Genomic DNA, 44593 nt, shown 5'->3' with positions numbered 1-44593 from the left:
GCGATGGGGCTGCTCTTCCTCGCGCTGCTGCCCTCGACGGTGCAAAGCTCGATCGCGATGACCGCGATGGCGGGCGGCAATGTCGCGGCGGCGGTGTGCAGCGCTTCGCTTTCCAATCTGATCGGCGTGGTGCTCACTCCGGTGCTGGTGGCGGTGTTCATTCAGAGCGGCGGCGGGGCTGGCGGCGGGATGGACGGGCTTGCTTCGGTCCAGAAGATCGCCTCGCAGTTGCTGCTGCCCTTCGTTGTGGGCCACCTGCTGCGTCCGGTGATCGGCAAGTGGGTGGATAGCCACAAGAAACTGCTGCAGCCGGTGGACCGCTCTTCGGTGCTGCTGGTGGTCTATTCGGCGTTCAGCGCGGCAGTGGTGAACGGGGTGTGGCAGCGCGTTGGGCCGTTCGACCTCGCCGTGCTGCTGGCAGCTTCGGCGGCGATGCTGGCGGTGGTGATCGCGATCAACGGCGTGGCAGCGCGGGCTGCGGGGCTGGGGCGCGAGGATGCGATAGTCCTCCTCTTCTGCGGCTCGAAGAAGAGCCTCGTTTCGGGCGTGCCGATGGCGGGCGCGCTGTTTGCCCCCGCGCAGGTGGGCATCGTGATCCTGCCGCTGATGGTCTTCCACCAGTTGCAGCTCTTCGTCTGCGCATGGCTGGCGGGTCGCTATCGCCGCGAGGGCGAGGCGCTGGCCGCGGCAAAGCTGCCGCCGCAGAACGAGGCCGCGATGCTGGAGCGTGCAGCCGAGATCGGCTTACCGGTGCCTGAAGAATGCCGGCCGGGGGTGAGCAGCAATCTCGCATTGCTGACACAGCATGCCCGCATCGCGCTGGGCGAGGGCGGCGCATGAAGACGGCGACGGCCATCGCGGCGGCGGTGCGCGCAGGAACGCAGTCAGCCGCGAGCGTGGTCGCCGAGGCGCTGGAGCGTTTGCGCGTGGACGGTCACGTTGCGGTGACGCGGGTGCTGGCCGAGCGCGCCATGGCCGAAGCGGCGGCGGTCGATGCGCGGATCGCGCGCGGCGAAGATCCGGGGCCGCTGGCGGGCGTGCCTTTTGCGGTGAAGGACTTGTTTGACGTGGCGGGCTTGCCGACCACGGCGGGCTCTGCGGCGCGAGAGCGGGAAGCTCCTGCGGCCGAAGATGCAGAGGCGATCCGGCGGCTGAGCACAGCGGGCGCGGTGCTCTGCGCCACGCTCAACATGGATGCGTTTGCCTATGGCTTTGCCACGGTGAACGCGGACTATGGCACCACGCGCAATCCGCATGATGCGGCGCGGCTGGCAGGCGGCTCTTCCGGCGGATCGGCGGCGGCGGTCGCGGCGGGGCTCGTGCCGCTGACGCTGGGATCGGATACCAATGGTTCGGTGCGCGTGCCCGCCAGCTTGTGCGGGCTCTATGGCCTCCGGCCCGCGCGGGGCGATCTGCCGCTGGCGGGGACCTTTCCCTTTGCCGAGAGCTTTGACGAGATCGGGCCGTTTGCGGCCAGCCTTGATGATCTGGCGCTGGTCTGGGCCGCGCTGCGTGGCGGTGCGGTTTTGCCCTCCAGCACGCTGCCGAGGGTCGCGCGGCTGGGCGGACGGTTTCGCGAGAATGCCGATCCGGCGCAGCTCGCCGCCATCGATGCGGTGGCGCCCGATGCGCCGCTGATCGACTTGCCCGACGTCGCGCGGGCGCGCAGCGCGGCCTTTGTGATCACGGCCTATGAGGGGGGGCGGCTGCACCGCAAGGCGCTCGCGGCAGACCCGATGACGTATGATCCGGCGGTGCGCGACCGGCTGATGGCAGGCGCCTTGCTGCCCGATGCGCTTTACGAACAGGCGCTGACATTCCGCGCGGCCTACATCGCGCGGATCGAGGCGCTGGTTGCCGATTTCGACGTGCTCCTCGCGCCGTCTACGCCGTGCGCCGCGCCGCTGATCGAGGATCCCATGATCCTGATCGATGGCGAGCCGAGCCCGGCGCGCGCGAACCTTGGCATCCACACGCAGCCGATCACCTTCACCGCGCTGCCGGTGCTGGCGGTGCCGCTGAAGCGGCCGGGGCAATTGCCGCTTGGGCTGCAACTGATCGGCAAGCGCGGCGGCGAGGGCGCGCTGCTGCGGCTGGCGGCAGAGCTTGAAGACAGGGGTTTCACCGGCGTGACCATGCCGGAAAGCGCATTTGCGGGGGAAATGACATGAGCGATGCAGTGGCCGCCGAGCAGGGAATGCTCGAGCGCCGGTTCCAGCTGAGCGCGCGCGGCACCGATGTGCGCACCGAAGTGCTGGCAGGCTTCACCACGTTTCTCACGATGGCCTATATCGTGCTCGTCAATCCGGCGATCCTCGGGCAGGCCGGGCTGCCGGTAGCCTCGGTCGCGGCGGCAACCTGCTTTGCCGCGGCCTTTGCCTCAATCCTGATGGGCCTGGTAGCCAACACGCCGCTGGCCTTGGCGCCGGGCATGGGGCTCAATGCCTATTTCAGCTTTACCGTGGTGCAGCAGATGGGCGTGCCCTGGCCGATCGCGCTCGGCTGCGTGTTCATTTCGGGCGTCGCGTTCCTGATCCTGACGCTGACGGGGGTGCGGCAGCTGATCGTCTCGGTCATCCCGCAGCATCTGTTTGCTGCGGTGGCGGGCGGCATCGGTCTGTTCATCGGCTTCATCGGCCTCAAGGACGCCGGTATCGTCGTGGCCAACCCAGCGACCTTCGTGGCGCTGGGCAGCGTGACCCAGCCGGGGCCGGCGCTGGCGCTGTTCGGCCTTGTCATCATCGGCTCGCTTTCGGTGTGGAACGTGCGCGCGGCGATGCTGATCGGCATCGTGCTGACTACGCTGGCTGGCTGGGTCATGGGTCAGGTCCATGCGCCGACCGAACCCTATAGCCTTGCGGCGCTGACGGCGACGGCGTTCAAGCTCGACATTCCGGGCGTGTTTGGGCTTTCGGGCAAGGCGGGGCTCGGGCTCGTCGAAATCCTGTTCGTGTTCCTGTTCGTCGACCTGTTCGACAATATCGGCACGCTGGTCGCGGTGACCAAGCGCGCGGGGCTGATGGATGCGGCGGGCAAGATCCCGGGCCTCAACCGCATCCTGATGACCGACGCCGTGGCGACGATGGTGGGCGCGGTGGCGGGCACTTCGACCGTCACCAGCTACGTCGAAAGCGCGGCGGGCGTGCAGGCTGGCGGGCGCACGGGCCTGACAGCGGTGATATGCGGGCTGCTGTTCTTCGCGACGATGTTCGTCGCGCCCTATGCGAGCCTCGTGCCGCTCGCGGCGACCGCGCCCGCACTCGTAGTGATGGGCGGGCTGATGCTGCTGCCGCTGACCGAGGTCGACTGGGAGGACCCGATGGCGGCAATCCCGGCCTTCCTGACGGTGGCGATGATCCCGCTGACGTTCTCGATCGCCAATGGCCTTGCCTTCGGCATCACCGCGCATGCCTTCCTCAAGCTCATCAAGGGCGAGGCAGGCATCAAGGACTGGTTTCTCTACACGCTCGCCGCGCTGTTCGTGGCGCGCTTTGCCTGGATGGCTGCCGCATGATCCGTCTGATTTTCCTCGCATTCGCCGCGCTGATGGCCTCGCCCGCTCTCGCGCAGAAGCTCGATGACACGCCGCGCACGGTGGTGATGACGGCGTTCTATCCCGAGTGGCACTCGCTCGTGCCGACGATCAAGGACGCCAAGGAGCACAAGATCAACGGCAGCATCTTCCTGACGGGAACGCTGGAAGGCAAGCCGGTGGTGCTGATGCAGAGCGGGGTCAGCGTGGTGAACGCCGCGATGAGCACGCAGATCGTGCTCGACCGCTTTACCGTGAAGCGGATCGTGTTCTCGGGGATCGCGGGCGGGGTCGATCCGGCGCTGTCCATCGGCGATGTCGTGGTGGCGGAGAACTGGGGGCAGTACCTCGAAGGATCCTTCGCCCGGCGCACCAAGAAGGGGTGGCTGCCGCCGGACGAGGGCCATCCGGAATCGCCCGCGAACTGGAACTTCATCTTCCCGCGCGGGACGCTGATCACCAGCAAGGATGCAGCCATGAAGCGGGTCTATCGCATCCCGGTCGATGGCGAGTTGCTGGCGCTGGCGAAGAAGGTCGTGCCCACGATCACACTGGAGCGCTGTGTGCCGCCATCGGACAAGATGCGCGCAGATTCGGCGCTGTGCCTGCCGCAGATGCCCAAGATCGTGGTCGGCGGGACGGGGGTGACGGCGGGCATCTATGCCGACAACGCCGCATTCCGCATCTACCTGCAGAAGGCATGGAAGGCGCGCGTGCTCGATATGGAAAGCGCCGCGGTGATGCAGGTGGCAATGAGCAACAGCGTTCCGGCCATCGTGTTCCGCAGCCTTTCCGACCTTGCCGGCGGCGACCCGCACAAGAACATGGAATATGTCTTCGAGCACCTCGCCTCGGCCAATTCGGCGCATGTAGTGCGGGCCTTCGTCGCGGCATTGCCGGATTGATGGGGCCTGACTGATGGCGCTCAGCACAGTCTCTGGCCGCAAGGGCATCGTCACCGCGCCGCATCATCTGGCGGCGCAGGCGGGCCTGTCGGTGCTGCAGGATGGCGGCAACGCGGTGGAGGCGACCGTGGCGGTCGCGGCGTGCCTGGCTGTGGTCTATCCCCATATGACCGGGATCGGCGGCGATGGTTTCTGGGTGATCCATGAGCCGGACGGCGCGGTGCATGGCATCCACGGCTGCGGCGGGGCGGCGGGGGCTGTTTCGCTCGATATGTATGCCGGTCTGGAAGCGGTGCCGTTTCGCGGGCCGCTTGCGGCGAATACGGTGGCGGGGACGATTTCCGGCTGGGCGGCGGCGCTGGCGAGCGCGGGCGGATCGCTGCCGCTGGAGCGGCTGCTACGCGATGCCATGGCCCATGCCGAGGCGGGCGTGGCGGTGACGGCGGGGCAGGCGGCGATTGCAGCAGCCAAGGGGCCGGAATTGCGCGTGCAGCCGGGCGCCTATGGCGCGACGTTCGAGCCGGAGGGTCGGCCCTTGGCGGAGGGCGATGTGCTGCGCCAGCCGGTGCTGGCGGCAACCTTGCGGCGCCTGTGTGGGGAGGGGCTCGAGAGCTTCTACACCGGGGCATTGGCGGCGGACATTGCGGCGGATCTCGCGCTGCTGGGCAGCCCGGTCTCGGCAGCGGATCTGGCTGCGCATGTCGCGACGCGGCCTGAGCCGTTGACGACGCGGATTGCCGGCGCGCAGGTCTGGAATAGCGCGCCGCCGACGCAGGGGTTTGCCTCGCTGCTGATCCTCGCGTTGTTCGACCGGCTCGAAGCGGCTGCGGCGGACGGGTTCGACCATGTCCACGGCCTCGTAGAAGCGACCAAGCAGGCGTTTCTGCTGCGCGACCGGCACGTTGGCGATCCGGCTTTCACCGATTTCGATTTTCAGGCGCTGCTGGATGATGCGACTGCGCTCGATGCGCTGGCGGCGAAGATCGATCCCGCGCAGGCATTGCCCTGGCCGCAGCCGCCGCAGTGGGGCGACACCTGCTGGTTTGGCGCGGCGGATGGCGAAGGGCGCGTGGTTAGCGCGATCCAGTCGACCTACTTCGAGTTCGGCTCAGGGCTGGTGCTGCCGAAGACCGGGATCACCTGGCAGAACCGGGGCAGCAGCTTCCGGCTGGCGGAAAGCGGCTGGAATGCGCTGAAGCCCTATCGCAAGCCGTTCCACACGCTCAACCCGGCTTTGGCGCGCTTCGATGACGGGCGCGTGATGGCCTATGGCACGATGGGCGGCGAGGGGCAGCCGCAGACGCAGGCGGCGCTGTTCACCCGCTATGCGCGGTTCGGCGCGGACCTGCAGGGCGCGATCAGCGCGCCACGCTGGCTTCTGGGGCGGACCTGGGGGGACCAGTCCACCACTCTGAAGCTGGAGGACGGCTTTGCGCCGGAGCTTTACCCGGCCCTTGCGGCGGCCGGGCATGCGGTGGAGCGCGTCGGGCCACTGACGGCGACGATGGGCCACGCCGGGGCGATCGTGCGCCATGCCGATGGGCGGCTTGATGGCGCAACCGATCCGCGCAGCGATGGCGGAGTGGCAGCATGGTGACGGGTGGCGCCCGGGCTGTTGCGCGCTGCGATGCGCTGAAGCTGCCGCCCTACAGCGACAGCGCCGAAGGGCTTACGCGCACCTATCTCTCACCCGCCTACACGGCCGCGCAGGACCAGATCACTGCATGGATGACCGAAGCCGGCATGAGTGTGCGGCGCGATGCGGCGGCGAACCTGATCGGGCGCTATGAAGGCATGGCAGCGGATGCCCCGGCGCTGGTGATCGGGAGCCATATCGATAGCGTGCGCAATGCCGGGGCCTATGATGGACCGCTTGGAGTAACGCTGGGAATTGAAGCGGTTGCGGCGCTTTCCTCAGGCGGCATCAGGCTTCCTTTCGCCATCGAAGTCTATGCTTTCGGCGACGAGGAAGGCTCGCGCTTTCCCGCCGCCATGCTGACCTCCCGGGCCGTGGCGGGGACGCTCGATCCAGCGGCGCTGGAGGTGGCGGACCGCGACGGGGTGCGGCTCGGCGATCTGCTCGATCTGGCGGCCTATCCCTCAGCCAAGCGCAAGCCCGGTGACGTCATCGCCTATCTCGAGGCGCATATCGAGCAGGGGCCTGTGCTCGAGGCGGAGGGGCTTGCGCTGGGCACGGTGACAGGGATTGCCGCGCAGCTGCGCTTCGAGATCGGACTCTCGGGCACAGCTGGCCACGCAGGCACGACCGCGATGGGCCTTCGCCGCGATGCCGTGGCGGGCATGGCCGAAATGGTGCTAGCCGCCGAGGACGTTGCGACGGCAGGGCCGGCAGACCTTGTAGCCACTGTGGGCGTGGTCGAGGTGCCTTCAGGCGCGGCCAATGTGATCGCGGGGCGCAGCCGGTTCACGCTCGATGTGCGCGCCGGCGATGCAGGCGTGCGTGACCGGGCGGCGGAAGAGATCCTGCGCCGGTTCCGCGACATTGCCGGGCGGCGCGACCTCGGCCTGTCGGTGCGACAGGTGCATGATCTGCCCGCAAGCCCCTGCGATCCGGACCTGATGAACCTGCTTGATGCCGCCACCGAAGAGGCGGGTCAGCGGCCTTTCCGGCTGGTCTCGGGCGCAGGGCACGATGCGATGATCATGGCCGCGCTCTGCCCCACCGCGATGCTGTTTCTGCGCTGCCGCGGCGGCGTGAGCCACAACCCGGCCGAACATGTCGAACCCGCGGACGCCGAGGCGGCGCTGGCGGTCATGTCCGGCTTTATCAGACACTTGGGAGCGAAATGTGACGCTTGATCCCACCTTGTTCGGCGAGATCGATCCGCCCCAGCGCCTTTTGATGGGACCAGGGCCGGTCAACGCCCACCCGCGCGTGCTGCGCGCGATGGCGGCGGACCTGCTCGGCCAGTTCGACCCCGAGATGACCGGGTTCATGAACCAGGTCATGGCGCTCTATCGCCCCGTGTTCGGGACGCAGAACCAGTGGACGATGCTGATCGACGGCACCGCGCGCGCCGCGATCGAAGCCTCGCTCGTCAGCCTCGTCGAGCCGGGCGATACGGTGCTGGTGGTTAACTTCGGGCGCTTCGGGCTGCTGCTGACCGAGATACTCACCCGGCTCGGCGCGAAGATCGAGACGGTAAGCGCACCCTGGGGCGAAGTCGTGCCGATGGAGGCGATTGCCGAGGCCATTGAACGGTTCGGGCCGAAAGTGGTTGCAACGGTGCACGGCGATACCTCGACCACCATGGCGCAGCCGCTCGAAGGGCTGGGCGCGCTGTGCAAGGCGGCGGGGGCCTATCTCTACGTCGATGCCTGCGCGACCTTGGGCGGCATGGAGATCGCAGCGGACCGGTGGGGTGTCGATATCGTGACCGCAGGTCTGCAGAAGTGCCTTGGCGGGCCTTCGGGTTCGGCGCCGATCACGATTTCGGATCGGGCGGCAGAGCGTATCTTCGCGCGGCGGCATGTCGAGCAGGGCATCAAGCGGGCGGATATCACTGATGGCGTGGGGCCGCGCATTCCGTCCAACTACTTCGATCTCGCGATGATCATGGACTACTGGTCGGAGAAGCGGCTCAACCATCACACCGAGGCAACCTCGATGCTCTATGCCGCGCGCGAATGTGCGCGGGTGGCGCTGGGCGAGGGGCTGGACATGCGGTTTGCGCGGCACCGCAAGGCAGGCGCGGCGATGACTGCCGGTGCGCGGGCGATGGGCCTCACCGTCTATGGCGACGACGCGCATCGGATGACCAATGTGACCGGCGTATACATCCCGGAAGGCGTCGACGGCGAGGCGATCCGCACCGCGATGCGTGCGCATTTCGAGATCGAGATCGGCACCGCCTTCGGGCCGCTGCAGGGCAAGATCTGGCGGCTGGGCGCGATGGGTTACAACGCGATGAAGCACAAGGTTCTGCTGACCTTGGCGGCGCTGGAAGCGTGCCTGACAGCGGCGGGACATGCGGTTCCGCTGGGTGCGGCGGTGCCGGCAGCGCTGGCGGCATGGGAGGCGGCATGAACAGCCCGCGCGATCTCGTCGGCTATGGCGCGACGCCGCCCGAGGTACGCTGGCCGGGCGGGGCCAGGGTCGCCGTGCAATTCGTGATCAACTACGAGGAAGGCGCGGAGAACTCGGTCCTCAATGGGGATAAGGGCAGCGAGGCGTTCCTTTCTGAAATGGTCGGCGCGGCAAGCCATCCCGCCCGCGCGATGGCGATGGAAAGCCTCTATGAATACGGGAGCCGCGCCGGGTTCTGGCGGCTGCACCGGCTGTTCACCGAGCGCGGCGTGCCGGTGACGGTGTTCGGCGTGGCAGCGGCGATGGCGATGAACCCTGCCGCGGTTGAGGCGATGCTGAAGGCCGATTGGGAAGTGGCGAGCCATGGGTATCGCTGGATCGATTACCAGTATGTGCCGGAAGAGATGGAGCGCGAGCATATCGCCAAGGCCATCGCGCTGCACACCGAACTGACCGGCGCGCGCCCGCTGGGCTGGTATCAGGGGCGAACCTCGCCGAACACGGCGCGGCTGGTGGTGGAGGAGGGCGGCTTTCTCTACGATGCGGACAGCTATGCCGATGACTTGCCGTACTGGGACCGGCGGCATGGCGGGCCCCAGCTGATCGTGCCGTACTCGCTCGATGCCAACGACATGAAGATCGTGGCGCTCAATGGCTTTACCGAAGGCGAGCAGTTTTTCAGGTACTTGCGCGATACTTTCGAGCAATTGCGCGAGGAAGGCGGACGGATGATGTCGATCGGCCTCCATGGCCGTATTGCCGGCCGTCCGGGCCGGGCGCGGGCGGTGGCGCGGTTTGTCGATCATGTGCTGGCGAGCGGGGATGCCTGGATTGCCCGGCGGATCGATATCGCGCGGCACTGGGCGGCGGAGCATCCTTGTCCGGAGTTGGCGGCATGAAGGTGAACGATGCCGTGTTGCTGGCCGAAGTGACGGCAGCCTTCGCCGAGTACGAGCGCGCGCTGATGGCGGACGATCTGCCGGCGATGGATGCGCTGTTCCACGATGCGCCGACGACCAACCGCTTCGGCGTGGGCGAGGTGCTGTGGGGCATCGAAGCCATCCGCGAGTTCCGCAAAGGGCGCGGCGGTTCGCCGCAGCGGCGGCTGGGTCGTGTGGCGATCACCGTCTACGGTGATGCCTTTGCCACGGCGGACGCGGAGTTCTTTCGCGAGGGTTCGGACCGGCGCGGGCGGCAGAGCCAGAGCTGGGTGAAGTTTGCGGACGGCTGGAAGGTCGTTTCCGCGCATGTGAGCCTTGAGGGGGTGACGTCGTGACGGCGCTGTTCGAGCATAGCCCGTGGATCGAGGCGCGCGCGGATGCCCTGCCTTCGAGCGGGGATCGGCATGCGGACCTGATGGCGGTGGTCCATGCGGCAACGCCTGAAGAGCAACTGGCGCTGATCCGCGCGCATCCGGAACTGGCGGGCAAGGCAGCGATCGACCGGACGCTGACCGAGGCTTCGGCGGCGGAGCAGGCAAGCGCGGGGCTGGACCGGCTGAGCGAGGCGGAATTCGCGCGGTTCCATGCGCTGAATGCGGCCTATCGCGAGCGTTTCGGCTTTCCCTTCATCATCTGCGTGCGGCTAACCGACAAGGCGGGGATTCTGGCCGCGATGAAAGCCCGGCTGGTGAATGACCGCGAAACCGAGATTGCGACGGCCATCGCGCAGATCGGCGAGATCGTTCGCCTCCGTCTGGAGGACGCGCGATGATGATCGATTGGGCCGAATGGCTGAATCTGGCGATCCGCTGGTTCCATCTGACGGCCGGCATCGCGTGGATTGGTTCCTCGTTCTACTTCGTATGGCTCGACAACCATCTGGTGCCGCCGAAGTCCGGCGAGGCCTCGGGCGAGGTTTGGTCGGTCCACGGCGGCGGGTTCTACCACAAGCAGAAGTATCAGGTCGCGCCGAGCCAGATGCCCGAGGACCTGCACTGGTTCAAATGGGAGGCCTACACCACCTGGGTGACGGGCTTCCTGCTGCTGGCGCTCGTTTATTGGGTCGGCGCGGCGAGCTTCCTGATCGACCCGGCCAAGGCGGCGCTGACGCCTCTGCAGGCATCCGGCATCGGGGCGGCGGTGCTGGTCGGTGGCTGGCTGGTCTATGATGGCCTGTGTCGTTCGCCGCTGGGGCGCGATGACCGCACGCTGGGCGCGGCGTGGTTTGCGGTGCTGGTTGCAGCGGCCTTCGGGCTCGATCAGGTGTTCAGCGCGCGCGGGGCCTACCTCCATGTCGGCGCGATGATCGGCACGGCGATGGTGGGGAACGTGTTCTTCGTGATCATCCCCAACCAGCGCAAGGTGGTGGCCGCGCTGGTCAAGGGCGAAGTGCCCGATCCGGCGCTGGGCAAGGCGGCGAAGAGCCGCTCGCTCCACAACAACTACATGACCCTGCCGGTGCTGTTCGTGATGATCAGCCACCACTACGCGATGACCTTCGGCGCAGCGCGGCCCTGGCTGGTCCTGGCGCTGCTGGGGCTGACCGGAGTCGCGGTGCGGCATGTGTTCAACTTGCGGCACCGCGGCCAGCCGACCGCAAAGGCCATGGCGGTCGCCGCCGTGCTGGCGCTGGTGAGCGTGACCTATGTTTCGGCGGAGAAGGCGACGCTGCCGGTGCGGGCGGAAAGCGCTGTGGCGGGCCCGGCCGATTGGGCGAGCGTGCAGCCGATCTTCGCCAAGCACTGCACGAGTTGCCATGCCGCAAAGCCGACCAGCGATCTGGTCAGCGCGCCGCCGCTGGGAGTGATGCTGGAGACCGAGGCCGAGGCCCGCCAGTTTGCATCGCGGGTGCAGAAGGTGGCGGTCGATGCCGAGATCATGCCGCTGGGCAACACCACCGGCATGACCCGGGCCGAACGCGACATGCTGGGCCGCTGGATTGCCGCAGGAGCTTCGAAATGACGACCCTTTCGACCCATGTGCTCGATACCATGCACGGCAAGCCGGCGGCGGGGATGCAGCTCTGGCTTGAGGATGCGGACGGCGAAGCGCTGTTCGCCGGGGAAACCAATGCCGATGGGCGTTGCCCGGGCCTGCCCGAGCTGACACCGGGACGCTATGCGCTGACCTTTGCAGTTGCTGAGTATTTCGCAGGCGAGGGCGTGGCGCTGCCCGATCCGCCGTTTCTGGGCGATGTTCGGATCGCGTTCGGGGTTTCGGACGCTCCAGAGTCAGGAGGGGGGCACTATCATGTGCCACTGCTCGTCTCGCCCTTTGCCTATTCGACCTATCGGGGGAGCTGAGCCGTGGGGGTGCGCTTCCTGCTCGATGGCGAAGTGGTGGACCTGGCCGAGCCTGATCCGACCGGCACGCTGCTGGAAACGCTGCGTGGACCCTTGCGCCGGACCGGAACCAAGGAAGGCTGCGCTGAAGGCGATTGCGGGGCCTGCACGGTGCTGGTCGGCGAGGCGGCCAATGGCGCAGTGAAGTGGCGCGCGGTGAATGCCTGCATCCTGTTTCTGCCGATGGTCCATGGCAAGGCGGTGATGACGGTGGAGAGCCTTGCGGCGGGCGGGAGGCTGAATCCGCTGCAGGCGTGCATGGCGGCCAATGGCAGCTCGCAGTGCGGGTTTTGCACGCCGGGGTTCGTGATGTCGCTCCATGGGCGCGCGATCGGAGCGCTGGGGAGCGAATTGCCGATGGCGGATGCGATTGCCGGGAACTTGTGCCGCTGTACGGGCTATGGTCCGATCCTCGAGGCCGGAGAGGCAGTGCCGAGGCTCGCGCAGGATGATGGTGCCGTGGCAGCGGGGCTGGCTACCCTAGCAGGCGATAGCATGGCCAGCGGGATTTTCGAGAGAAGGCAGTGGTTTGTGCCGGGTTCTTCGGACGAACTGGTGGAAGTTCTGGCCGCCCATCCAGAGGCGCGGATCGTGGCAGGCGCGACCGATGTGGGCCTATGGGTGACCAAGGGGCTGCGCGATCTGGATACCCTCGTGTTCATCGGCGATGTGGCGGACCTCAAGGCCATCGAGGAGACGGCGGAGGGCGTCCGGCTCGGCGCCGGGGTGCGTTATGCCGAGGCGCATGGGGCGCTGGCACGGCTGCATCCGGACCTTGGCGAACTGGTGCGGCGGATCGGTGGCTTGCAGGTGCGCTCCTCGGCCACGGTTTGCGGCAACATCGCCAATGGTTCGCCCATCGGTGACGGGCCGCCGGCGCTGATTGCGCTGGGGGCGGAACTGACGCTGCGGTCTGATGCGGGGCGGCGGACGATGCCGCTTGAGGATTACTTCCTGGATTACGGGAAGCAGGACCGGCGGCCGGGCGAATTTGTCGAAAGCGTGTTCGTGCCGCGTCCCGGCGCGGGTAGCGTGGTGCATGTTTCCAAGCTTTCGCGGCGGTTTGACAGCGATATTTCGGCGGTTCTGGGTGCTTTCGCGTTGACCGTGGAGGGAGGGACAATCGCGGCGGCGCGGGTGGCCTTTGGCGGCATGGCGGCGACACCCCGGCGGGCCGCCGGGTGCGAGGCGGCCTTGCTGGGCCAGCCCTTCAACGAGGCGACGATTGCGGCGGCGGCCGAGGCGCTCAGGGGCGACTTCAGCCCGCTGACCGATGTGCGCGGTACGGCGGCCTACCGCATCGAGGCGGCTTCGGCCTTGCTCTGGCGGCTGTGGCACCGCGAGCAAGGTGTCGCCACCTCTGTGCTTGATGTGGAGGCCTGCTGATGGCGGAAGGGAACCCGCTCTGGCCGGAAGCCGCCATGCCGGCGCTGCCGCACGACAGCGCGCACCTCCATGTGGCGGGGCTCGCGCGCTATGTCGACGACGAGCCCGAACTGCCGGGCACGCTGCATCTCGCTTTCGGGCTTTCGAGCGAGGCGCGGGCGCGGATTGTCTGCATCGATCTGGAAGCGGTGCGGGCCTATCCGGGGGTCGTGGCGGTCTATACGGCCTCGGATATCCCCGGCGAGAACAATGTCGGCCCGATCGCGCATGACGACCGGGTGCTGGCGGATGGCGAAGTGGTGAGCCATGGCCAGCCGGTGTTTCTGGTCGCCGCCGAGACGCGTCTTGCGGCGCGCAAGGCGGCGCGGCTTGGCAAGGTGATCTACGAGCCGCTGGAGCCGGCGATTACCGTGGCACAGGCGCGCGCGGTGGGTTCGCGGATCGAGGCGGACCAGCGCATGGCGCGCGGCGATGCCGAGGGTGCACTCGCTGCGGCTGAGCACCGGCTCTCGGGTAGCCTCAAGATCGGCGCGCAGGATCATTTCTATCTGGAAGGACAGGTCGCCCATGCGCGGCCGGGGGAGGACGGGCAGATCCATGTCGTCTCGTCCAGCCAGCATCCCAGCGAAGTGCAGCATCTGGTGGCGCATCTGCTGGGCAAGAGCAGCGCCGACGTAACGGTCGAAGTGCGCCGCATGGGCGGGGCATTTGGCGGCAAGGAAAGCCAGGCGGCGCTGTTTGCTGCCGCCGCCGCGCTGGTGGTTCACCATACCGGACGGCCCGCGAAATTCCGCTGCGACCGCGATGACGATATGATCACGACCGGCAAGCGGCACGATTTCGAGGTCGACTATGACATCGGCAACGATGCCGAGGGGCGGCTGACGGCGGTGAAACTGCGCTTCGGCGGGCGCTGCGGGGCGACGATGGACCTCTCGCCGGGGATCAACGACCGGACGATGTTCCATGCGGACAATTGCTATTTCCTGCCGGACGTCGAGATCCTCTCGGAGCGGCTGAAGACCAACACCGTTTCGGCGACGGCGTTCCGGGGCTTTGGCGGGCCGCAGGGGATGCTGGCGATCGAGCGCGTGTGCGATCATGTCGCGGCGCGGCTGGGGCTCGATCCGCTGGAGGTGCGCCAGCGCAACCTCTATGGGCCGGGGCGCGACGTGACGCCCTACGGCATGACAATCGAGGATAATATTGCCCCGCAGATGATTGCGCGGCTTCGGGAAACGGCGCGCTATGACGCAAGGCGGGAGGCGATTGCGGCGTTCAATGCGGGCTCGCCAGTGCTCAAGAAAGGCATCGCGCTGACGCCGGTGAAGTTCGGCATCAGCTTTACGACGACGCACCTCAATCAGGCGGGCGCGCTGGTCCATGTCTATTCGGACGGTTCCATCCAGGCGAACCACGGCGGGACCGAGATGGGGCAGGGCCTGCACATCAAGATCGCGCAGATCGTGGCGGATGTGTTCGGCGTGGGCACGGACACGGTGCGGATCACCGCGACGCGGACCGATAAGGTGCCCAATACCTCAGCGACAGCGGCGTCCTCCGGCGCGGACCTCAACGGCATGGCGGCGTATCGCGCGGCCATGGCGATCCGGGCGCGGATGGCGGACTTTCTGGCGCAAGTGTTTGGCTGCACGGCGGATGACGTCATGTTCACGCCCGGGGGTGTGATTGCGGGCACGGCGCGGCTGACGTTCGCGGAAGCGACGCGGAAAGCATGGCTGGGTCGAATTTCGCTGTCCTCGACCGGCTTCTACGCAACGCCCGAGATTGAATATGACCGCGCCTCGCACCGCGGGCGGCCGTTCTATTACTTCGCTTATGGCGCGGCGGTTTCGGAAGTGGTCGTCGATACCTTGACCGGCGAGCACAAGGTGCTGGCCGTCGATATCCTGCATGACGTGGGGCGCTCGCTCAACCCGGCGATTGACCGGGGGCAGATCGAGGGCGGCTTCGTGCAGGGGCAGGGCTGGCTGACGACCGAAGTGGTGGAGTGGGACGCGAAGGGGCGGCTGCTCAACCACTCGCCCGCGACCTACAAGGTGCCGACGGCTTCGGACCGGCCCAAGCGGATGCGCATCGACTTGTGGGACGGCGAGAATGTGAAGCCGACGATCCACCGATCCAAGGCGGTGGGCGAGCCACCGCTGATGCTGGCCAACTCCGTGTTCTGCGCGATCTCGGCGGCAATTGCGGCGACGGCGCCGGACGTGCGCGATCTGCCCAGGCTCGATGCGCCCGCAACGCCCGAGGCGGTGCTGCGCGCGATTGCGGGGATGCGCGTGTGACCGGGTGGCTGGATGATCTGGCGCGGCTCGCGGCGGCCGGGCCCGTTGCGATGGTGAGCGTGCTCGCGACCGAAGGCTCGGCGCCGCGCGGGGCTGGCACGCGGATGCTGGTGACTGCAGACGGGCTCTTCGGCACGATTGGTGGCGGATCGCTGGAATTCCGCGCGGTGGAGCAGGCGCGCGCGGTGCTGGGCCATGCGCCCGGCACGTGGCGCGTGCAGGACTATCCGCTCGGGCCGCTGCTGGGGCAGTGTTGCGGCGGGCGGGTGCGGCTGCTGGTCGAGCATGTCGACGCAGAGGCGCTGCGCTGGCTGGCCGACGCAGCGGAGGGGCGCGTGCTGGTGAGCGTTTTGCGTGCCGGTGGGATCGATCGGCATGTCAGCGATGGTCCGACAAAGCCGCTTTCGGCGCGCGGCGACAAGCCGGGCGAGGGTTCGCGGCTGGCCGAAGTGATCGGCGGTTTCCGGCGCCCGCTCTGGCTGTTCGGGGCGGGGCATGTGGGGCAAGCGATTGCGCGGCATGCGGGCGGGCTGCCGGTGCGGCTGGCCTGGTTCGATACGCGGCCGGTCTTTGGGGATGTGGCAGGCGTCACGGTGGTGCCGGAGAACGCGGTCGAGCAATGCGTGGCGGAGGCGCCGGACGAGGCGGCGCTGGTGATCCTCACGCACGATCATGCGCTTGATTACCGGCTGACCTTGGCGGCACTGCGGCGGCCTGCGCTGGCGTTTACCGGGCTGATCGGTTCGCAGACCAAGCGCGCGCGGTTCCTGTCGCGGCTGGAGCGGGACGGGGTTTCCGCCGAGGCGCGGGGACGGCTGACTTGTCCGATCGGCCTGCCGGGCGTGACGGGCAAGGAGCCGGATGTGATCGCCGTCGCGCTGCTGGCGCAGTTGCTGCAATTGCCGCAGAGGGCGGCGGTTCGCGCGGTGGCGGCATGACTCAGCAAGGCATTCGCGGCGAAATCCTGAGCCTTTCGCATGACCCGGCGGAAGCGCCGGATGCGGTGCGGCATGAGGCCGATGGGCTGCTGGTTATCGAGGCGGGCCGCATCGTGGCGCGCGGATCGTATGACGAAGTGGCGCCACGCTTTCCGGGTTTGGCGGTGGAACACCTTCCGGGCCTGATCGTCCCGGGCTTTATCGATGCGCATGTGCATTACCCGCAGCTTGGCCGGATCGCGAGCCATGGGGAGCAACTGCTCGATTGGCTGGAGCGGCATATCTTTCCGGCGGAGAAGGCCTTTGCCGACCCGGTCCATGCGGCGCGGGTGGCGGAGGATTTTCTGGGCGAGCTGCTGCGGCACGGGACGACGAGCGCGCTGGTGTTCGGCACCGTGCATGCGGCCTCGGTGGAAGCGTTCTTTGCAGCGGCGGAAGCGCGCGATCTGCGGATGATCTGCGGCAAGGTGCTCATGGATCTGGGGCCGGAGGGCCTTCGCGATACCGTCGAAGAGGCGCGGGCCGAGAGCGAGGCGCTGATCGCGAGGTGGCATGGGCGCGCCCGGCTCGGCTATGCGGTGACGCCGCGTTATGCCCTGACTTCGAGCGATGCGCAGCTGGTGGTGGCGGGTGAACTGCTCGCGGCCCATCCGGGAGTGCTGCTGCATACCCATCTGGCCGAGAACAAGGCGGAGATCGCTGCCGTGGCGGCGCGGTTTACCGAAGCGGTGGACTATCTCGATGCCTATGACCGGTGCGGGCTGGTGACGGAGCGGTCGGTTTTTGCGCATGGGGTGCATCTGCCGGACCGGTCCTGCGCGCGGCTGGCGGAGACGGGGGCGGGGATCGCGGTCTGCCCGAGTTCGAACTTCTTTCTCGGCTCGGGCATGTTCGATTTTGCGCAAGCCGAGCGGCACGGCGTGCGGCTGGGGCTGGGCTCGGACATCGGGGCGGGGACGTCGCTCTCGTTGCTCCATAACGGGGGGCTTGCCTATCAGGCCGGGCTGCCGGGGGGCTATGTGCTCGATCCCTTCCGCGCGCTGTGGCTGGCGACGGGCGGATCGGCGCGGCTGCTGCATATCGATCATGAGGTGGGCATGCTGGCCGAGGGGCAGGAAGCCGATTTCGTGGTACTCGACGATGCGGCGACGCCGCTGATGGCGCGGCGGACGGCGGCGGCCTCGCTCGCCGAGCGGCTGTTTGCGCTGCAGGTGCTGGGCGATGACCGGGCAGTGCGGCGGACCTATGTTCTGGGGCGCTGCGTTTGGGACAGGGACGGAACCGATGGACACGCTTGAAGACTTCATCCGGCGGCTGCCCAAAGCCGAACTTCACCTCCATATCGAGGGGAGCCTCGAGCCCGAGCTGATGTTTGCACTGGCGGAGCGCAACGGGATCGCCATTCCTTACGCAAGCGTGGAGGACGTGCGCGCGGCCTATGCCTTCTCCAACCTTCAGGACTTTCTCGATATCTACTACGCAGGCGCAGGAGTGCTGCAGACCGAGGCGGATTTTCGCGATCTCGCCATGGCCTATTTCGAGCGGGCCGCGGCGGACGGGGTGGTCCATGCCGAGATCATGTTCGATCCGCAGACGCATACCGACCGGGGGATCGCGTTCGGCACGGTGGTCGAGGGGCTGCTCGCGGCGATGGCCGAGGCGGAGGCGCGGCTGGGGATCACCTCGGCGCTGATCATGAGTTTTCTGCGGCATTTGAGCGAGGAGGCGGCGTTCGAGACGCTGGCCATGGCTGAGCCATGGCTGGACCGGATTAAGGCAGTAGGGCTCGATTCCAGCGAGGTGGGGCACCCGCCGAGCAAGTTCGCGCGGGTCTTCGCGGCGGCGCGGGACAAGGGCCTGAAGCTCACAGCCCATGCGGGGGAGGAAGGGCCGCCAAACTACGTCTACGAGGCGCTTGATCTGCTAGCCGTTGACCGCATCGATCATGGCAACCGGGCAATGGAGGACGAGGCGCTGGTGGCGCGGCTGGCGGCGGAGGGGATGACGCTGACGGTGTGCCCGCTCTCCAATCTCAAGCTCTGCGTGGTGGATGATCTGGCGGCGCATCCGCTCGACCGGATGTTGGCAGCGGGCCTCAAGGCGACAGTCAATTCGGACGATCCGGCATACTTCGGCGGCTATGTCGCGGACAACTACCGCGCGGTGGCGGCGGCGCGGGGGCTCTCGCGCAGCGATTTGGTGCAGCTGGCGAAGAACAGCTTTACGGGCTCGTTCCTGCCGCCAGAGGCAGTGGCGCGGCATCTCGCGGCCATTGATGCGGTGTTGGCATGAGGCGGTTGCTGCTTACTCTGCTGCTGTTGGTCACGGTACCTGCGCAGGCTGCGGAGCCGAAGCGGCAGGTGATCATCGATGACGAGGGTTTCGCGATCCCGCATCTGATGCTGCTGGAGGACCCCCGCATCGAAGTGCTGGGGATCACCACGGTTTCGGGCAATGTCTGGGCGAACCGCGCGACGGCGATGGTGCTGCGCGGGCTGGAACTGCTGGGCCGCACCGACGTGCCGGTGGCGGAAGGCGCGACCTTTCCGCTGCTTAACAGCGAGGCGCGCACCGAGCGGTGGGAAGCGCTTTACGGCAAGCTCGTGTGGAAGGGCGCGTTCATGAAGCAGTGGGCCGAGCCCACGGCGCAATCGACCCCGCCCTATCATGGCCCGTTCGACCCGGTGGACCTGCCCTGGGGCAACCCGAAGCTGAAGGCGCTGGATGAGCCGGCGGCGCAGTTCCTGATCCGCATGGTGCGCGCGCATCCGCATGCCGTGACGATCATGGCGACCGGGCCGCTGACCAATCTGGCGCTGGCGCAGCGGCTTGATCCGGAATTTGCCTCGCTGGTCAAGGAACTGGTGATCATGGGCGGCAGCCTTGCGCCGCGGCAGGTGCTGGAGGGCAAGTTCGCTGCCGATTTCGCGCGCGAGTTCGTCAATACACCGCGCCGCGAGTTCAACATCCGCTTCGATCCCGAGGCGGCGAGCATTGCCGCACATGCGCCCTGGCCCAAGGTGACGATCATTCCCGCCGATCCCTCGACCGCGACGCAGCTTTCGCCCGCGCTGCTGGAGCGGCTGGCGAAGGCTTCGCGTCCGCCGGTCGCCGCGTTCCTGCGGCGGATGGAGCCGGGCTTTCCGATGTGGGACGAGATCGCCGTGTCGGTGTGGCTCGACCCGAGCATCGTCACGAAGTCCGAGCGGCTGTGGTACGATTTCAACACAGATTTCGGCGCGGGTTATGGCGACATGCTGACCTGGCACGATGCTTACCGGCCGGGTCTCGACGAGGGGCAGGCTGAGGCCGTGCTGTCGGTCGATGTGCCGCGCATGGAAGCGCTGATGGCGCTGGCGCTGGGGGAGCGCTGATCCGGCTTGGCGTGCGGGGCTGCTCGGCTCTATGGGCGAGCTAGACCTGCCGGAGAGTGCCGAGCCATGAATGCCAATCTCGTTGCCGTGTTCCTCAGCCGTCATGCCGGGCATGAGGCGAAGCCCGCATGGCTGTGGCAGGGGGAGACGGTCTGCACCTTCGGCGAGTTGCCCGCCGCCATCGGGCGCTACCGGGCGGCGCTGGCGCAGCTGGGCGTAGCACGCGGCGACAGGGTGATGATCAAGGCGGAGAACTCGCCCGCTTTCGCGCTGACCTATCTTGCCGTGCTCGCCTCGGGCGCGATCGCGGTGCCGGTGAACCCGGCCTATACCGCGAGCGAGCTGGCCATGCTGATCGAGGACGCGGAGCCGGTGCTGCTGGTGCATGGCAGCGCGACGGCCGTGCCGGAGGGTGACGCGCCAAAGCGGATGACGCTGGAGCCGGATGGTTCGGGTTCGCTGCCCGCGCTCGCGGCGGGGCTGGAGCCTGATCTCGCCGTCGAGGTCATGACCGAGACCGATCTGGCCGCGATCCTCTTCACTTCGGGCACGACCGGGCGGCCCAAAGGCGCGATGCTGATGCACCGCAACCTCTCATCCAACGTCGCGGCGCTGTATGAGACGTGGCAGTTCTCGGATGCGGACTCGATCCTCCACAGCCTGCCGCTGTTCCATGCGCATGGCCTGTTCGTGACGCTCCATCTCGGGCTCTACAGCGCGGCGACGGTGCATCTCATGGGCAAGTTCGATGCGGCGAAAGTCGTCGCACTGCTGCCCACGGTCAGCGTGTTCATGGGGGTGCCAACGTTCTACACGCGGTTGCTCGAACGGGCGGATTTCGGGCGGGACGCGGTGCAGGGCATCCGCCTGATGATCTGCGGATCGGCGCCGCTGCTCCCTTCCGTCTTTGCCGAGATCGAGGCGCGCACCGGCCACCGCATTCTGGAACGCTACGGCATGACCGAGGCGGCGATGATCACCTCGAACCCCTATGCGCCGGAGGGCCGCATTCCCGGCACGGTGGGTTATCCGCTGCCGGGGGTGGAACTGCGCGTCGTCGGCGGGGAAGCACGAAGCGAACTGCCACCGGGCGAAGTCGGCGAGATCGAGATACGGGGGCCGAACCTCTGCGCCGGGTACTGGCGGCGGCCCGAGGCAACCACAGAGGCGATCGGGCCGGACGGGTTCTTCGTGACCGGGGACACGGGCTTCAAGGACGAGACGGGCCGCGTGACCATCGCGGGCCGGTCCAAGGACCTGATCATTTCGGGCGGCTTCAACATCTATCCGGCCGAGCTTGAAATGGTGCTCGCCGAAGTCGACGGGGTGAGCGACGTTGCGATCATTGGCGTGCCGCATCCCGATTTCGGCGAAGGCGTGGTCGCGGTGGTCCTGGCGGCGCGGCCCGATCTGGAGCCGGCCGCCATCGAGGCCGTCGCGCGCGAGAAGCTGGCGCGCTTCAAACAGCCCAAGGCGATCCGCATCGTGCCCGAGTTCCCGCGCAATGCCATGGGCAAGGTACTGAAAGCCGAGCTGCGGCGGCAGTTTGCGGGACTGTTCTCGGGCGAGGGATGAACCGGCCGACGGTCAGATCGAAGTGGTCAGATCGACGAGCCAATCCGGGGATGCGGTGACGAGCGCGGCTTCGACCAGCTTGTCGCCGCCGCTGACGATCAGGAGACCAACGACCACCAGCAGCCCGCCCAGCACGCGTTTGCCGGTACCGCCTGCACTCAGCATGCGGCCGCGCCATTTTGCGAGCAGCGAGCGGGTGGCGAAGGCCAGGACCAGCAGGACGCTCGCAATGCCGAGGCCGAACGCCGCCATCGTGAATGCTACCATGGTCAGGTTCTCGCCCTGTGCGGCGAGGACCGTGGCGGCGCCGAGCGTCGGACCGACGCAGGGGCTCCAGACGAGGCCCAGCAGCACGCCGATCGCTGCCTGTCCGGCAAGGCCATAGCGTTCAAGGCCGACCTTGCGCGCATTGGCCCAGTTCGCGAGCGGGGTCGCGGCTTGGGTGAGCAGGCCTTGCGCGGCGGGGATCACCAGCGCTGCGCCGGCTGCAATCAGCAAGGCCGCGCCGAGCAGACGAACCCAGTCACCATCGAAGCCGGACGCAGCGCCGATCGTCGCGAGTAGAAACCCGGTCAGCGTGAAGGAGGCGACCAGACCTCCGGCCAGCGCGAGCGGCCCGCGTGGGTGTGCCTGGGCGGCGCTGCCGAGCACGATGGGGACGAGCGGCAGCACGCAGGGCGAGAGGATCGTCAGTGCGCCGGCCGCATAGGCGAGCACCGGACTGAGGACGTCGGCCATGGCTCAGCCGATCGTCTTGGCGAGCAGGCCGTTGATGGCGGCCTTGTCAGTCATGTAGACCACACGGCCCACCTCGGTGGCGCCCTTGTAGCCGATCAGGGTCGACTGCTTGGTCGCGCCGAGCGCCTTCCAGTACTCTTTCTGCTTGTCGTAGTTGATCGTGAGGATCAGCAGGTTGTTGTACTGCGGCGCGGCGGTCGTCGCCTTGATGGTCCGCCCTTGCGATGCGCAGACGAGGCACCACCACGCCTTGACCTCGACAAGGATCGGCCGGCCCTTGGCCTGCGCGGCCGCGAGTGCGGCAGGGGTGTAGGGCTGGCGTTCGGCAGCAGCGGCGGGGGTGGCGAAGCTGGCAGCCGCGGCGGCCGCAAGCGTGAGCACGGTGAGGGAACGGAACATCGGACGGGGTCTCCTGAGCTGATGCTTCCGGTTCGCAGCAGGCGCGTGGCCGGTTACATCAATCGAGCGTCCGCGCCTGAAACAGGGCTGCGACAGCCGCGGCGAGGAGGGTGAAAGCTGCAATCGGCAGCGCCTGCTCCAGCACCAGCGGCCAGCCTTCACCACGGAGCATGACGCCGGTGGCGGCCCGGTTGAAGTGGGTGAGGGGAAAGAGGTTCCCGATCGTCTGCGCCCAGCCGGGCAGCGTTGCGAAGGGGTAGAGGAAGCCGGACAGCAGCATTGCGGGGAGGTAGAACGCAACCGCGCCCTGCAGCGCGGCCAGCTGCGTGCGTGCCCGCGCGGCAATGGCATAGCCGAGCGCGAGGTGCGCCGCCGCGAACAAGGGCAGCAGTGCCGCGAGCGCGGCGGCATTGCCGCGCACCGGCAGTTCGAACAGCCAGAACCCGACCATCATCACCGCCAACCCCTGCACGGTGCCGATCGCGACATAGGGCAGCAGCTTGCCAAGCAGCACTTCGCCGCGCCCGACCGGCAGGATCAGCAAGGCTTCCCAGGTGCCGCCTTCACGCTCCCGCGCGAGGCTGAGCGTGCCGAGCATGATCATCGCGATCATCACAGTGACCCCGACAAGGCCCGGCAGAAAGCTCCAGTCGGCGCGCGATTCCGGGTTGTAGAGCCGCTCGACCTTCAGTCCCGGCCCGGAGGCGTCGCCCCGTTCGGCCAGCGCGCGCCAGTATGCCGCCTCGATCCTTGCCGTCGCCGCCGATGCGAGCGACGCGTTGCTTGCATCGACCACGATGCGCAGCGGACCGCCCTTGGCGAGCGGATTGGCAAAAGAGCGGGCCTCGGGAACTTCGACCCCGATCACCGCCCCGCCGCGCCGCACCATCGCCTCGGCGGTTCCGGGTGCGCCCTTGGCCACGACCGCAAGATTGTGCTGCTGGCCAAGCTCACTCGCCACGGTCTCGGCGTCGCGTTTCGATGGCGCGGCGATGGCGACCGTGACGGCGGCATCGGGTCGGATCGCGGTGCCGAACAGCACGATCTGCAGCAACGGCACAAGCAGCAGCAGCGTCAGCGCGATGCGTGTGCGCATCAGCCGCGTCGATTCGACCGCAGCCACGGCAGCGATGCGGCGCAGCCTGCTCAAGGCTGGGCCTGTCCGAGGACAGCCGCTTCGAGCGTGGGCGATCCCGCCGCGCCGATGAGCTGGCCGGGCGTCGTCTGGGCGCTTGCCCGCCCGTCGCGGTAGAGCATGATTTGCGGCAGTCGCTCGGCTTCGGCCAGATCGTGCGTGCTGACGACGACCGCGCTTCCCGCGCTGGCGAATTGCGCCATCCAATCCCATAGCGCGAGGCGCGTGACGACATCGAGGCCCGCCGTCGGCTCATCAAGCAGCAGCAGCAGCGGCGCGTGGAGAACGCTGGTTGCGAATTGGACCCGCCTTGCCCAGCCGCCCGACAGGACACCGAAGCGCTGACTGGCGACCGCCTCCAGCCCGTACCGCGCAAGAGCATCGCCAATCACATCGCTGCGCAGGCCATGCACCCGCGCGTGAAAGCGCAGGTTTTCAAGCACCGTGAGTTCGGCATAGAGGGCGAGCTTCTGGCTCATGTATCCGATCTGCCGCTGATCGATCCGGCCTGAACGGCCTGAACGGATTGCCGCGCCCAGCACGGTGCCCGAGCCGGTATCCGGTTTGACCAGCCCCGCAAGCATGCGCAGCGTTGTCGTTTTGCCGCCGCCGTTCGCGCCGACCAGACCGAGCAAGTCGCCAGCGCCCAGCCGCATCGATACATCGCGCACGACTGTGCGGCTGCCGAAAGCCTTTGAAAGTCCGCTGATGTCGACCAGCAGCTCAGCCATCGGCCTGCCGATAGGCGAAGCCACCATACATATGCTTGCTCGCTTCCGCGCCGAGTACGACGATGCCGTCGCCCGGCGCTGCCGTGGACCGCAGCGTATCGAGCGCGATCCAGATCGCGGCCGATCCAGTGTTGCCGATGCGGTCTGCCTGCACGAACACGCGCTCCGGCGGCAGGGCGAAATGCGCGGCGGCGAGTAGACCGATCCGCCCGCTGACCTGATGCGGGACCACGTGGCGCGCAGCTTCGAGCGGAAACCCTTGCATGGCTGCGGCATCGCGGCCGGCATCGAACAGCCGGTGCCCTTCGGCGCGGATCGCGGCAAAATCATGGTCGAAACGCGGCTGGCCGTGCTGGCGCGAAATCCCGGGCGCGCGCCCCTTGCCGAGCGCGCCGAACCAAGCGGCTTCGATGGAGGAGTGGCCCGGTGCGTCGGCGCCGACGATGATCGCACCAGCGCCGTCGCCCATTTGCACCATGTTGACGATCTGATCGGCGTCGACATCAAGGTCTGCGGGATCGAGGAACAGCGAACCCGTTTCCGAGCCGACAATCGCCACTGGCCCGGAGCCGGCGGCAACAAGGCCGAAGGCAATCATCAGCGCGTTGGCAAAGCCGGTGCAGGCCTGCCGCAGTTCCACATGCGGACCTTCATACCCGATCCGATCAGCAACCATGGCGATATTGGCGGGCAGCGGCTGATCCGGCGTGGTGGTATGGCCGATCAGGTAGGCAAGATCGCCAGGCCGCAAGCCGGCCTGCGCAAGCGCCGCGCTGACTGCGCGGGCGGCGAGCGCGGAATTGGATTCGTCGCGGCGAGCAGTCTCCAGCCGGGCGCCGAAATCGCGGCACACATGGCGGCTTGCGATGCCGAGCCGCCCGGCAATGGCTGTCGCCTCGCGGGTCCTGGCAAAGCCGAAGCGGTCGCGCATCAGCGCAATCAGATCGCCGGTTGTGACGGGCGAGCCGGGGAACGCCTGTCCGCTGCCGAGCACCGCGAGCCGACCCTTTGAAAGCCAGGGCGTGGCGCTCATGGACGCAGCAGGCCCTGTGGAAGCGACCCGAGATCGGCTTCCAGCCGCGCCGGATCAACCTCAAGTTCTTCGAAGGCATCGGCTGCGAGCATGATGACCTTGGCGAGTGCCTCACGCGCGGCCGCAGCAACATCCTCGAAGCGCCGACCATCGGCGCGCGCCAGCACGAGCGACCGGCTGAGCCGGACGTGGCGGGTTTCATCGCGCCGGATGCGGGCCAGCATGCTGGCAAGGTCCCGGTCGCCCGCAACCGGTGATCCCTGATGCAGCAGGCGGCTCAGGATCATGCAGACACCGGCGTCGATGGCGGCAATGCGCGCAAGATGCACCAGGGTCGACCCGCGTCCGAGATCGATGTGAAAGCGGCGGGCCTTCTGGCGCAGCTGGGCAGCCGCGACGCTTGGCAGGCTCTCGGCAAGGCCGTGCAACAGCTGGTCGTGCACGCGCTCTTCCTCGGCGATGGCCCGCAGCGCGGCTGTGGCCGTAGGATCGCCCTCGCTTGCGGCGAGGCCGTCGAAGGCGATGGCCGCCGCTTCCTCGCCGCAGCCGAGCAGCGGAACCAGCGTGGCAAGCGCATGGGCAGGGCGATCGCCGAGCCGAACGTCGATCGGCAATGCCGCCGCCACCCGGTGCGGCGCACCGAAGCAGAACGTCGTGCTGGCCGACGGGATCATTTAGCGCGCTCCGACAGGTGTGTTGGACAGGGATCTGTCAGGAGCTTCGCGGGGGCGCGGCGCACGGTTACATCGCACAGTAAGCGTTGGTTCGCGGTGGTGGGGTTCGGACCAAGCGGGGTGTCGCGCCCTGGCGCAAACTTGAGCATGCGGCGCCCGTTTGACCGGGTTTGGCTGGGAACCCCGATTGCGGACACGAGTTAGCGCCTGCTCAATGCAAGAGGCGGGGACTAACTCTTTGAATGATTGGTCGGGACGAGAGGATTCGAACCTCCGACCCCCACACCCCCAGTGTGATGCGCTACCAGGCTGCGCTACGTCCCGACCGGAAGGCGGGCCTATAGGCAGGGTCTTGATGGATGGCAAGGCTTCATGATCGCCGATTGTGCAAGGCACGTCTTTCGCGCCTGAAGGCGCGGTCACAAAGTTGCCTAAGCCATGCCAAACTGCTAGCGCGCCAGCCCATACTGGCCTTACCGGACCTGCGGCGTGCCGCCGGACCGGGACCGCCGCGCCAGATCAGCCCTTGCGAAAGTTGCTTTGCCAGCCATGAACGGTCCTGCTCTACTTACCATGCTTGCCGCCGCCGCACCGGCTGCCGCGCCAGCCGAGCCGCCCGCCTATCTGCAGTTTCTGCCACTCGTCGCGATGGCGGCGATCTTCTACTTCCTGATCCTGCGCCCGCAGATGCGCCGGCAGAAGGAGCAGCAGGCCAAGATCGGGGGGCTGAAGAAGGGCGATCAGGTGGTGACCGCGGGTGGCCTGATCGGCAAGGTTATCAAGGTTGACGACACGACTGTCGATCTTGAGCTCGGCCCCAATGTCCGCGTCCGTGCGGTGCGGGCGACGATCGGCGATGTGCTGCCCCCTGCCGGATCGGCACCGGCTAACGATTGATCTGACCAACGATTGATGCTGCGGCCTGCATTCCCATATCGCGGCACATGCCCGCATATCGGTGTGGCCTCCTTCAGGAAGACCTTACTCGATGCTTGAATTTCCGCGCTGGAAGGTGATCTGGCTCTGGGCGATCACGCTGCTGGCCGCGCTCGCTGCTGTGCCCTCGGTCGCCACGGTCATGGGCATCGCACTCCCCGCCGGGGTCTATGCGCCCACGGTCAATCTGGGCCTTGACCTTGCGGGCGGCAGCCACATCCTGCTCGAAGCCGATCCCAGCCAGGTGCGCCAGCAGCGCATCGAGGGCATGGACGAATCGGTCCGGGGCAAGCTCAAGCAGGCCAATCCGGATATCCGCATCAGCGATATCTCCAACCGTGACGGCGCGCTGACTTTCCTTGTCGAGGATCCCGCCAAGGTCGATGCCGTGCGCGAGGCGATCCTGCCGCTGACCAACGGGGCGGGCCTGACCGGTGCGCGCGACTGGACCATCAATGTTATCGACGGCAACCGTTTCGTCCTGACCCCGACACCGGAAGGCATCGACCTTGCGGTGGCGCAGGCGATGGAAACGGCGGTTGAAGTGGTGCGCAAGCGCATTGACGCCTTGGGCACGCGCGAGCCGACGATCATCCGTTCGGGCGCCAACCGCATCGTGGTGCAGGTGCCGGGTCTGCAGGATCCGCAGGCGCTGAAGAACCTGCTCGGCCAGACCGCCAAGCTCGAGTTCAAGCTGGTCGATACGACCGCACTGCAAAGCGATATCCAGCGCGGCGTCGCGCCTCCGGGCAGCGAGATCGTGCCCTATGCACCGGGCAAGGATGGTGCACCCGTCGGTTCGATCGCGGTCAAGCGCCTTGGCGGCATTCGCGGTGATCAGCTGACCAATGCGCAGGTCACCAACAACCAGCAGACCAACGAGCCGCAGGTGGCGATCACCTTCAACACCGAAGGCGGCGCGCGCTTTGCCAAGCTGACGACGCAGAACGTCAACAAGCCCTTCGCGATCATCCTCGATGGCAAGGTGCTTTCCGCGCCCAACATCAACGAGCCGATCCTGGGCGGCAGCGCGGTGATCTCGGGCAACTTCACCACGCAGGCGGCGAGCAACCTCGCTATCTCGCTGCGTTCGGGCGCGCTGCCGGTGGACCTCAAGGTGGTGGAAGAACGCACCGTCGGGCCTGACCTTGGCGCGGATTCGATCCGCAAGGGCATGATCGCGATGGCGGTCGGAACGCTGGCGCTGGTCGCGTTCATCCTCGCGGTCTACGGCCGTTTCGGGATGTATGCCTGCATCGCGCTCGTCTTCAACGTGCTGATGATCCTTGGCATCATGGCACTGATCGGCACGACGCTGACGCTGCCGGGCATTGCGGGTTTCGTTCTCACAATCGGCGCGGCGGTCGACGCCAACGTGCTGATCAACGAGCGCATTCGTGAAGAGCGGCACCGCGGGCGCCGCGTGTTCCAGGCCGTCGAGATGGGCTACAAGGAAGCCAGCCGCGCCATCTTCGACGCCAATATCACCAACGTGATTGCGGCGATGTCGATGGCGGCATTCGGCACCGGCCCGGTGCGCGGCTTTGCCATCGTGCTGCTGATCGGCATCGCGACCTCGGTGTTCACCGCGGTGACCATGACCCGGATGTGGGTCGCCCAGTGGCTGCGCAAGGCGCGGCCCACCGAAATCGCCTTGTAAGGAACCGGCCCGATGAAGCTCCTCAAGCTCGTTCCCGACAACACGAACATCAAGTTCCTGCGCTGGCGCGGGCCCTTCTACGTGATCAGCCTGCTGCTGATGGCGGCGAGCCTTGGCCTTGTCTTCACCAAGGGCCTGAACCTCGGCGTCGATTTCATCGGCGGCCAGATGATCCGCGTGACGTTCACGCAAAGCGCCGAAGCGCCGGTGGCGGCGCTGCGCGGGGAGATCGAGACGCTGGGCTATGGCGAGCCGATCATCCAGCGCTATGGCAAGCCCAACGAGATTTCGATCCGCATGAAGCTGCCGGAGGGCGCGGACCACGACAGCGGGCTTTCCGACAAGATGGCGCGCACGATCACCGCAGACATCAAGGCCAAGCACGCCGATGCGCGCGTGGACGGCGTGGACTCGGTCTCGGGCAAGGTCTCGGGCGAGCTGTGGCACAGCGCGGCGCTTTCGCTCGGCCTCGCGGCGCTGGCGGTGGCGGCCTATATCTGGCTGCGCTTCGAATGGCAGTTCGGTATCGGCGCGCTGTTCAGCCTTGTCCACGACGTGACGCTGACGCTGGGCCTGTTCGCGGTGACGCAGCTGGAATTCGACCTCACCATCGTGGCGGCGCTCCTGACGCTGATCGGCTATTCGCTCAATGATACGATCGTGGTCTACGACCGCATCCGCGAAAACCTGAAGAAGTATCGCAAGATGCCGATGCCCGAGCTGCTCGACCTTTCGGTCAACGAGACGCTGCACCGGACGCTGGCGACTTCGCTTTCGATGCTGATCACGCTGACGGCGCTGCTGCTGCTGGGGCCGGGGGTGATCTTCGGCTTCACTGCGGCGATCACGCTGGGCATTTTCGTCGGCACCTACAGCTCGATCTACATGGCCGCGCCGATCCTGATCTGGCTGAAGGTGACCTCGAAGAGCTTCGTGCCGACCGAATCCGCGCTCGACAAGCAGGAGCGGATGGCGCGCGAAGGGGCTTGAGGTAGGCCCACCCCAAGCCCCTCCCGCAAGCGGGAGGGGAGTTAGCGGTTGGCGGCTTTTTCGTAGATCTGCGCGAGTGCAGCGGCGTTCGCGTCCCAGCTGAAGCGGGCGGCGCTGGCGGCGACCTCTGCTGGTGCGGGCGGAGCTGCCAGTATCTCGGCAATGGCAGCGGCAATCGCGGCAGGGGTTCGTTCGGCGAGACGGCCGGCGGCGGGGCAATTGACCACCTCGGGCGCGCCGCCCACGGGCGGAATGACGAGCGGCGTGCCGCAGGCGAGCGCTTCGATCCAGGCATTGGCAAGGCCTTCGCGCTCGGAAGGCAGCACCATGACATCGGCGGCGCTGAGCAGCACGGGCAGGGTCTCATGACCCACGCCGCCGAGGAAGTGCACCCGGCTGGAAACACCGTGCGCGGCGGCCTTGGCGCGCAGCGCGGCTTCCTCCGCGCCGGTGCCGGCGAGCGCGAGCTGGATATCGCCGGGCAGGCTGGTCAGCGCCTCGATCGCGAGGGCCTGTCCCTTGATCGTGATCAGCGCACCGACGCAGACGGCAAGGCGGTCGGCGGGGCGGAGGGCGAGCGTTGGCAGGCTGGCGGCGAGCTGGGCGCGCGCCTCGGCGCGGGGCATCGGCTGAAAGCGCGCATGGTCGAGGCCGGTGTAGTGCACGGTGATCCCGCCGGGCGGGGCGAGGCCCAGCGCGTCCATGTCGCGCGCGAGGGCGCCAGACACGGCAAGCACTGCCGCTGCGCTATGGGCTGCGCGGCGCATCTGGAGCAGTGCGGCGGGGCGGTCGCCCCAGAGATGGATGTCCGAGCCGCGCGCCTTGATCGCATGCGGCAGGCCGAGCGCGGCGGCGACATCGGCGGCGGCGGGGCCATCGGGATAGAAGAATTGCGCGTCAACGAGATCGAACGGCGTTTCCCGGTGGAGCTTTCGCGCCAGCGGCAGGACCGCGCGGGTGATCGCCCAGGGATTGAAGCGGCCGGAGAGCCCGGGGACGAGGAGGAAGCGGGGATGATGCACCGTGACGCGCCCGCCGGTTTCGACCGGGGGAATCGTCGCGAGCGGCTTGTAGCGGCCCATCGCGCGCAGCGGCGGCGGGGGTAGGCCGATCGGGTTGATGACGGTCACGTCCCAATCGCCCCGCGCGGCGAGCGTTTCCATCTGGCGCGCGACAAAGCGGCCGAAGCCCGGGCGGGTCGGGGCGGGGTACAACGTCGAAATCGACAGCAGGCGGCGCTTCACCGGCAATGGGCTGGATATCAGAGCGAGCGGACGAGCAGTTCGGCAACGCCGATCCAGGCGGGGTGATCGATCACCACCTGGCGCTGGCCGACGCCGGGCGGCAGCAGCGCAACGCGGTCGCCGTCGCGGTCGATCATGCGGCCGAAGGCGAAGCGGCCGCCGGGGCGCGGGGCAAGCACATCGCGGTTGAGCGCGCGGCCGAAATCCTCCGGACCAACTTGCCTAAGCCAGACCTGATCGCCAGCGCGGTATTCACCGGCGCTGGCCTCCACCGTCATCACGACGAGCTGGGCCGAGCCCGGACCGACCGGAAGCACCGCCGACATCGGCTTGGTGAGCGCCTCCGCACCAGTTGCCGCGAGGCGGGCGATGATCTGCGGTTCGCTATCGACCTCGGCCTTTACCAGCAGCTGCGGATCGACATCGAGTGCGGCGGCGATGCGGTTCATCCAGCCGAGCGAAAGCGAGCGCATGCCCGTTTCGAGCCGGCCGATGGTCTGCGCAGTTGTCGGCGGCGCACAGCGCGCGGCGACATCGGCCAAGGTGAGGCCCTTTTGACGGCGGATATCGCGGATGCGGTTGATCATGTCAGGGGCTCTCTTGGGGGCCTCCTACGGACTTTTACAGCTTTTGTGCGCTGCGGCAAGTTTTGTGCTTTCCTACAGACAACACTCTCCGGCATGATAACGATTGTTCCTGATTTGTTCAAGAGGAGGGCGCGATGGCGCAGGTTCTGGTCGAGCGTGAACTGACGGAAGAGGGACCGCGGCGGGTGGACGGGGTGCGGCCCGGCTCCGCTGGCGGATCGGGGAAGGCGGCAGTGCGCAGCGTGAAGGTCAATTTGGCCGAATCGCCACTGACCTGGCTGCACGCGCGGGGCCACTTGAACGACCGGCAGTTTGCCGCTGGCGAGCGGTTGCGCGCTGATTGGGAGCGTGCCGAACTTGCCCCGTCGGTGACGATGCGATGGGACCCGGTGCGCATTGCCGGAGGCGAGAAAGACCTGACGCCCGGCGAACGCCAGATTGCGGCGCGGCGCCGGTTTGATGGTGCCATCGCGGCAGCAGGCCCGGGCCTTGCGGATATCCTTTGGCGGGTGGTCTGCGCGGGCGAGGGTGTGCCGGCTGCAGAGAAGGCGCTGGCCTGGCCTGCGCGTAGCGGCAAGCTGGTGCTGGAACTGGCGCTCGACCGGGTGGCTGGTTTCTACGGGGTGCGGTGAGGGGCGTTCAGAAGACGTTGTGATCTTCGGGCTGTCGCAAGAGCGAGCGTCCCCATTTGTAGAGGCCGAAGCCGATCATGAAGGGGATGCCACCCACCATCAGCGGCAGATAGATCGCGCCGAGGATCCCGGGGTCCCGCATGGCTTGGGTCATGCCGATGCCGATCACGAGCACGGTGCAAAGACCGCTGGTGAGCATGATCAGGATGCCGGCCGCCAGCAGCAGGCCGCCGAACAGGCGCTTCATGGCTTCCTCCTTGCACGCGCTACCACCGCCGCGCCCTCGGCACCGGGACGATAGAAGGTGTTGTAGGTATCGAAGGGGATGATCTGGCGATCGGGCGTGACGAAGTGGACGCAGCTGCGCTTCACCGTCGCCAGATCGAAGTTGTAGCGATCGAGGAACTGCAGGATCACGACGCGGAAGCTGTTGGCATAGCCGAGGTCCTCCGGCACCAGCGCCTGCGGCAGGCAGCATAGTACGCCCGCCAGCTTCTCCTCTGTGTTGCACTGCGTGGTGGCGAGGCTGAAGAGGTCCAGCATCGCCTCGCGCAGCGCGGGATAGGCCTCGTAGCTGATCGTGTTGGGCCCATTGAGCAGCACCTCGCGCGGGAGCAGCGAGGTGATCGGGGTGACCGAGCGGCCCGCGCGCAGGCCGTAGCCGATGCAGATCTGATCGGGATTGCAGGGCAGCGGGATCATGTCCTCTGCCGCGAAGACACCGGCCTTTACCACCTCGCGCCGGATCTGGGTGATCAGCATGCGGTTGGCCTTGCCGTCGAAGCCTTCGTTGCGCCCGGCATCCTGCACCGGCTGGAAGGTGACCCCGCGCACGCATTTCCATTCGAGTGCGTGGTTGACGATATCTGCGATCTCGCCGTCGTTCACCCCGCGCTTCACCACGGCGACCAGCGTGGTCGAGAGGCCGACCCGTTCCAGCGCTTCGAGCGCGGCCTGGCGGACGCGCGAGAGGCGGGCGCCGCGCAAGTTGACCAGCGCCTCGTCGTTCAGGCTGTCGAACTGGAGGTAGACTTCGAGGCGAGGGGCGTAGCTGGCAAGGCGCTCGACGAAGGCCGGGTCCTGCGCGATGCGCACGCCGTTGGTGTTGATCATCACGTGGCGGATCGGGCGGCGTTTTACCGCATCGAGCACTTCGAAGAACTGCGGGTGGATCGTGGGTTCGCCGCCGGAAAGCTGGACAAGGTCGGACTCGCCCTCGCTTTCGACGAGCGCATCGAGCATGCCTTCGATCACGCTTAGCGGCAGATGGGCGCCATGGACATTCTCGGCATCAGCGAAGCAGACCGGGCAGGCGAGATTGCAGGCAGAGTTGATCTCGACGATGGCGAGGCAGCTGTGCTGTTCGTGATCGGGGCAGAGGCCGCAATCGAACGGGCAGCCTGCTTCGGTGCGGGTCTGCGCGGTGAGCGGGCGGTCGCCGGGCTTGAGCCAGTCCTTCTGGCCGCGCCAATAGGCAAGATCGTCGCTGATCAGCGTTTTCTGGACGCCGTGGGCGGGGCAGCGCTTGAGGTAGTAGACGCTGCCCGCTTCGATGATGACTTTGGCGGGGACGAGTTCGAGGCAGGTCTCGCACAGGCTCGTGGTCTGGCTGTGGAAGATGTAGGGCGCCGCCTTGCGCTCAGGCGGCGGCAGGACGGTCGTTTCCACGTGCGATCCAGACGAGGGCATATAGAATCAATCCGATCATGGCCAAGTTGAACACGTTTAACGGGCCGACGATCTTTGGGTAGGGCTTGAAGAACTCCCACGCAAATCGCTGCACCGCGTAGAACAACACGAAAGCGTGGAAGCCGTGGCGCGTGGCCCATTGTCGTTCGCGCGTGAGGGCGCGCCAATAGACGAGGAGAAAGGCCAGCATCGCGAGCGATTCGTAGATCTGTACGGGATGGCGCGCGATGCCATCACCGAGATCGACGCCCCAGGGGAGGCTGGTGGGGATGCCATAAGTGTGATCGGGGAGGCCTGCGAAGAGGCAGCCCCAGCGGCCGACCATGATGCCGAGCGTGAGCGGAATGACGAACGGACCGCCGGTGGAGCCGCGCACCCCGCGCACCCATTTCCACACTTCGACCGCGACGATTGCCCCAGCCAGCGCCCCCGCGACCGAGTGCGAGAGCACTGGCCTTGCATCCTGAAGGGTGTTGATCGACCCCAGCAGCCACGCCCCCGCCGCGCCGCCCAGCGCGAGGCTGATGAAGTAGTCCGGCGCGGTCTGCCGGGCGAGGGTTTCGACGCTCGCGCGGCGCTGCCGATAGACCCACCGCGCGCCGAGAAAGGCGATCAGCCAGGCCGAGAGATCGCCGAGATAGTGGAACGAGGGGGAAGTGGGGATGTGGATCACGGGTTGTAACTCAGCAATTTGCACGCGTTCATTCGCGGACTGCGAGTTCGGGATGCTCGTTCTCAATTGGCAGGATGAACGAGTCGAACAAAATGAGGAAGATATCCCCCAGAGCGCGAGCATACCGCTGACGCTCCTGTTCATCCGTCAGCTTTGAGATCGCCGCGTCAATGTCGCCGAATCCGGCATCCAACGCATATACCGCGGCCAGAAGCTGACTGGCTGTTTCGCGTTCCATCTCATCCCTCCACCATCTCCGCCAATTCCAGCCAGCGCTCTTCTGCTGCGTCCTTCTCGGCGCGGGCCTTGTCTAGCGCTGCGGTAAGGGCGGCGAAGCGGGTGGGGTTCTTGGTATAGAGTTCGGGGTCGGCCAGCGCCGCCTCATCGCACGCGATCAGAGCTTCCAACTCGGCGATGCGGTCCGGGAGCAGCTCGTAGTCGCGCTGGTCCCTGTAAGTGAGCTTGGCCTTCTTGGGCGGGGGCGGCGGGGGCGCGGCGGCGTGTTTTTCTGCCGTTTCGCGCGCCACGGGCTTGCCCGCCAGCCGCTGTTTGCGCTGCTTCTCCCAGTCGGCATAGCCGCCCGCGACGATATCGACTTTGCCCGAGCCGTCCATGCCGAGCGTGATCGTCACGGTCCGGTCGAGGAAATCGCGGTCGTGGCTGACGATGAGGACGGTGCCCTCGTAGTCCGAAATCACTTCCTGCAGGAGGTCGAGCGTTTCGAGATCGAGGTCGTTGGTCGGCTCGTCGAGCACGAGGAGGCTGGAAGGGCGGGCGAATTCGCGGGCGAGGAGCAGGCGCGAACGTTCGCCACCCGAAAGCGTGCCGACGCGGGCCTCGACCATGCCGGGATCGAACAGGAATTCCTTGAGGTAGCCGTGGATGTGCTTGCGCACACCCTGCACGTCGATCCAGTCGCTGCCTTCGGCGAGGACGTCGCGGATGCGCTTGTCGGGTGCCATCAGGCTGCGCTGCTGGTCGATGATGACGGGGGTGAGCGTCTTGGCGAGGGTGACGGTGCCGCTGTCGGGTTCAAGCTCACCGGTGAGAAGCTTGAGCAGCGTCGTCTTGCCTGCGCCATTCGCGCCGACGAGGCCGATGCGGTCCTTGCGCATGATGCGCAAGCTGAAGTCCTTGACGATCACCCGTTCGCCAAAGCGCTTGGTGATCTTGTCGGCGACGATGACGGCCTTGCTCTTGGCATCGTCGCTGCCGAGGCTGATCTTGGCGGTGCCCTGCGGGCTCATCATCGCGGCGCGGGTGGCGCGCATTTCCCAGAGCTTTTCGAGGCGGCCCATGTTGCGCTTGCGCCGCGCGGTGACGCCGCGTTCCAGCCAGTGGGCTTCGATCTTGAGCTTGGCGTCGAGCTTGTCGGCGGCGCGGGCCTCTTCGGCGTAGACCGCTTCCATCCACGCTTCGTAGCCGCCGAAGCCGATCTCGCGGCGGCGGATCGCGCCGCGGTCCAGCCAGAGCGTCGCCTTGGTCAGGCGTTCGAGGAAGGTGCGGTCGTGGCTGATGACGACGAAGGCGCCGGTGTAGCGCTGGAGCCAGCTTTCGAGCCACTCGATCGCGGCAAGATCGAGGTGGTTGGTCGGTTCATCCAGCAGCAGCAGATCGGGCTCGCTGGCAAGCGCGCGGGCGAGGGCGGCGCGGCGGCGTTCACCGCCCGAGGCGCTGTCTGCCTTGCGGGAGAGATCGATGCCGAGCTGGCCTGCGATGGATTCGACTTCGTGACGCGGCGGGGCGTCCTTGCCCGAAAGCGCGAAGTCCATCAGGGTTTCATAGCCGGTGAAGAACGGGTCCTGCTCCAGCGTGACGACGCGCGTGCCGGGCTGGACCGAGCGGGTGCCCTTGTCCGCATCGATCGTGCCCGCGATGAGCTTCAGAAGCGTGGTCTTGCCTGCGCCATTGCGGCCGATGAGCGCGAGCCGGTCGCGCGGGCCGATCTGGATGTCGAGGTCCTTGAACAGCCAGCTTGTGCCCTGGTTGAGGCCAAGGCCTTCCCAGCTGAGGATCGGTGCTGCTGCCATGATGGAGCGGCGCTTAGCCGGGGCGGGCGGGAAGGTCCAGTATCTGCAGGGGATGGCTTGGCACTCGGCCACATGATCTGCCATAGTGCATGCTCAGGGGAGCGGGGTATGGGTCATCTGACTTCCCGCACGTTCACAAGCTATTCAAAGGCCTCAGGCTATGCCGCTTCGCATCATGCGTTGGACATCTGCAATTCTCGCCCTTGGCCTCCTCGTCTCGATTGCCCCCGCGGCCGATGCGCAGCAGCGCCGTGCCGACGAACAGCGCGAGGCGCGGCTGGACTTGCGCAACGGCAACGTGCGTTCACTGCGCGAGATCGAGGCGCGCGTGCTGCCAACGAAGCGCGGCATGCAGTACCTCGGCCCCGAATACGATCCGACCGCGATGGCCTATCGCCTGAAGTTCATTCAGGACGGGCGCGTGGTGTTTGTCGATGTCGATGCGCGGACCGGGCAGATACTGGGCGAATCGCACTGATTCCCAAGTCTTGCGGCAAGCAAAACGGGCTGTTCCTTGACCGTTCAGGTTTGGCGCTCCATCACTTGGGGCGAATAGTGGTCCCGCCCGCAGCGGGCGCAGCAAGGGGCAAGCAATGCGCATTCTGATCGTCGAGGATGAACCGACCCTCGGCAAGCAGCTCAAGTCCACGCTCGAGGCGAACGGCTATGCTGTCGATCTTTCGGTCGATGGCGAGGACGGGCACTTCATGGGCTCGACCGAGGATTACGATGCGGTGATCCTTGATCTGGGCCTTCCCGAGATCGACGGGCTGACGGTGCTCGGCATGTGGCGCAAGGAAGGCCGCAAGTTCCCGGTGCTGGTGCTGACCGCGCGTGACAGCTGGTCCGACAAGGTGGCCGGGCTCGATGCGGGTGCTGACGACTATCTCGCCAAGCCTTTCCAGAGCGAGGAACTGATCGCCCGCCTGCGCGCGCTGATCCGCCGCGCTTCGGGCAATTCCTCGTCGGAGCTGATCGCGGGCGGCGTGCGGCTCGATACGCGTTCGGGCCGGGTGACGCTGGATGGCGAGCCGGTTAAGCTGACGGCGCAGGAGTACAAGCTGCTCTCCTACCTGCTCCACCACAAGGGCAAGGTGGTGAGCCGCACCGAGCTGATCGAACATATCTACGATCAGGACTTCGACCGCGATTCCAACACGATCGAAGTGTTCGTCACGCGCATCCGCAAGAAGCTGGGGCCTGACGTGATCACCACGATCCGCGGGCTGGGCTACAGCCTCGACGACCCGGCGCAGGGCGGGCGCGGCTGAGCGGACGCGGCGCGCACGGCGTGGAGCACAGCGTGATCGCCCCCGGGGAAACCGACGCCGCAGTACCTGACGCGCAGCCAGCCACCGCGCCGCACACGGGCTCGCTTTCGCGGCGCATGCTGCTGATTGCGGTGGCGTGGATTTCGGTTCTGCTGCTCGGCGGCGGTCTTGCGCTCGACCGGACGATGACCGGCCTTGCCACGCGCAATTTCGATGACCAGCTGGGCTACATGCTGACGGCCATGGTCGGTTCGGCGGAAATCGGGCCGGACGGCGAAGTGTTCTTCAACCGTGCGCTGGGTGATCAGCGGTTTCTTGAGCCCAACAGCGGCCTCTACTGGCAGATCAGCGGCCAGGGCCACGAGGATTTCCCCTCCCGCTCGCTGTGGGACCGCACGCTGAAGCTCAGAGGCGATCACTTCGATGGCGCCCCCCATGTCTACGACAGCGAACAGTTCGGCGAGGAGCGGCTGCGCATCATCGAACGCTCGGTGATCCTGCCGGGGAGCCCGATCAAGTGGCAGTTCGCAGTGGCCGCCAGCCGCGGCGATCTCGATGCGCAGATCCGGCGCATCCGGGCGATCCTGATCTGGTCGTTCGTGGTGCTGGCGCTTGGCCTGATCACGATGGCAGCACTGCAGACCTACTACGGCCTCGGCCCCTTGCGCCGCGTGCGCCGCGCGATTGCCGACATGCGCGAAGGGCAGGCGCGGCGGGTGGACGAGCCGCTGCCGCTGGAAGTCCAGCCGCTGGTCGAGGAAATCAACGCGCTGCTCGCCCACTCGGAGCGGCAGGCGGAGGAAGCCCGCACGCATGCCGGCAACCTTGCGCATGCGCTGAAAACGCCGCTGACGGTGGTGATGAACGCGGCGACGGCGAAGGCCGATGACCTCTCCGATACGGTGATCCGGGAAGCGGCGGTGATGCGCCGGCAGGTCGATCATCACCTTGCGCGCGCCCGCGCCGTCGGCCGCCGCGCCACCGGACTTTCGCGCGCCAGCGTGGGCGAAAGCGCGGAGGCGGTGGAGCGCGCGGTGGTGCGGCTCTATCCCAATGTGCGCTTCGACATGGACGGCAACCGCGAGGCCAGCGTCGCGATCGAGCGGCAGGACCTCGATGAAATCCTCGGCAACCTGATCGAGAATGCGGCCAAGTATGGCGGCGGTTCGGTCTTCGTCACGATCGATGCGGTGCCGGACGATCCGAAGACCTGCGAGATCTGGATCGAGGACGACGGGATGGGCATCCCGGATGAGGCCAAGGACAAACTCTTCGCGCGCGGTGCCCGGCTTGATACGGGCAAGCCGGGGACCGGTCTGGGCCTCGCCATCGTGCGCGATGTCGCGGAGCTTTATGGCGGTTCGATCACGCTGGGCGAGAGCGAGGATCTGGGCGGCTTGATGGCGGTGCTGCGGTTGCCGAGGTCGGCGGGGAAGTAGAGGTCAGCCTCAGGCGCGCGGATGCGCATTCCGGTACACGTCGAGCAGGGTAGCCGCATCAACCTTGGTGTAGATCTGAGTCGAGGACAGGCTGGCGTGGCCGAGCAGTTCCTGCAGGCTACGAAGGTCTGCACCCGCGCCAAGGAGGTGCGTGGCGAAGCTGTGGCGCAGGGCATGGGGTGTGGCCGTTGCGGGCAGGCCCAGCACGGTGCGGGCGCGGGCGACGGCGCGCTGGATCATCGCCTGGGCCAGCGGGCCGCCCTTGGCGCCGCGGAACAGCGGTTCGCTCCGTGCGAGCGGGAAGGGGACTTTGGCGGCATAGTCCTCCACCGCCGCCTTCACGATGGGCAGGATCGGCACGACGCGTTGGCGGCCGCCCTTGCCGGTAACGGTAAGCGCGTCTCCCAGCGGCAGCGCGGCGGCGGTGAGCGAGAGCGCCTCGGCAATGCGCAGGCCCGCGCCGTAGAGCAGAAGAAGCACGGCCCGGTCGCGCGCGCCGATCCAGGCTTCCGCGCCTTCGCTTTCGACCATCGCGGCAAGGCTGACTGCATCATCCGGGGTGACGGGGCGGGGCAGGCCCTTCTTGATCCGGGGGCCGCGCAGGCGGGGCGGCGGGGCGTCCGCACCACCGGCCTGCGTGCGGGCGAAGGCGAGGAAGGCCTTGATTGCGGACAACTCCCGCGCGGCGGAGACGTTGCCGATGCCATCGGCTCGGCGGGCGGCCAGCTGGGTGCGCACATCGCCAACGTCTAGCTTGGCGAGCGCTGGCCAATCCTGCGGTTGCGGCAGCGCGGCAAGCAGGCGCGCGGCGGTCGCGACGTAGGCGCGGACGGTGTGCGGCGAGCGGCGGCGGGCGAGCGCGAGGTGCTGGCCCCAGGCTTCCAGCAAATCGGCGGCGCTCATGCCCCGACAAGCCCGGCGGGGACGAGTTCACCGAGCAGGCCATCGAGCAGCGGCATGCCCGCATCGGTCACGATAAGGCGGTCGGCTCGCGTGCTGAGCAGGCCCTGTGCGGTGTAGAACGCGCGCTTGGCGGGATCGATCAGATCGGTTTCGGCAAGGCCGAAGCGCCGGGCGAGCGCGGCAGGCGCAATCCCTTCGGCAAGCCGCAGGCCCATCAGCAGCGCTTCGGCGGCCTGTTCGCGCATGCCGAGTTCGCGGATATCGGCGATGCCGTGGTGCTGGGCGCTGACGGCCTTGAGGAAGTTCTCCGGCTTGCGGTGGCGCACCGTCGCAAATCCGCCGCGCCGACCATGGGCGCCGGGGCCGATCCCGGCGTAGTCTTGATAGCGCCAATAGACGAGGTTGTGGCGGCTTTCCTCGCCCGGGCGGGCGTGGTTGCTGATCTCGTAGGCGGGGAGGCCGGCGGCGCTCGTCATCTCGCGCGTGAGAGCGAAGAGATCGCCCGCCATGTCATCATCCAGCGGGGTGAACCTGCCCTCGCGCACCAGCGTGGCAAAGCGCGTGCCGGGTTCGATCGTCAGCTGGTAGAGTGAGAGGTGGCCCGTGCCGAACGAGAGTGCGCGGGCCAGTTCGGCCTCCCACAGCTGCGGCGTGTGATCGGGCCGGGCGTAAATCAGATCGAAGCTGACCCGGCCAAAGTGGCGCTGCGCCACATCGAGCGCGGCAAGACCCTCGGCGGCATTGTGGAGCCGGCCGAGGAACAGCAGCGCAGCATCGTCAAGCGCCTGCAGGCCGAGCGAAACGCGGTTGATGCCGGCGTTGGCAAGGCTGGCGAAGTTTGCCGCCTCGACCGAGGAGGGATTGGCCTCCAGCGTGATCTCGATGCCCTCAGCGAAGCGCCAGTGGCGGCTTGCGGCTTCGATCAGCGTCGCCACCAGCGAAGGTGCCATCAGCGAAGGCGTGCCGCCGCCGAAGAAGATCGATGAAAGCTCGCGCCCACCCGTCAGCGCTGCCTCGTGCGCCATGTCGGCCAGCAGCGCCTGCTGCCATTCGCCCAGGTCGATGCCCTCTCGGACATGGCTGTTAAAGTCGCAATAAGGGCACTTGGCGAGGCAGAATGGCCAGTGGATATAAAGGGCGAAGGCCATGGGTCTTTCCAGCCTGAGTCGGGCGGATAAAGTCAAGGGCGAAAGGCATGGGGAAAGCGCATATGCAGGGCATTCGAGTGCGTTGGACCGTGATGCTTGTCGCCCTGCTGGCAGCGCAGCCAGCGGCGGCGCAGGTGACCGTCACGCCGATCGAGACGGTGGCGCCACGGCTGCTCGCGGCCCAGAATGCCGAGCGTGTGCGGTTGCGGATGAAGCCGCTCGTCTGGAGTGCGAAGCTGGCGGATCATGCCAGGAAGTGGGCGCAGACGCTCGCCGTGTCCGACATGTTCGAGCACGCGCCGGTGGGGGCCGATGGCGGGGAAGGGGAAAACCTCTGGACCGGCTCGAAGGATGATTGCACCCCCGAGGAAATGATCGGTTCCCTCATCGACGAGGGCAAGCTCTTCAAGCGCCGCAAATTCCCCGATGTCTCGACCACCGGGCGCTGGGAAGACGTGGGGCACTATACGCAGATCGTGTGGAAGGATACGCGCGAAGTGGGCTGCGCGATCGTCAGCAACCGGCAGAGCGATTATCTGGTCTGCCGCTACTGGCCTGCGGGCAATATCATCGGCCAGCAAGTCTACGACTACAAGGCGGCTGCCGCTCCGGCCACGGCCGCGCCAGCCACTCCGGCGGCGGTCAGTCCGACAAAGCCGACGAAACCAGCTTCGAAAAAGCGTCGGCGCGGTGGCTGATGCGATGCTTTTCAGCCGGGTCCAGCTCGGCGAAGGTGCGCGTATCGCCTAAGGGAACGAAGACCGGATCGTAGCCGAAGCCCATCGTCCCGCGGGGCGGCCAGGTTAGCGAGCCCTTGGCGCGGCCTTCGAACACTGCCTCGCGGCCATCCGGCCAGGCGAGCGCGAGGACGCAGGCAAACCAGCACGTCCGCGGGGTGTCAGGGCCGAGCTCGGCGAGTTTGCCCTCGACCTTGCCCATCGCCATGTACCAGTCACGGCCCGGACCGCCTTCGTAAGGCGCGGCTTCGGCCCAATCGGCAGTGTAGACGCCCGGCGCCCCGCCAAGCGCGGTGACGCAAAGGCCGGAATCATCGGCAAGCGCGGGAAGGCCCGAAGCGCTGGCCGAGGCATGGGCCTTGATCAGCGCATTCTCGGAGAAAGTCGTGCCGGTCTCGGCGGGTTCGGGGAGACCCAGTTCGCCCGCCGAGAGGCAGTCCATCCCGTAAGGCTCCAGCAGCGCCCGGATCTCGCGCAGCTTGCCCGCATTGTGCGTGGCGATGACGAGCTTGCCGGGGGGGAGCAGACGGGTCACGGCCTTGCCCCCACTGCCTCGTCATTCCCGCGCAGGCGGGAATCCAGAGCCTCAGACGCAGCGCCTGCCGCTCTGGATCCCCGCCTGCGCGGGGATGACGAAGGGTGGTATGGAAAGGTCACTGGCCGACGGCGCGGGCCTGTGCGGCGAAGATTTCGGCGCAGCCGATGCGGGCAAGGCGCAGGAGGCGCAGCAGGCCTTCCTCGTCATAGGTCGCGCCTTCCGCCGTTGCCTGCACTTCGGCGATATGGCCGCCTTCGATCAGCACGAAGTTGGCATCGGCATCGGCCGAGCTGTCCTCGATATAGTCGAGATCGAGCACCGGAGTGCCCTGATGGATGCCGCAGGAAATCGCGGCGACCTTGCGGGTGAGCGGGTCTTCGGTGATCGCGCCTGCGTCCATCAGCTTCTGCACGGCCAAGCGCAGTGCGATCCACGCGCCCGAGATCGAGGCGGTGCGGGTGCCGCCGTCGGCCTGGATGACGTCGCAGTCCAAAGTGATCTGCCGCTCGCCGAGCTTCTTGAGGTCCGTCACAGCGCGCAACGAACGACCGATCAGGCGCTGGATTTCCTGCGTGCGGCCCGATTGCTTGCCCTTGGCCGCCTCGCGGCTGCCGCGCGTGTGGGTGGCGCGGGGAAGCATCGAGTATTCCGCCGTGACCCAGCCTTCGCCCTTGCCGCGCATGAACGGCGGCACGCGCTCTTCGACCGAGGCGGTGACGAGCACCTTTGTATCGCCAAAGCCGATCAGCACCGAGCCTTCGGCGTGCTTGGTGAAACCGGTCTCGATCGTGATGGCGCGCATTTCATCTGCGGCGCGGCCTGAGGGTCGCATGGGAATTCCTTTGTCTGGCGTTTCCGCTGCCTTTAGCCCGCCGGGAGCGGAAGGGAAGGCCCAACCTCACGAAAAGACGGGGGCGCCGACACCTTTCAAGGGCCGGAAAACTGCCCTAGATATCGGGCATGGCAGGACCCGGTCTGACTGAACTTTCGGCGCGCGCCCGCGAAATCTTCCGGCTGGTGGTGGAAGGCTATATCGCCAGCGGCCATCCCGTCGGCTCACGTACGTTGGCAGGGAGCGGGGCGGTGGCGCTTTCGCCCGCCTCGATCCGCTCGGTGCTGCAGGAATTGCAGGATGCCGGGCTGCTCGCCGCGCCACATACCAGCGCGGGGCGGATGCCGACCCAGGTGGGCCTCAGGCTGTTTGTCGACGGGATCATGCAAGTGGCCGAACCTTCGGCAGCCGATCGCGCACAGATCGAGCGCGGGCTGGCCGAAGGCGGGACGATCGAGGCAGCGCTTGCGGCGGCGAGTTCGGCGCTCTCCGATCTTTCGGCGGCGGCGGGCGTGGTCATGGTGCCGCGCCGGGAAATGCGGCTGGCGCAGATTTCCTTCGTGCCGCTGGGTCAGGGCCGCGCGCTGGTCGTGCTGGTGGGGGATGACGGCAGCGTTGAGAACCGGGTGATCGATCTGCCCGGCGCGGCCAGCGCCTCCACGCTGGAGCAGGCGGGCAATTACCTCACCGCGCGCATGGCCGGGCGCACGCTCGCCGATGCCTTGCAGGCGATCCGCGCCGAGATTGCCAGCGGGCGCTCGGCGCTCGATACGGCGAGCGCGGCGCTGGTCGAGCGCGGGCTGGCGGTGTGGAGCCGCGATGCGGCACAGCGGCCGGTACTGGTGGTGCGAGGGCAGGCGAACCTGCTCGACGAGGCGGCGCTCGGCGATATCGAGAGAGTGCGGCAGCTGCTCGATGAACTCGAAAGCGCTGAAGCCATCGCGGGCGTGCTCGATGCTGCACGCGAGGCAGACAGCGCGCGCATCTTCATCGGCAGCGAGAACCGGCTGTTCTCGCTGTCCGGCTCTTCGGTGATCGCCTCGCCCTGGCGCGACGGGGAGGGGCGCGTGGTCGGCGTAGTGGGCGTTATCGGTCCGACGCGGTTGAATTATGCGCGGGTTGTCCCCATGGTTGATTTCACGGCTCAATCCTTGAGCAGGATCATCACCCAGGACGGATTTGGTAGAAAATGACTGAGAACGACACGCGCCCGCAGGATGCCGAAGT

The 44593-nt window shown here is 67.2% G+C and carries 45 protein-coding genes and 1 tRNA gene; 28 read left to right on the top strand and 18 right to left on the bottom strand.

Annotation, left to right across the window (positions count from 1 at the left end):
* The 19 genes from K5Q19_RS04835 to K5Q19_RS04745 all read left to right on the top strand — a co-directional run.
* The coding region (locus K5Q19_RS04835) for a bile acid:sodium symporter family protein (protein ID WP_292941760.1) at window positions 1–840 on the top strand (840 nt) is incomplete at its 5' end.
* On the top strand, window positions 837–2171 hold the full coding sequence (locus K5Q19_RS04830) for an AtzE family amidohydrolase (RefSeq protein WP_292941758.1): 1335 nt from the start codon (window positions 837–839) through the stop codon (window positions 2169–2171). The genes K5Q19_RS04835 and K5Q19_RS04830, both read left to right, overlap by 4 nt.
* A complete protein-coding gene (locus K5Q19_RS04825; RefSeq protein ID WP_292941756.1) occupies window positions 2168–3514 on the top strand; it encodes an NCS2 family permease in 1347 nt (448 codons plus the stop codon). Before K5Q19_RS04830 ends, K5Q19_RS04825 begins: the two co-directional genes overlap by 4 nt.
* A complete protein-coding gene (locus K5Q19_RS04820; protein WP_292941754.1) occupies window positions 3511–4437 on the top strand; it encodes a 5'-methylthioadenosine/S-adenosylhomocysteine nucleosidase in 927 nt (308 codons plus the stop codon). The genes K5Q19_RS04825 and K5Q19_RS04820 overlap by 4 nt, the downstream gene beginning before the upstream one ends.
* Window positions 4438–4450: 13 nt before the next feature.
* On the top strand, window positions 4451–6034 hold the full coding sequence (locus tag K5Q19_RS04815; protein ID WP_292941752.1) for a gamma-glutamyltransferase: 1584 nt from the start codon (window positions 4451–4453) through the stop codon (window positions 6032–6034).
* On the top strand, window positions 6028–7257 hold the full coding sequence (locus tag K5Q19_RS04810) for an allantoate amidohydrolase (RefSeq protein ID WP_292941750.1): 1230 nt from the start codon (window positions 6028–6030) through the stop codon (window positions 7255–7257). Before K5Q19_RS04815 ends, K5Q19_RS04810 begins: the two co-directional genes overlap by 7 nt.
* Window positions 7258–7300: 43 nt before the next feature.
* The gene (locus K5Q19_RS04805; RefSeq protein ID WP_292941763.1) at window positions 7301–8485 is read left to right on the top strand and encodes an alanine--glyoxylate aminotransferase family protein; all 1185 of its coding nucleotides are present in this window, start codon (window positions 7301–7303) and stop codon (window positions 8483–8485) included.
* Complete coding sequence (puuE, locus tag K5Q19_RS04800) at window positions 8482–9384, top strand: allantoinase PuuE (protein WP_292941748.1); 903 nt, start codon at window positions 8482–8484, stop codon at window positions 9382–9384. The genes K5Q19_RS04805 and puuE overlap by 4 nt, the downstream gene beginning before the upstream one ends.
* On the top strand, window positions 9381–9761 hold the full coding sequence (hpxZ, locus tag K5Q19_RS04795; protein ID WP_292941746.1) for an oxalurate catabolism protein HpxZ: 381 nt from the start codon (window positions 9381–9383) through the stop codon (window positions 9759–9761). The genes puuE and hpxZ overlap by 4 nt, the downstream gene beginning before the upstream one ends.
* Window positions 9758–10198 (top strand): 2-oxo-4-hydroxy-4-carboxy-5-ureidoimidazoline decarboxylase, encoded by a 441-nt coding sequence (gene uraD, locus K5Q19_RS04790; RefSeq protein ID WP_292941744.1) that lies wholly within the window; start codon window positions 9758–9760, stop codon window positions 10196–10198. The genes hpxZ and uraD overlap by 4 nt, the downstream gene beginning before the upstream one ends.
* Complete coding sequence (locus K5Q19_RS04785) at window positions 10195–11388, top strand: urate hydroxylase PuuD (RefSeq protein ID WP_292941742.1); 1194 nt, start codon at window positions 10195–10197, stop codon at window positions 11386–11388. Before uraD ends, K5Q19_RS04785 begins: the two co-directional genes overlap by 4 nt.
* A complete protein-coding gene (gene uraH, locus K5Q19_RS04780) occupies window positions 11385–11729 on the top strand; it encodes a hydroxyisourate hydrolase (protein WP_292941740.1) in 345 nt (114 codons plus the stop codon). Before K5Q19_RS04785 ends, uraH begins: the two co-directional genes overlap by 4 nt.
* 3 nt (window positions 11730–11732) lie before the next feature.
* The gene (gene xdhA / locus K5Q19_RS04775) at window positions 11733–13154 is read left to right on the top strand and encodes a xanthine dehydrogenase small subunit (RefSeq protein ID WP_292941738.1); all 1422 of its coding nucleotides are present in this window, start codon (window positions 11733–11735) and stop codon (window positions 13152–13154) included.
* Entirely contained in the window at window positions 13154–15460 is a 2307-nt protein-coding gene (gene xdhB / locus K5Q19_RS04770; RefSeq protein ID WP_292941736.1) for a xanthine dehydrogenase molybdopterin binding subunit, read from the top strand. Before xdhA ends, xdhB begins: the two co-directional genes overlap by 1 nt.
* On the top strand, window positions 15457–16398 hold the full coding sequence (xdhC, locus tag K5Q19_RS04765) for a xanthine dehydrogenase accessory protein XdhC (RefSeq protein ID WP_292941734.1): 942 nt from the start codon (window positions 15457–15459) through the stop codon (window positions 16396–16398). Before xdhB ends, xdhC begins: the two co-directional genes overlap by 4 nt.
* Window positions 16395–17696, top strand: a complete 1302-nt coding sequence (gene guaD, locus K5Q19_RS04760) for a guanine deaminase (RefSeq protein WP_292941732.1) — start codon at window positions 16395–16397, stop codon at window positions 17694–17696. Before xdhC ends, guaD begins: the two co-directional genes overlap by 4 nt.
* Complete coding sequence (locus K5Q19_RS04755) at window positions 17683–18690, top strand: adenosine deaminase (protein WP_292941730.1); 1008 nt, start codon at window positions 17683–17685, stop codon at window positions 18688–18690. The genes guaD and K5Q19_RS04755 overlap by 14 nt, the downstream gene beginning before the upstream one ends.
* The gene (locus K5Q19_RS04750) at window positions 18687–19772 is read left to right on the top strand and encodes a nucleoside hydrolase (protein WP_292941728.1); all 1086 of its coding nucleotides are present in this window, start codon (window positions 18687–18689) and stop codon (window positions 19770–19772) included. The genes K5Q19_RS04755 and K5Q19_RS04750 overlap by 4 nt, the downstream gene beginning before the upstream one ends.
* A gap of 66 nt (window positions 19773–19838) precedes the next feature.
* Window positions 19839–21347, top strand: coding sequence for an AMP-binding protein (locus K5Q19_RS04745; protein ID WP_292941726.1), 1509 nt, complete (start codon window positions 19839–19841; stop codon window positions 21345–21347).
* Between the two features lie 12 nt (window positions 21348–21359).
* Here the strand turns inward: K5Q19_RS04745 and K5Q19_RS04740 are convergent, their stop codons facing one another.
* From K5Q19_RS04740 to K5Q19_RS04710, 7 genes are all read right to left on the bottom strand, one after another.
* Window positions 21360–22085 carry a cytochrome c biogenesis CcdA family protein gene (locus K5Q19_RS04740; protein WP_292941724.1) on the bottom strand — a complete coding sequence of 242 codons (726 nt, stop codon included), beginning with the start codon at window positions 22083–22085 and terminating at the stop codon, window positions 21360–21362.
* A 3-nt stretch (window positions 22086–22088) separates the two neighbouring features.
* Window positions 22089–22484: a thioredoxin family protein gene (locus K5Q19_RS04735; protein WP_292941722.1), complete on the bottom strand. Its 396-nt coding sequence runs from the start codon at window positions 22482–22484 to the stop codon at window positions 22089–22091.
* Window positions 22485–22542: 58 nt separating this feature from the next.
* The gene (locus K5Q19_RS04730) at window positions 22543–23634 is read right to left on the bottom strand and encodes an ABC transporter permease (RefSeq protein WP_292941720.1); all 1092 of its coding nucleotides are present in this window, start codon (window positions 23632–23634) and stop codon (window positions 22543–22545) included.
* Window positions 23631–24350 (bottom strand): ABC transporter ATP-binding protein, encoded by a 720-nt coding sequence (locus K5Q19_RS04725; protein WP_292941718.1) that lies wholly within the window; start codon window positions 24348–24350, stop codon window positions 23631–23633. The genes K5Q19_RS04730 and K5Q19_RS04725 overlap by 4 nt, the downstream gene beginning before the upstream one ends.
* Window positions 24343–25383 (bottom strand): 3-oxoacyl-[acyl-carrier-protein] synthase III C-terminal domain-containing protein, encoded by a 1041-nt coding sequence (locus K5Q19_RS04720; protein WP_292941716.1) that lies wholly within the window; start codon window positions 25381–25383, stop codon window positions 24343–24345. The genes K5Q19_RS04725 and K5Q19_RS04720 overlap by 8 nt, the downstream gene beginning before the upstream one ends.
* Entirely contained in the window at window positions 25380–26057 is a 678-nt protein-coding gene (locus tag K5Q19_RS04715; protein ID WP_292941714.1) for a ferritin-like domain-containing protein, read from the bottom strand. The genes K5Q19_RS04720 and K5Q19_RS04715 overlap by 4 nt, the downstream gene beginning before the upstream one ends.
* 247 nt (window positions 26058–26304) lie before the next feature.
* Window positions 26305–26381: transfer RNA gene (locus tag K5Q19_RS04710), tRNA-Pro, on the bottom strand.
* A gap of 225 nt (window positions 26382–26606) precedes the next feature.
* Between K5Q19_RS04710 and yajC the strand changes: the two genes are divergently transcribed.
* From yajC to secF, 3 genes are all read left to right on the top strand, one after another.
* On the top strand, window positions 26607–26954 hold the full coding sequence (gene yajC / locus K5Q19_RS04705) for a preprotein translocase subunit YajC (protein ID WP_292941712.1): 348 nt from the start codon (window positions 26607–26609) through the stop codon (window positions 26952–26954).
* Between the two features lie 91 nt (window positions 26955–27045).
* On the top strand, window positions 27046–28653 hold the full coding sequence (gene secD, locus K5Q19_RS04700) for a protein translocase subunit SecD (protein ID WP_292941710.1): 1608 nt from the start codon (window positions 27046–27048) through the stop codon (window positions 28651–28653).
* Between the two features lie 12 nt (window positions 28654–28665).
* The gene (gene secF, locus K5Q19_RS04695; protein ID WP_292941708.1) at window positions 28666–29643 is read left to right on the top strand and encodes a protein translocase subunit SecF; all 978 of its coding nucleotides are present in this window, start codon (window positions 28666–28668) and stop codon (window positions 29641–29643) included.
* Between the two features lie 41 nt (window positions 29644–29684).
* On the opposite strand, the gene K5Q19_RS04690 is transcribed toward secF, so the two are convergent.
* Both K5Q19_RS04690 and K5Q19_RS04685 read right to left on the bottom strand, forming a co-directional pair.
* Window positions 29685–30887, bottom strand: coding sequence for a glycosyltransferase (locus K5Q19_RS04690; RefSeq protein WP_292941706.1), 1203 nt, complete (start codon window positions 30885–30887; stop codon window positions 29685–29687).
* A 17-nt stretch (window positions 30888–30904) separates the two neighbouring features.
* Window positions 30905–31474, bottom strand: coding sequence for a helix-turn-helix transcriptional regulator (locus tag K5Q19_RS04685; protein ID WP_292941704.1), 570 nt, complete (start codon window positions 31472–31474; stop codon window positions 30905–30907).
* A gap of 134 nt (window positions 31475–31608) precedes the next feature.
* Here K5Q19_RS04685 and K5Q19_RS04680 point away from each other — a divergent pair, with 134 nt between their 5' ends.
* Complete coding sequence (locus tag K5Q19_RS04680) at window positions 31609–32106, top strand: DUF6456 domain-containing protein (RefSeq protein WP_292941702.1); 498 nt, start codon at window positions 31609–31611, stop codon at window positions 32104–32106.
* Between the two features lie 7 nt (window positions 32107–32113).
* On the opposite strand, the gene K5Q19_RS04675 is transcribed toward K5Q19_RS04680, so the two are convergent.
* The 5 genes from K5Q19_RS04675 to K5Q19_RS04655 are packed head-to-tail and all read right to left on the bottom strand — an operon-like array spanning window position 32114 to window position 36498.
* Window positions 32114–32353 carry a hypothetical protein gene (locus tag K5Q19_RS04675; protein ID WP_292941700.1) on the bottom strand — a complete coding sequence of 80 codons (240 nt, stop codon included), beginning with the start codon at window positions 32351–32353 and terminating at the stop codon, window positions 32114–32116.
* Window positions 32350–33774, bottom strand: coding sequence for a radical SAM protein (locus K5Q19_RS04670; RefSeq protein WP_292941698.1), 1425 nt, complete (start codon window positions 33772–33774; stop codon window positions 32350–32352). Before K5Q19_RS04670 ends, K5Q19_RS04675 begins: the two co-directional genes overlap by 4 nt.
* The gene (locus K5Q19_RS04665; RefSeq protein WP_292941696.1) at window positions 33746–34468 is read right to left on the bottom strand and encodes a prolipoprotein diacylglyceryl transferase family protein; all 723 of its coding nucleotides are present in this window, start codon (window positions 34466–34468) and stop codon (window positions 33746–33748) included. Before K5Q19_RS04665 ends, K5Q19_RS04670 begins: the two co-directional genes overlap by 29 nt.
* A 28-nt stretch (window positions 34469–34496) precedes the next feature.
* Window positions 34497–34706 carry a hypothetical protein gene (locus K5Q19_RS04660; protein WP_292941694.1) on the bottom strand — a complete coding sequence of 70 codons (210 nt, stop codon included), beginning with the start codon at window positions 34704–34706 and terminating at the stop codon, window positions 34497–34499.
* A 1-nt stretch (window position 34707) separates the two neighbouring features.
* On the bottom strand, window positions 34708–36498 hold the full coding sequence (locus K5Q19_RS04655) for an ABC-F family ATP-binding cassette domain-containing protein (protein WP_292941692.1): 1791 nt from the start codon (window positions 36496–36498) through the stop codon (window positions 34708–34710).
* Window positions 36499–36673: 175 nt separating this feature from the next.
* On the opposite strand from K5Q19_RS04655, the gene K5Q19_RS04650 reads away from it, so the two are divergent.
* The 3 genes from K5Q19_RS04650 to K5Q19_RS04640 all read left to right on the top strand — a co-directional run bounded on the left by K5Q19_RS04650 (window position 36674) and on the right by K5Q19_RS04640 (window position 39208).
* Complete coding sequence (locus K5Q19_RS04650; RefSeq protein WP_292941690.1) at window positions 36674–36976, top strand: hypothetical protein; 303 nt, start codon at window positions 36674–36676, stop codon at window positions 36974–36976.
* A 115-nt stretch (window positions 36977–37091) separates the two neighbouring features.
* Window positions 37092–37769: a response regulator transcription factor gene (locus K5Q19_RS04645; protein ID WP_054121216.1), complete on the top strand. Its 678-nt coding sequence runs from the start codon at window positions 37092–37094 to the stop codon at window positions 37767–37769.
* 116 nt (window positions 37770–37885) lie between these two features.
* Window positions 37886–39208: a HAMP domain-containing sensor histidine kinase gene (locus K5Q19_RS04640; RefSeq protein ID WP_292941761.1), complete on the top strand. Its 1323-nt coding sequence runs from the start codon at window positions 37886–37888 to the stop codon at window positions 39206–39208.
* A gap of 9 nt (window positions 39209–39217) precedes the next feature.
* Here the strand turns inward: K5Q19_RS04640 and K5Q19_RS04635 are convergent, their stop codons facing one another.
* Window positions 39218–40111, bottom strand: a complete 894-nt coding sequence (locus tag K5Q19_RS04635) for a tyrosine recombinase XerC (RefSeq protein ID WP_292941687.1) — start codon at window positions 40109–40111, stop codon at window positions 39218–39220.
* Window positions 40108–41259, bottom strand: coding sequence for a radical SAM family heme chaperone HemW (gene hemW, locus K5Q19_RS04630; RefSeq protein WP_292941685.1), 1152 nt, complete (start codon window positions 41257–41259; stop codon window positions 40108–40110). The genes K5Q19_RS04635 and hemW overlap by 4 nt, the downstream gene beginning before the upstream one ends.
* Before the next feature lie 62 nt (window positions 41260–41321).
* Between hemW and K5Q19_RS04625 the strand changes: the two genes are divergently transcribed.
* A complete protein-coding gene (locus K5Q19_RS04625) occupies window positions 41322–41957 on the top strand; it encodes a CAP domain-containing protein (RefSeq protein ID WP_292941683.1) in 636 nt (211 codons plus the stop codon).
* On the opposite strand, the gene rdgB is transcribed toward K5Q19_RS04625, so the two are convergent.
* Both rdgB and rph read right to left on the bottom strand, forming a co-directional pair.
* Window positions 41902–42531 (bottom strand): RdgB/HAM1 family non-canonical purine NTP pyrophosphatase, encoded by a 630-nt coding sequence (rdgB, locus tag K5Q19_RS04620; RefSeq protein ID WP_292941681.1) that lies wholly within the window; start codon window positions 42529–42531, stop codon window positions 41902–41904. The genes K5Q19_RS04625 and rdgB overlap by 56 nt on opposite strands.
* 118 nt (window positions 42532–42649) lie before the next feature.
* The gene (gene rph / locus K5Q19_RS04615; RefSeq protein WP_292941679.1) at window positions 42650–43366 is read right to left on the bottom strand and encodes a ribonuclease PH; all 717 of its coding nucleotides are present in this window, start codon (window positions 43364–43366) and stop codon (window positions 42650–42652) included.
* 128 nt (window positions 43367–43494) lie between these two features.
* Here rph and hrcA point away from each other — a divergent pair, with 128 nt between their 5' ends.
* Window positions 43495–44559, top strand: coding sequence for a heat-inducible transcriptional repressor HrcA (gene hrcA / locus K5Q19_RS04610; RefSeq protein WP_292941678.1), 1065 nt, complete (start codon window positions 43495–43497; stop codon window positions 44557–44559).
* The last annotated feature ends 34 nt before the right edge of the window (window positions 44560–44593 follow it).

This window comes from Novosphingobium sp., assembly GCF_019748365.1.
In the GTDB taxonomy this organism is placed as follows: Bacteria; Pseudomonadota; Alphaproteobacteria; order Sphingomonadales; family Sphingomonadaceae; genus Novosphingobium.
The sequence above is the reverse complement of the archived record's forward strand: the minus strand, read 5'-3'. Positions and strand labels throughout refer to the sequence as shown.

Bases quoted from the DNA above. Each gene is read 5' to 3' on its own strand.
- K5Q19_RS04830 (WP_292941758.1), top strand. From the start codon at position 837: ATGAAGACGGCGACGGCCATCGCGGCGGCGGTGCGCGCAGGAACGCAG.
- K5Q19_RS04825 (WP_292941756.1), top strand. From the start codon at position 2,168: ATGAGCGATGCAGTGGCCGCCGAGCAGGGAATGCTCGAGCGCCGGTTC.
- K5Q19_RS04820 (WP_292941754.1), top strand. From the start codon at position 3,511: ATGATCCGTCTGATTTTCCTCGCATTCGCCGCGCTGATGGCCTCGCCC.
- K5Q19_RS04815 (WP_292941752.1), top strand. From the start codon at position 4,451: ATGGCGCTCAGCACAGTCTCTGGCCGCAAGGGCATCGTCACCGCGCCG.
- K5Q19_RS04810 (WP_292941750.1), top strand. From the start codon at position 6,028: ATGGTGACGGGTGGCGCCCGGGCTGTTGCGCGCTGCGATGCGCTGAAG.
- K5Q19_RS04805 (WP_292941763.1), top strand. From the start codon at position 7,301: ATGGGACCAGGGCCGGTCAACGCCCACCCGCGCGTGCTGCGCGCGATG.
- puuE (WP_292941748.1), top strand. From the start codon at position 8,482: ATGAACAGCCCGCGCGATCTCGTCGGCTATGGCGCGACGCCGCCCGAG.
- hpxZ (WP_292941746.1), top strand. From the start codon at position 9,381: ATGAAGGTGAACGATGCCGTGTTGCTGGCCGAAGTGACGGCAGCCTTC.
- K5Q19_RS04785 (WP_292941742.1), top strand. From the start codon at position 10,195: ATGATGATCGATTGGGCCGAATGGCTGAATCTGGCGATCCGCTGGTTC.
- uraH (WP_292941740.1), top strand. From the start codon at position 11,385: ATGACGACCCTTTCGACCCATGTGCTCGATACCATGCACGGCAAGCCG.
- xdhB (WP_292941736.1), top strand. From the start codon at position 13,154: ATGGCGGAAGGGAACCCGCTCTGGCCGGAAGCCGCCATGCCGGCGCTG.
- guaD (WP_292941732.1), top strand. From the start codon at position 16,395: ATGACTCAGCAAGGCATTCGCGGCGAAATCCTGAGCCTTTCGCATGAC.
- K5Q19_RS04755 (WP_292941730.1), top strand. From the start codon at position 17,683: ATGGACACGCTTGAAGACTTCATCCGGCGGCTGCCCAAAGCCGAACTT.
- K5Q19_RS04750 (WP_292941728.1), top strand. From the start codon at position 18,687: ATGAGGCGGTTGCTGCTTACTCTGCTGCTGTTGGTCACGGTACCTGCG.
- K5Q19_RS04745 (WP_292941726.1), top strand. From the start codon at position 19,839: ATGAATGCCAATCTCGTTGCCGTGTTCCTCAGCCGTCATGCCGGGCAT.
- K5Q19_RS04740 (WP_292941724.1), bottom strand. From the start codon at position 22,085: ATGGCCGACGTCCTCAGTCCGGTGCTCGCCTATGCGGCCGGCGCACTG.
- K5Q19_RS04735 (WP_292941722.1), bottom strand. From the start codon at position 22,484: ATGTTCCGTTCCCTCACCGTGCTCACGCTTGCGGCCGCCGCGGCTGCC.
- K5Q19_RS04725 (WP_292941718.1), bottom strand. From the start codon at position 24,350: ATGGCTGAGCTGCTGGTCGACATCAGCGGACTTTCAAAGGCTTTCGGC.
- K5Q19_RS04720 (WP_292941716.1), bottom strand. From the start codon at position 25,383: ATGAGCGCCACGCCCTGGCTTTCAAAGGGTCGGCTCGCGGTGCTCGGC.
- K5Q19_RS04715 (WP_292941714.1), bottom strand. From the start codon at position 26,057: ATGATCCCGTCGGCCAGCACGACGTTCTGCTTCGGTGCGCCGCACCGG.
- yajC (WP_292941712.1), top strand. From the start codon at position 26,607: ATGAACGGTCCTGCTCTACTTACCATGCTTGCCGCCGCCGCACCGGCT.
- secD (WP_292941710.1), top strand. From the start codon at position 27,046: ATGCTTGAATTTCCGCGCTGGAAGGTGATCTGGCTCTGGGCGATCACG.
- secF (WP_292941708.1), top strand. From the start codon at position 28,666: ATGAAGCTCCTCAAGCTCGTTCCCGACAACACGAACATCAAGTTCCTG.
- K5Q19_RS04685 (WP_292941704.1), bottom strand. From the start codon at position 31,474: ATGATCAACCGCATCCGCGATATCCGCCGTCAAAAGGGCCTCACCTTG.
- K5Q19_RS04680 (WP_292941702.1), top strand. From the start codon at position 31,609: ATGGCGCAGGTTCTGGTCGAGCGTGAACTGACGGAAGAGGGACCGCGG.
- K5Q19_RS04675 (WP_292941700.1), bottom strand. From the start codon at position 32,353: ATGAAGCGCCTGTTCGGCGGCCTGCTGCTGGCGGCCGGCATCCTGATC.
- K5Q19_RS04660 (WP_292941694.1), bottom strand. From the start codon at position 34,706: ATGGAACGCGAAACAGCCAGTCAGCTTCTGGCCGCGGTATATGCGTTG.
- K5Q19_RS04655 (WP_292941692.1), bottom strand. From the start codon at position 36,498: ATGGCAGCAGCACCGATCCTCAGCTGGGAAGGCCTTGGCCTCAACCAG.
- K5Q19_RS04650 (WP_292941690.1), top strand. From the start codon at position 36,674: ATGCGTTGGACATCTGCAATTCTCGCCCTTGGCCTCCTCGTCTCGATT.
- K5Q19_RS04645 (WP_054121216.1), top strand. From the start codon at position 37,092: ATGCGCATTCTGATCGTCGAGGATGAACCGACCCTCGGCAAGCAGCTC.
- K5Q19_RS04640 (WP_292941761.1), top strand. From the start codon at position 37,886: ATGCTGCTGATTGCGGTGGCGTGGATTTCGGTTCTGCTGCTCGGCGGC.
- K5Q19_RS04635 (WP_292941687.1), bottom strand. From the start codon at position 40,111: ATGAGCGCCGCCGATTTGCTGGAAGCCTGGGGCCAGCACCTCGCGCTC.
- hemW (WP_292941685.1), bottom strand. From the start codon at position 41,259: ATGGCCTTCGCCCTTTATATCCACTGGCCATTCTGCCTCGCCAAGTGC.
- K5Q19_RS04625 (WP_292941683.1), top strand. From the start codon at position 41,322: ATGCAGGGCATTCGAGTGCGTTGGACCGTGATGCTTGTCGCCCTGCTG.
- rph (WP_292941679.1), bottom strand. From the start codon at position 43,366: ATGCGACCCTCAGGCCGCGCCGCAGATGAAATGCGCGCCATCACGATC.
- hrcA (WP_292941678.1), top strand. From the start codon at position 43,495: ATGGCAGGACCCGGTCTGACTGAACTTTCGGCGCGCGCCCGCGAAATC.